Below are 55314 nucleotides of genomic sequence, written 5' to 3'. Positions count from 1 at the left end.
GTGCCGGTGCTTGCATCGCAAATGAGCGATTTCATCGTGCGCTTGCCGAGCTATGTATCGCGCCTGCAGGAACTCATCGCCAATCGCGATTCACAATGGTTGAAGGATTTCATCGGCGTCGATGCGTCAGTCATCCGCAACAGTCTGGATTCGCTCCTCCAGCAAGGCGCAGGCTTCCTCACCACCCTGCTGCAGTCGATCTGGAGTTCAGGTAAGACGCTGATCGATGTGCTGGCGCTCTTCGTCGTCACGCCTGTGGTCGCTTTCTATATGCTGCTCGACTGGGATCGCATGGTTGCCAAGATCGACAATCTCGTTCCGCGGGAACACGTCTATACCGTTCGCGCCATCGCGCGTGACATGAACAAAGCTATTGCCGGTTTCGTCCGTGGGCAGGGCACAGTGTGCCTTCTCCTCGGTATCATCTATGCGGTGGGCCTCACGGTCACCGGGCTGAATTTCGGCCTGTTGATTGGTCTCTTCGCCGGTCTGATCAGCTTCATTCCCTATGTGGGCTCGCTGGTCGGCCTGCTTTTGGCGCTTGGTGTGGCGCTGGTGCAGTTCTGGCCGGACTATTTCAATGTTCTCTATGTCGCCATTGCATTCGGCATCGGCCAGTTCATCGAGGGCAATATCCTTCAGCCGAAACTCGTCGGATCGTCCGTTGGCCTGCACCCCGTCTGGCTGATGTTCGCGCTGTTCGCCTTCGGCTCGCTGTTGGGTTTCACAGGCATGCTCATCGCCGTACCGACTGCTGCCGCCGTGGGCGTTCTCGTGCGCTTCGTCATCCATCGCTATCAGCAATCCCCGCTCTACACAGGCGAGTATCGCAAAAGCGAGAAGACCAAAGAAATCAGATGACAGTGCCGCGTCGCTGGCTGTATTTCATCGCTCCATGACCGATGCCAATACACCACGCCAACTGCCGCTCGATCTCGGCCACGAACCGGGCTATGCCCGCGACGATTTGATCGTGTCCGCGTCGAATATGGCGGCGGTGGACATCGTTGATCGCTGGCCCGGTTGGATATCGCCCGTCGTGGTGCTGGCCGGTCCGACAGGCTCGGGCAAGACACATCTCGCCGCGGTGTGGAAGGCGGAGTCCGACGCCATCGTTCTCGATCCACGCAACATCGGCACCGCATCGGGCGAGAAAGGCCCGTTCCTTATCAACGACATTGGCTCAGGTCTGATTGACGAACCCGGCCTGTTTCACCTGATCAACAGCGTACGCCAGAGTGGCTCCAGTCTGCTGATGACCTCGCGCAAATGGCCCGCAAATTGGCCGGTGACCCTGCCGGACCTCGCCTCGCGCCTCAAGGCAGCCACGACGGTGGAAATCGGCGAGCCGGACGACATGCTGTTGTCGGGCGTTCTCTACAAGCTCTTCGCCGACCGGCAGATTGCCATCGATCCCAATGTCATCAACTTTCTCGTCAGCCATATAGAGCGTTCGCTCTCTACGGCCAACCGCATCGTCGAGCGGCTGGACCGCGCAGCGCTCGAAAAGAAATCGAAGATCACCCGCGCCCTTGCCGCCAGCGTAATCACTGCGATTGATGAAGGGCAGGCGGCGTTTGATCTTTGATAGACAAAACGGGTACATCCACGCCTTTTAGCTGACCCTTATCGCCGAAAAGTCGAATTGACGATCGCTCTCATCCCCACAAGGCTGAATGCGATCGCGCGCTTTCAGACGGAGGGGAAGAAATGATTGTTCCCATGTCGCAGCAGCAGCAATTCTGGAATCAGTGGAATTCATCTACACGGGAGATTCATCTGGATGAGGTTTCGTTCCGGCAGGCTGAAGTCGTGCTCGGCTGGCTGGCAGCGGAAAATAGAACAGATCTCCAGATTTTGGAGGTGGGCTGCGGGGCAGGCTGGTTTTGCGGCGACCTTTCCCGCTACGGGCAAGTCACTGCTACCGACCTTTCCGACGAAGTCCTCGCTAGAGCGCAACAGCGTATGCCCCATGTGAAATTTGTATCCGGTGACTTTATGGAGCTGGAATTCGATCAGAAATTTGATGTGCTCGTTACTCTCGAAGTATTGTCGCACGTGGCCGATCAACCGGCGTTTATTGCAAAGCTTGCAGATCACTTGCGCAACGGCGGCACATTGATGCTCGCCACCCAAAACAAACCGGTCATTGAAAAATATAACCGTGTCGATCCCGCTGGCGCCGGGCAGTTGCGCAAATACGTCGATAGCCGCCAACTGACAGCGCTTCTCTCCAAAAACTTTAACGTGATGGAGGTCTTTTCCGTCACGCCAAAGGCCAACCGGGGCTTCATGCGAATTCTGAACTCCCGGACGTTTAATCGTCCGATCCGCGCGCTCGTCGGCAAAAGACTTGATGAATTTAAAGAGTCGATCGGTCTCGGCTGGACACTCATGGCGCGAGCGCAAAAGAAAGTAGCGGGCACCGCGTAATTCTCATTCTCGCGACATCACCTTCAATATAGCTCCGGTATGGGAAACGGAGAATCGGGTTGCAGTTGTAACGACTGGCTGCCCGTCCGTAACATATGGGAAACATTGCCATAACGACAGGCAAAAAAAGAGCCGGACTAAAAAGCCCGGCCTAATTGTGAAGGTTAAAAACCTCCAGAGGGGAACAGCCGAAGCGGAAAAATGGGAGGAGGACCGCTCCGGCTGTTGTTGAACTAGGCTCGATGCGGGCCAAACTCAATGCGGGTTATTGCATAGCTGCTATGCAGGCTGGTGAATTAGTAAGCGTCTCTCGATGCGCTCGTGCTTGACCTTCCCTCTGGGAGGGCTGCTTAAAGCCAACAGAACCCGGCGAAGATCGTCCAGCAGTATAATCAATTGCCTTCAGCGCCGGATTGATCCAGCGGCTGAGTTTGTCCGGGTTGGTCCTGCGTAGGTTCGTCCCGCGATAAAAAGGCCAGTGCCGCTAATAGTGCGAATATCGCGACTAGCGCGGGCGGATTGTTCCGCATAGTGCAGAGGCTATTTGTCCAGTTCATGCTCGACGCAATAGGCGATAAACTCGTCGCGGGTCATCGTGCCATGGCCGTCAATTTCGACTTTGATGATGTTGTGCTCGTGGACCGCGGCATATGCCTTTTGGATGCCGTCAAACAGCAGGACGTTGGTAGTCAGTATTTCGTCTGGAACGAAGAGACGAACTTGCGATTTGGGATTGATCATTTTGGCCTCACTGTCGGTTTGACGCCCAATTCTAACACCGAACCACAAATATCAAATCAATGGCCGCCTCTGCGGCCGGTAATCCAATGGACCATTTCCAAGCTGTGAGCATCGAGGCGACCAATGCCACTAACACGTATGCAAAACACTATGCCGTGATCTGATTTATGCGGTTCCATGTTGGCTGAGGCTATATCCTGACAATACCAGGCGTCTTTCTTCCTGTTTGGCGAACTCCTTCGCGGCGTCCTTCGTACCAAAGGGAGGCTGCTTAACTTGTCCGCTATCTTCAAGACTAAGGCGGATGCTGCCCGCGCTGATCGGCTCAACGGCCGGACAGGAGATCATCACGCGCGAGGCCTTGTCAGACGCCCTCGTGAATACCTTCACTGAAGATGGCAGCTTGCCCGGGCTGGACGGATTTATCGACGAGTACGGCAAGCTGTCCGAACAAGATCCGAGTGAGGCTGAGATCATCGCTGCGACGACACCAACGGAAAACAACTAAGCTCTGCTGACAGGCAACTCGAACGTAGCGCTATTTTCATGCTGCTCGACCTTTTCAAAACCGATCAAAGCAAACCAGCGATCAACGTCAGGGCGGTCACTCCGGCTCACAGACCGGATGGGGATGTTGCCGCAAAGCTGCTGGATTTTTTTGATGTGACGTTTGCAGAAACGGACAGTCTTCGCAGTGAAGAATTCTTCATTGGCTGCAAATGACGTGTTAGCGATGCCGCCTTCGTCATGCCAAGTTATGACCGCTAAGGTCTCGTTTCCATCCATCAACGCGTGCCCGCGTCCTTCGCGAAGGTCCATCAGCAGATTTTCTTTCGCTTTGTTTTCGGTTTCGCCAGCGGTCGCATACTCTCGGCTCAATCGGTCGGCGAGATGATCGAAAACGTGGCTGAGATCTTGGGGAGTCGCAGTTCTGGCTTCCATTTTAATCCTCCCACTGCGTTTTCATAGACTCCATAGATAGGGCTTCGTCCATGCAATTCACAGACGCTGTAACCGTCGCGGGAACGCGCCGGCGCGATGACGGCTACCTTGTTGCTGACGCTCGGATCGCACACACGGGTATCCAGAACTATCTCGGATCGGAAGTCGGCAAGCCGGATATGGCTCAGGTTCGTGTCCATCGTCCCGGATCCGAAGTGTTCAGCGATGAAACCTTGCGGAGCGCCGCACACCGTCCCGTAACGAATGACCATCCTGACGCGCATGTCAATTCCAAGAATTGGAAAGACTATGCAGTCGGGCAAACCGGAGACGAGGTGACGGGCGAGGGCATCTTCATCCGTGTTCCGCTGATGGTCAGCGATGAGCGCGCGATCAGCGACATCGAGGCTGGCAAACAGAAGTTGAGCGCGGGTTACACCTGCGACCTCGATTTCATCGCCGGTACCACGCCTTCAGGCGAGGCCTACGACGCCATTCAGAAGAATATCATCCTGTCCTGCTTCTTCTTCTACACCGGCTTTGCCACGGCGCAGGACATCACCGCTATTCTCGCCACCCGTTCCGGCATGCCCTACGAACCGCAGCCGCAACAATATTATCAGCAGACGACAACAACTGCGCCTGTCGATCCGTCAATGCCGGTCACCACGACAACCACTGTTTCACCTCAACCGCCGTCCGATGAACCTGTTCTCGACGGTCCGGGGCCGGGAGCACGCCCATGACCATCCCAGGAGCTATCAAAGCCGCGCTCTATGCCATTGCGGGCGCTGTCCGTAGTGCGATAACTTTACAGTACCCGGAGACATGACTCGCACCCGACCCGCCAAGCTTAAACATCGCCTAAGTCACCTTGCCAAAATGGGCGCCAATGGTATGGACCCCGCCCTCCCGGTGAGGTGGAATCTCGAACATCAATTGCGATGAAGGAGGAGTGTCATGCAAGCTGTTCGGATAGGTCTTGATCTAGCGAAATATGTCTTTGACGTTCACGGCGTAGACGACGACGGCAAGGTTGTCTTGCGCAAAACACTGCGTCGTGCCGCGGTGACTGCGTTCTTCGCCAATCTGCCGCCGTGTCTGGTCGGGATGGAAGCCTCGAACGGAGCACACTATTGGGCAAGAGTGCTCACCGATCTCGGTCACGAAGTCCGGCTGATCAGCCCTCAGTTCGTAACGCCGTATGTGAAGTCGAACAAGAACGACCGGAATGATGCGGAAGCCATCTGCGAAGCTGTCAGCCGGCCCTCAATGCGCTTCGTGCCGCCGAAATCAGTGGATCAACTGGCGGTGCAAGCCGTTCATCGCATTCGCCGGCGTCTGGTTGCAGACCGGGTCAGGCTCGTCAATCAGATTCGCGGGCTTCTTTCTGAACATGGGATTGTCATTGCCCGTGATATCACGCAACTGCGACGCAGCCTTGCCGACATTGTCGGGAACATCGATGACGGCCTCAGCGATCTTGTCCGGTCGCTCATGAGGGATCTGCAGGCGGAAATGGCCGAACTCGATGTCCGAATAAAGTCCTTTGACCAGCGGATACGCGAGATCTTCCGCAATAGCGAGCAGTGCCAGCGGCTCGGGAAGATTGAAGGCATTGGCCCTGTGACCGCAACGGCATTGATTGCGGCCGTGGGGAACAGAACATGCTTCAAGAATGGCCGTCAGTTTGCAGCATGGTTGGGGCTCGTCCCCAAGCAGCGATCGAGTGGCGGACGAGCTCGCCTGTTTGGCATCAGCAAACGCGGTGACCGCTACTTACGCACCCTGCTCATCCATGGCGCTCGATCCGCCTTGGGTCGAGTGGGCGGCAAGCAGGATCCGCGCAGCCTCTGGCTCGGCCACTTGAGGCAACGACGACATCCGAACATCGCGGCCGTCGCGCTCGCCAACAAGAACGCGCGGATCGTGTGGGCCATGCTCTCCGGCGATACGTTCTACAAGCCCGCCCTATCGGTGACGGCGGCGGCCTGAGAATACTGGTAGAGAAAACAAGCAAAGGAGGTCTCACCCTGGCAATTGCAACATAAGGCAGGAGATGGTGAAACGGTCACTCCCGTCGCTTTCCGAACCTGATGTCTGGATCGGCATGGCTTTTGCCAATGTCTCGGCGCCATTGAGGTGAAAGCGTGCGAAAATCCATCGAGGCTCGCGGCGAAGAATATCAAGCCGCATCAGGAAGCCGGATATACATCAGCAGTTGTGACCATCAACCCTCATCCAGCCAACCTGTTGCAATCGGGCGGGGTCCATATACATCCAGACATGATAACGCCGAAAGTAGAGTTAGCGAGCGGTCTCTACGCCGCTGTCCCCGCAGGCTTCGCCGTCAATGCCCCGGCGATTCGCTCCGACAGCCAGCCAAACAGAGCGCCCACGATCATCGAGGCGACGATGTTGATCAGCGGATTGTCGATGATGGAGCCCGAGGTCAAGGTCGCCATCTTGCCGGCGAGCAGCCCATAGGCCGCAACGCTTGCGTAGCCATAGACCGAGGACGGGATTTGGGCGAGCGCCGGCACATTTGCGCCGAGCACGAGAACAATGACGGTGATCGCTACCGATATGCCGGCTGCCAGCGGAACGCCGAGCGAGCCGGCAAGCAGCGTTATGCCGTAAAGCGCGATCCAGCCGAGGATCGCGCCCCATATATGCGCCGGAATGTTGGTCTTGAGGGACGCTTCCTTACCGCCGGAATGATAGTAGGCGGCCCAGGCGATGAAGGCCGCCCATATCTGGAGGCCGAGTACCGCCAGCGGCCCGACGAAAAGCCAGGTGGCGATGCCGCCGAGTATACCGATGCTAAGTGCAAGTGCGGTGAGCAATGGCATGTGAGTTCCTCCTTGGGATCGTTTCTCAAATAAACTGCAGCGGTCAGCACCGAAATCTCAAATATACTGCACATTCTCAAATTAAGTACAAAGCTAACTCATTGAAATCACTGACTCGGTATTCATAATGGCCGCTGCGAGGCGCGCGACCCAGGATCGTGACATACGGTAGGCGGGCCGATCCAGTGGGCGGCACCGCGCCAATGTCGCAATCGGCGAAAAGCGAGCTGACCGCCTCCTCCGAGCCGAGACCAAGACGCCTGTCAATTACATCCTGCAATGTGGAGAGCTCGATCCGGTGCGTGCTCGGAACAACGGCTAGAACGTACCCAATTTCGTGATGCACGACCACGGATTTGGCCAGCCTGCTGCCCGGAACAAGTGCCGCTTGCGCCGGCTGGCTGGTTGTTGCTGTGCGGTGATGAGCGACGGTGTCGTAGGCGATACCTTCGCCGTCGATACAGTCCTGAAGTTTCCTTGCGATCGTCATCGTAGGCGCCCCTAATGTTGCGTGGTGAGGCATAAAAAGACATTCTCCTCTCATAACCTGCGAAGTCAACGACGAATGAACAGTTTGGTGGCGCTCTATAAGGTTCCGTCGCACGCACCGACTAACTCGGCCAACGCGGTCGGCGCAGAGTCAAGCTCCGAAAAGGCGCGACCGACGTCGCTCGGCTCACTTGACCGGAGAGCCGCACGAAGACACCGTATCAGATGCTGCTCATCAAATGGCTTACGAGGGTAACAAACGACCCCGTCGTTCATAGCACGGTTCGGAAATACTGAACTCCGCTATCCGCCACCAGAAGGGAGCCCGCTTCCACTTGCGTCGTTATGAGTGGCTGGCGTCGATTTCCTCGGTGCCGCACAGAGGATTCGGTTAGCCATTGCCACGAAATCTGTCGAGAGTTCGGTGGGAAATTCCGTGGGACTTTTGGTGCCTTACGAAGCCTGTGCAGGCCATTTGTTCAGTTTTTCCGCCTTTTCCTGTTTTGGGCTATTGCTTTCCGGGAACGAAGACTCTAGGGACATCAGCGTTCAAGTCGGAACGGAGCGTAGCGCAGCCTGGTAGCGCATCTGGTTTGGGACCAGAGGGTCGCAGGTTCGAATCCTGCCGCTCCGACCACTTCCCAAGCAAATGCTGCTGGAACTGAGTTGAAGCCTGTAATATATCGGGATTGCAGACAAAGGGATTTCTTCAATGGCAGCACGCATTTACCGCCCGGCAAAAACCGCAATGCAATCCGGCAAGGCCAAGGCCGACACCTGGACACTCGAGTTCGAGCCGGAACAGCCGCGCAAGGTTGAACCGCTGATGGGCTATACGTCGTCACGCGACATGAAAAGCCAGATTCGCCTGACCTTCGCGACGAAGGAAGAGGCGATCGCCTACGCGCAGAAAAATGCCATTGCCTATACGGTCCAGGAGCCCAAGGAAACGCGCCGGCGTGTGGTTTCCTATTCGGAAAACTTCCGCTTCGACCGCAAGCAGCCCTGGACGCATTGATTTTTACTGAATTTTTCGATTTTCCGGCGAAGATTGCTTCCGCCGAAACACAATTTGGTCCCGTAGCTCAGCTGGATAGAGCACCGGCCTTCTAAGCCGACGGTCACTGGTTCGAATCCAGTCGGGATCGCCATTCTCTCTTTCTCGCCAGAGTAGCCTGACTCCTCGCCATTTTATTTGACCCGTTTTGATGTGACTGCTGTAGCCCCCCGGGCGGGACATGCTATTTACCCGTCCACGGATTGAGCAGACCGGGGAGTGGAAAATGACGATTGATCAAACAGAAATCGTCAGTGTTTCTTGTCGCCACTACGGCGTGGTGTGCGATAGCGGTTGCCGCTATGTGAACATCGGAGCAACATCAGATCTTTTTGGCACGGGGATCGGGCAGCCAGAGTGGCTTGGGCGGCACAATATCATTCGGGCGAGAACCCTTGTCACCTCGGGAGTCGCTTCAAGGACGCCGAATTCGCGTTCAATATCGCATATAGTCTGGTCAAGACGGGCAAATTTGGCAGGATTGTCTTCGCGGATCTTCTCGATGCCGAAATAGATTTCGAGATAGACGAACTGGGGGATTGCAGTTGCACTCGGATGAAGGGACGGAACTGGATGGAACACCCTGCAATTGGCCTAAACCAGCGTCGTCCCATTGACTTGCTCGCAACCGCAGTCGGCGTTGAAATTGTCAAAGAATTCCTCGATCGACTTGAATATGGGTGTACGCGTGACTGCGTTGCCAAGCGCCTCTCAGCGGCTCCATTTCGCAAGTGAGTTCGTGCGTGGATACATGAATAGCGGAGGTCGCTGATATGTATCCGGCCTGTTTGATCGGCTCGCGGGCCGTGGCCTTGACGGGCGTACGCACGCGCCTTGGTCTATTAGCGGACAGGTTGACGAGCAACCATTCGGGCCACCAGGTTCAGGGCGCGTTTATCGATCCAGTGTCTCCGTCGCGAATTTGGTCGAAGATCATCGATTCATATTGCCGTGACCTCGTAACGGTGTGTATCGAAAGCCTTCTCGTTGTGCAGCAGGCTCCAGGCGATGCGTGCCAGCTTGTTGGCAAGGTCGGTGGCCAACTTGTTGCGATGCATCCGTGGCGCTGCGTTGTGCAGCCACGCTCCGAAGCTAAAGTTGCCCCAGTTATGTGGTCGCATCAGGATGAGTTTAGCGGCCTGAATGAACAGGCTTCGCAGATACCGGCTACCCCGTTTTGGAAATGCCACCCAGGATGGATCGACCGCCAGTGCTGTATTGTCGGGTACCAGGCCGAGCCACGCTGAAGTTCTCTTTCGCGGTCAAAGGCCTCGCCGCGACCGATAGCGGCAACCACAGCGGTAGAAATCAGTGGTCCGATGCCGGGTACGCTTATTATGCGAAGGCAGTTTGCCTCGGTCTGGTCAATCACCTCGATCTCGCGGGAGATCGATGCGTTCATCGAGCCGTAGCCAGTCTTCGTGGAGACCGGCGATGGGCTCACGCATTGTCGGTGACATCTCGTCTTCGCGGTTCTTCAAAATCGCGAACAGCGAATTGTGCAGGCTGGGTGCCTGTTCTGACTGCGATATCCGCGGCTTCAGCTCCCTGGCTGAGGACACAGCCACCTCTCACCCGTGGCCCGGAAACGTGCGCGAACTCCACAATAGGGTCGAGCGCGCCGCTGCTGACGTCCGGGATGCGGCCGAAAAGCGGCAGATCGAACGGGCGGCGAGCAGGCGGTTGGCCAAGGCTGACCAGTAACCCGTCATCCAGATACTGCCATGCCCGACTGCGGCGATTGCAAGCGTCCCAGTCACAACCTCAGGATTGGGACAGATGCAAAGAAGTTCCGCATCGGGCGTCGATCTGCGCAGAAAGCTTACCATGCTTTCCAGAGATCCGTCGTTGCCTGTGTTGCCACTTCCGAACAGGCCTAACAGGGCGATCTTCATCGGAAGCCTCCTTCACTGGGGCGACCGGCTGCACGGCTGGTACCGTTCAACAAATGATCGCGGAGCCTTCCACGGCGGGGCTGGCCTGAACCGTAGCGGTGAGGTTGTCGATTGTCGCAAAGAGGGATGCCTGCCGGACTACGTTTCCGGCAAGCATGAACTTCGTTCTGACGGTGAAATAATCTGCTATATTAAATTTTCTGGAATTGGGAGGAATGCCGCCATGCCCCGTCTATGGATGTGCATGCTCGCGTCGGCGTTTGTCGGAGCAAATGCCGCCTATGCTGAACCTATCGTTTTCCATTCAGAGACCCTCAGCGACAGGACGACCGTCACGATGGCGCTGACGTCAAACGAGGCACTGTCCAGGCAGGACTACGACTTCGGCGTCACCATCAAACTCATTGAAACCGATGAGACCGGTTCGGTCACCTATCACGACAACGGCCAGCACAAAGCGCTCGTGCAATGCCATGCAAATCCCGGCAAAGTGTTTGTCGGTGGTAGGGAGTATATTGTGACAGGCACGTTCGCCCCCGCCGGCGACGGGTGGAAGCGTGATCTATGGCGGGCCGTTTGCCTAGAGCCTCCACTTTCATGAGGAACGCTGATATAGAGCGTTTGCAACCCCATTGAGAGAGCAGGCGAATGAAATTCTCCAGACCCGGGAGCACGGCGTTAGCCGCAGCAGCACTGTTGTTTTTGGCAGTGGGGCAGCATTTTCGCATCCGCACATTTTTGCCGAGGCCCGCTTGGACCTGACAGTCGAAAACGGGACTGTGCAGTCACTCCGCCATCTCTGGCGTTTCGACGAAATGTTTTCCAGTACCGTGATTGTCGAGTTCGACAAAAATGCTGACCTGGCACTGGATACGGCTGAGCTGGAGACGGTGGCCGAAACAATTCACGCATCGCTGGCGGACTTCAATTATTTTCAGGTTGTGACCGCTGGCGGCAAAGACATCGAAATCTCTGCGCCACCAAAGCGTATGGCCAGTTTTGAGGATAGTCAGCTCATAGTCCTGTTTGAAACAAAACCCAAGAACCCGCTCAAGGTTGCCGGAAAAGTCACTTTCGGAATCTACGATCCCACGTTCTACACCGCGATTGAATTCACGGAGGACAAGCATCTGCAAGTTGCAGGACTGCCTGACGGATGTACTTCCTCCGTCGTGAGGCCCAATCCGGACGAGGCGTTAGCCCAAAATCAGAAAAACCTCACGGAAGCGTTCTTCAATGATCCGGCCGGGACTAACATGAGCAAGATATTCGCCACGCGGTTCGAAATCGTCTGCTGAGACGATCCGCAGGATTCCGGGTCAAGCAACGCTCGCCAGGGTGGCCGAGTGGACGACCGGGCGGTCTGGTGTTATCTGCTATGAAGCTCCCGACATTCCTCCAAAATGGATTCGCCGATGTTCTTCCTTGTTTCAAAAGTGCTCGGATATCTGGTGCTGCCATCGAATTTCATCGGACTTCTCGGGCTTTTCGCAGTCGCCGCACTCATTTTCGGATATAGGAAAACAGGCCACACATTCCTGATTGTCTCGGTCCTGCTGCTTGCGGTTTTCGGCTGGTCACCGGTCGGTCCCGCGGCGTTGGCGGTGCTGGAAGACCGGTTCCCCGAGCCGTCAATTTCCGGTCCTGTGACCGGAATCATCATGCTCGGCGGAGCGGTCGACACCCACATAACCGGGGACCGCAACAGTCCGGCGCTCAACGAGGCCGGGGAACGGCTGACGGCCACAGCCGCGCTCGCCCGTCTTTACCCGGGAGCACGCATCCTGCTTTCTGGCGGTGCCAATCACCTCGTGCATGACAACTCGCCGACGGAATCGCAAATCGCCAGGGATGTGCTCATGAGCATCGGCGTCGCCGCGGAGCGCATAAAAATCGAAGAGCTTTCCCGGAATACATGCGAAAACGGATCAGCGAGCGCCGCACTATTCCAGCCCGCCGCCAGTGAACAATGGCTGCTGGTCACGTCTGCCGCGCACATGCCGAGAGCCATTGCATGCTTCCGCGAAGCGGGCGTGACGGCAACGCCTTATCCTGTCGACTACCGCACCCGCGGCGATGCCGATTTTCGCAGACCCGTCGCCACGATTGCCGCGGGTCTTGCCGCTTCCGATCTCGCGATGCATGAATGGCTGGGGTTGCTGATCTACAGGGTTCTCGGATTGACCGACGAGCTGTTTCCCGCCGCGCAAGCGCTGTCTTGAGGCGAGCCCGCCACCACACTGATCCGTGATGGGAACGATATCCGTCTGCCGCCGTTTCAGGGCTGGAGGCCAGCAACCCTCATGTTCGACATCGCACAATTCCCACGCTTTCTCACTGCATGCCTTTTGGCCATTGTGCTGGCAGCGGGAACGATGAGTGCGCGGGCTGATAACCATTCGCCTGAAACGAGCAGGCCGATGACGGACTGTGCCAGTCAACACAAATCCGATGACGGGCACGCTGCCAAACAATCCATCGGGCAGGTTCACTGCTGTTCCATCGGCCACTGTTGGGTAGCAACGGAGATTGGTGCGCCACTATTCGCTGTGGGCCCGGCGGGATTGCGGGTTGCCGACCTCACAAACATCATAACCGTCAGCCCTGCATCGACACGGCTCGAGCGACCTCCGCAAGCGATCTGACTTCCCACTTTCGATTTCAGCATGCCTGACGCTCCTCCCGGCGGAGGCATGGATTCAATCCACGTTTCGTGAAGGAAGACAACAATGCGTATTCTCACTCCAGTATTGGCTGTGGCGGTTCTGTTCGGCGGCGCTTCGTTTGCTCTGTCGCAGGACGCGATGAGCAAAGACCACAAAATGGGCGGAATGGCTGCAGACATGCCTGCCGCCTGCAAGGCGGCGGACGGAAAGAAAATGGCCAGCAACCGCATGGCGATGCCCAAGATGCCGAAAATGGATGCCGCACACTCCGAATTGATGGATTCAATGATGGGCATGATGAAGCCCTCAGCCATGCAGGGCATGATGGCGAAAGACCCTGACGTCGCATTCGTCTGCGGCATGATTGTCCATCATCAGGGCGCGATCGACATGGCCAACGCGGAACTCAAGCATGGCGACGACCCGTGGGCCAAGGACATGGCTCAAAAGATCATCGACGCCCAGAAAAAGGAAATAACCGATATGACAGACTGGCTGGACAAGCGGGCCCAATAAATTCAACGCAAAAGGAGGAAAATCATTATGCATCATACAGACACTGACATGAAGGCCTGCATCGATGAATGCCTTGCCTGCTACGCAACTTGTCTCTCGATGGCCACCGGACATTGTCTTGAGATGAGAGGGGAGCACACCGAGAAGAAACATTTCGTGCTGATGCTGGCGTGCGCGGAAATGTGCCGGACCTCGGCGCATTTTATGCTTATCGGCTCATCGCACCACAAGCATACCTGCCGTGAATGCGCGGAGATATGCACGGAGTGTGCCGACGACTGTGAGCGGATCGGAGACATGCAGGAATGTGTCGACGCCTGCCGCCGCTGCGCCGAGTCCTGCACAAAAATGGCTACCTGATCTGCTGCGATTACTGCGGGCGAGGGAGGTTTTTTCCGCCCGCAGCACATCAGAGCTTGTGCTTTCAACTGGTGGAAGCTTTACCCATCCTTTGATGGAGTCGAAAAAGTAAAATGCGGATTTGGATTATCGCCCCCGGCAGCCGCGCAAAACGGCTGCGGATTGTGATCCTGCTCGCTGTGTGCGCGATGCTCGGTCCCGTTCCTTCGATTGGCTCAGACAACACGCTCCCGGACATGGTCAAGGGGCGTCAGGAGGCCATGAAGGCCATGGCCAATGCGGGTAAGACGATCGCCGGAATGTTTGAAGGCAAACTTCCTTATGATGCCCCGGCCTTCAAACGCGCGGCAGAAACGATAAGGGCACATTCCGGCGCTGCGCTGATGGCGGAATTTCCTGCCGCGTCGCTCGGCCCGCCCTCGGCGGCAAAACACGAGATAGACCAGTCGCGCGACGAATTCGATGCCCTGGCCCGGAAGGTCGCCTCATTCGCATCGGTCATCTCGGCCTCAGCAGACAAGGCACCGGACGGCATCACGCCGGAGATGCGCATGGGAGCGGGAATGTCCACCATGGGCAGCAGCCTGCTAGGAAAGCGTAAGATTGCGGCGGGTGAAGAAGATATCTCGAAACTTCCCGCCGAACACGCTTTTCATCTGATGCTGCAGGATTGCTCTGCCTGCCACGCCAAGTTCAGGGAGAAAATCCAGTAGGCATGGTGCCGTCGGATGCCAACAACCAGTACAGGGAAAACTGTCAATGTTCGTCCAACCGCCGTAACGTTCGATCACAACTTCGGTCCAAAACTGCACCGCAGCATTTTTGGCGTTGACAATTTTGCCGAACACTTGTGGAAAGATATCATGAAAAGGTTCGTGCACCAGTTTTTGGGAAGCCGGGCAGCGCCGTTCAAGGTTCTGCTTGCTCTCGCATTGGTGGTCATGCCCTCGATGCAATTTGCGGCCTACGCCCAAAACAGCATGGACGTTTTCCAGTCCGTCAGCACATCGGAAATGTCTGATGTCGGCCATTCACACATGAACGGCGAGCATGTCACGGATACCGATACGGCACTGTCGGATGTTGATTTGCCCGTAGGGAAGCATTCCGCCAAACATCCGGCCGCTGATACCGATTGCGAAGTCCATTGTTCTCCCCTCGCGGCATTTTTCACAACTTACTACCGGCCGCTGATTATGCCGAAACGCAATTTCGAGCCTGTTCTGCACCCTGTCCTCACTTCGAAGGCATCGTACGAGCAGCCACGCCCTCCAAAACATCTGATCTGATTTTCCCGTCCACCGACGGGTGAACTCTGCGCAGGCTCCGGTCCGCGCGGCTTAAAGACCTCGTTCAAAATCAGGTTAGAACATGAAAATCGCTGCATTACTTGCGGTAGCGTCAACGCTGGTTGGCGCTGGATGCACCACGTCACCACGGCTTGCCGAAATGGCAGCCGAGCCTGCCGCCAATCCGTCATATGCCACGGCACCGGGACACTACCGTTCGGTGCTGGGATCCTACCAGCACCGAACACCCGTCGATCCGAAGAACTGGAGACAGCTTAATGACGACCTTGCGCCGAAGGGAGAGGGCGCATGAGCTGGTCGCTGTTCAGGACGATCCTGGTCATGACAGTTCCGGCGCTGATTTCCGGCTGCGTCACCTCCGCCACCTCGGTTTCCGATCCTGTCGCCGGGTTCAGCACGGTGCAAGCTAGGACGTCCGGCGCGATCGGCAAACAGGCGGTCTGGGCACAATCACAGGGAGAAACCAGGGCACTTGCCGATCGGACTCGCAGTCTCATCTACAAGAAGACAATCGGAGCCGACACCGCTGTCCAGGTCGCGCTCCTGAACAATCGCGGGTTGCAGGCAGCCTACGCCGAGGTGGGACTGTCGGCCGCTGACGTCTGGCAGGAAACGATGCCCGTGAATCCGACGGCGTCCGTCAGCTACAGTTCCATCGGCATCGGCCGCATCATCGAAACGGCGATCACGGGCAACATCCTCGCATTGATGACACAATCCAGACGCGTCAGCGTAGCCGATGCACGTTTCCGCCAAGCGCAATTGAAGGCGGCGCAAGAGACCCTGCGGGTTGCTGCTGACACGCGGCGAGCCTGGATCAATGCCGTGTCGGCATGGGAAACAGTTTCCTATCTCAACCGTTCACAAGCGGCCGCCGATGCTGCGTCGGACCTTGCTCAAAAGCTCGGAGAAACCGGAGCGTTTTCCAAAACCGGGCAAGCGCGAGAACATGTATTCAATGCCGAGCTTACGGGCGAAACCGCTAAGGCGCGTCTGAATGCAAGGCTCGCCAAGGAAGAGCTGACCCGCCTGATGGGGCTGTGGGGGCGGGATGTGGACTACAGCGTCCCTAACGCTCTCCCCGCGTTGCCGAAGGGGCCGAAGAACAAATCCGGTATTGAGGCGGAAGCGCTCAGAAACCGGGTCGATCTTGACGTCGCGAAGCTTGAACTTGAAGCGACCGCGAAATCCTACGGTCTTACCAACGCTACGCGGTACGTCAACGATCTTCAGCTCATGGGCGGCGTGGAAGCGGAGCGCGAAGAGGAAGAAGGCGAGAAGAAGGACGTGGTTTCGGGTGCCGCTGAACTGGAATTCACCATCCCGATCTTCGACACTGGAAAGGCACGCATGAGGAAGGCCGAGCTCTCGTACATGCGGGCGGCAAACCTTCTGGCAGAAAAAGCGGTGAACGCCCGGTCTGAGGTCCGTTCCGCTTACCAGGCGTATCGTTCCAATTATGACATCGCCCGTCATTACCGCAACAGTGTCCTGCCGCTGCGGGCGAAAATCGAGGAAGAGTCGGTGCTCACCTATAACGGCATGATCACCAACACGTTCGAACTCCTGGCCGACACGCGCGCCAAGATCACCTCAAACATCCTGTCCCTCAACGCCAAACGCGAATTCTACCTCGCCGAGGTCAATCTCGGGACTGCCATCTATGGCGGCGGTTCCGGTGGTGGAAGCGGCGAAACCGAAGTAGCTGCGGCGCAGGAGACTGAAGAATGAACAAGGAACCGACAATGCTATCAAGACGCCAACTATTGGGCGCGGGTGCTGTTCTTGCAGGTGCCACCGCCTGGACGAAGACTTCGGCCAAGGGCCTGCCCGACGCCCCGACCATGGAAGCGCCCGAAACCCAGCCGCCGCTCTTTCCGGTTTCGGGTCCGGATTATCAACCTGTCGCCACGATCAATGGCTGGACCTTGCCGCACCGCATGAACAACGGTGTCAAGGAGTTCCATCTGGTGGCGGAACCCGTGGAGCGGGAGTTCGCGCCCGGCATGACGGGTTATCTGTGGGGCTATAACGGCCAGTCGCCGGGCCCGACCATTGAAGCAGTCGAAGGAGACCGCGTCCGTATCTTTGTCACCAATAAGCTGCCCGAACACACGAGCGTGCACTGGCACGGCATGATCTTGCCGTCTGGCATGGACGGTGTGGTCGGACTGACCCAGCCGGGCATCCCGTCGGGAAAGACCTTCGTCTACGAGTTCGATCTCGTGAAGAGCGGCACCTTCATGTACCACCCGCACGCCGACGAGATGGTGCAGATGGCCATGGGCATGATGGGTTTCTTCGTCATCCACCCGAAGGACCCGAAATACATGCGTGTCGACCGGGATTTCGTGTTCCTGCTCAATGCCTACGACATCGACCCCGGCTCTTATGTCCCGCGTGTCATGGAGATGACCGACTTCAACATCTGGAGCTGGAACAGCCGGATCTTCCCGGCGATCGATCCCCTGGTGGTGTCGAAGAATGACCGGGTCCGGGTGCGCGTGGGCAATCTGACGATGACCAATCATCCGATCCACATGCACGGTTATGATTTCGAGGTCACCTGCACCGACGGAGGCTGGGTGCGCCCCGAAGCCCGCTGGCCGGAAGTGTCGATCGACGTCCCCGTCGGTGCCATGCGAGCCTACGAGTTCGACGCCGTCCATGCGGGCGACTGGGCTATCCACTGCCACAAATCACACCACACCATGAACGCGATGGGGCATGACGTGCCAACCTTCATCGGCGTCGACAAATCCAAACTCGCCGACAAGATCCGCAAGGTGCAGCCGGAATATATGCCGATGGGCAACCGCGGCATGGCCGACATGGGCGAAATGGAAATGCCACTGCCCGACAACACGGTGCCGATGATGACGGGGACCGGTCAATTCGGCCCGATCGAGATGGGCGGCATGTTCTCAGTCGTCAAAGTTCGCGAGGGCATTTCGGCCAAGGATTACACGGATCCGGGATGGTACCAGCACCCGAAAGGCACCGTCGCATACGAATGGACTGGTGATCTGCCGGTTCCCGAGAAGGCCACCGGGCCTGAAACCCGCACTCCCGACGCCGCAAAGGACTCCCACGGCCACAAGGGGTGAGGACAACTGCATCAAAACCAAACGGAGAATTGAAGCATGAAAATTCAGACGAAACTGGCATTCGCCCTGATGGCGGCATTTGCCGTCACGCCCGCCGTTGCTGCTGGCAATCATGCCGGAGGGCATGATGTTATGGAAATCGGCAAACCCGGCACCAAGGCAGCCGCAAAACGCACCGTCACCATTTCGATGAAAGAGAAAGCGGACGGCGCGATGGTGTTCGAACCGGCCGTGTTGAAGGTGAAGGAGGGCGAAACCATCCGCCTCAAGTTTAACAATACGGGCGATACCGATCATGAGTTCGTCATGGATCGCCAAGACGGCATCTTGGAACATAAGGCGCTTATGCAGAAATTTCCGGAAATGGAGCACGCCGATCCCAATTCCATCCGCCTTGCCGCTGGCGCAAAAGGAGAAATCATCTGGACCTTCTCCAAGGCGGGCGAAATCAGCTTCGCCTGCCTCATTCCGGGTCACTACGAGTCCGGCATGAAGGGCGACATCACCGTCGCTCCGTAACCAGATCATCAAAACTACATCAACAAAGGAAAACAATCATGAAATCCATCATCAAGACCGCTTTGATCGCATTTGCCGCGGCCGCAATCTCGACTGCCTCAATGGCTGCCGAATTCACCAAAGGCGAGGTGAAGAAAATTGACCTCAAGCAGAAGAAGATCACCATCAAGCATGAGGAACTCAAAGGTTTGGAAATGCCTGCAATGACCATGGTGTTCGTCGTGAGCGACGATGCCCTGCTTGCCAAGGCAAAACAGGGTGCATCGATCGAATTCGTTGCAGAGAAGGTCAACGGCAAGCTCACTGTTACCGACATCAAGTAGGTGACGACGACTGATTGCTGTCCAGCGACCCGGGGGAGTTGCAGGGGCTAGTCACTGATGACGAGACGCCAGCGGCTGCACACAGCCGCTGGCGTTATATTTTTGGAAAGATTGGATTTACCTTACCGCTTCCGACGTCGATTTGAAACGAAAACATCAATCGACGATGTGACATCCACTTCTGATAAGGTCATTCCGCAACCATCCGTCCCAAATTTCAGGCACCTTGAAATTCAATGAGTGCAAGTTCGACATCCGCACCGCGCCGTTGCCTTCTCTGACAAACGCCACAATTGCCCCATCGCATGCAAGGGCGTTACCACTTCCTTAAAACGCGATTGTATTTGCGGCATGCAACGATGTTCTATGTTGGCACAGGAGAGGGTTCATTGTGGCTACTGGTACAGTTAAATGGTTCAATTCGACAAAGGGTTTTGGCTTTATTCAACCTGATGATGGCAGCGCGGATGTGTTTGTCCATATCTCCGCTGTTGAACGCGCAGGCATTCACAACCTTATTGAAGGCCAGAAAATCCACTATGAATTCGTGCATGACAGAAAGTCGGGCAAAATGTCGGCCGATCAATTGAAGGCCGCGTAGTCAGCACCCTGCAATGCCGATGATTCTCCGGGAATAAAAACGCCATAGCGGTCTGCTAAATGGCTCCTCTTATCGGTCTAAGCGGGTGCGCCGACCGTCATTTCGCAGATGCTGATTTATGCAGTTCGGCTTCCGTACCGGTTTTCCGCAGCCGCAATGCTCATCCTGCTTTCAATGTGCTGGTTCGAATAACTCGATTGGATTTCCGGACGGGTCGTCGAGCAATATCTGGCTGCCGCCGACGCCCTTGAGGACTTCGTTCCTGAATGATAGTCCCGCCTTGCGCAGCCGTTCCACTTCTACGTTGATATCGGACACAAGCAGCAAAATTCGGTTCCAGCCACCCGGAATCGGTTGCCGTCCGTCGGGCATTGCCCGCGCACCGGAGCTGGCCTCGCCGCTCAGCAGCAGCCGCAGATTGCCGCGGGTTACCGATGCAAAGGCGGCTCCGGCATCCTGCTGAAGCGTGAAGCCGAGCAAGGTCGTGTAGAATTCAACCGATGCCGGTACGTCCTCGACGATGTAACGGACGCTTACAAACTCTTCCGGCATCTCATTTTCCTCCCTATGCCGAACATCTGTGACACGTCAGAGGAAATCGGATGAGGAGAGAAAGGCTATCCCAAATGCCCCAGACAATCGACATATGATATTGTGTACCGATATCTTGGAAAATACGTTCCTGACTATTGTCAGTCAATTTGCTTGCATGGGTATGCCCCGGTTTGCCAAAAGAACAGCATCTTTTTCCCATCATTGCCCTTGCTGCCGTGCCATCGAACACCGACTTTAATGACAGCGTATGCTTTAGAGGAGGCGAGACCAATGCGGCAGGATCCCGTAGTCGAAATCAAGGATGTCGGTGGCCTGTCAAATGTTCTGCTGCTTGATGTCAGGGACAAGTCGGCGTTCGATGCCGCACACGCAGACGGTGCTGTTCGTGTCCCGGTCGAGCTATGGGTTGATGCAGCCAGGGACAGCCAGATTTCATTTGCAGAGGTCGGGTTCTGGCAACAGCAAATCAGCGATCTCGGAGTGAAGGCAAGCACCTCCGCGGTCATCTTTGACGACGGGCGGCTGACCGAAGCAGCACGGGTATGGTTCATTCTGCAATATTTCGGTGCAACCGCCTATGTGCTGAATGGCGGCTGGGATGCCGTTAAAGGCCGTGGGATCGCCAAACATGAAACGCAATCCGGAACACAGAGCCCGTTCGTCGCGAAACCGGGATCAGGCAAAGTCGGTCTAATCGAGCGTGAGGTCCTCAAGGACGAGATTGGCAATGGGGCCGTTATTTTCGATGCGCGCACGCAAGCGGAGTTTGATGGGCTGGACTTGAAAAACAACGTCCGCGGTGGTCACTTGCCCGGTGCACGGCTTATTTCCCATTCCGATCTGCTTGAGGGCAAGCGGCTGAAGCCAGCCGCGACCTTACGCCGTCTCATCGATGATGCTGGTTTTCGGCCCGGCGATCATATCGTTACACACTGCGACGGCGGCGGCCGTGCTGCGCTGGCGGCTGTAGCGGCTGTAAGGGCGGGTTATCCCGGAATTCGGGTGTATTACCTGAGTTTTGCCGATTGGGCGAAGGACGAAAGCTGCCCCGTCGTCTAGTCAGCTACCGTGAATTTTGAAAATTGTCGCATTGAACGGTCTTGACCTTACCACGATGGGAAGCCCTATCTTCCTGGTAACAGGATAAAACGAGGTCTTCCATGAGTATGTCAGACGTTCAAATTCGACCCAACCACCAGATTGAAATTGAAGGCATGACATGCGCCTCATGTGTCGGCCGGGTGGAAAAAGCCATCGCCAATGTGCCCGGCGTCGCCAAGGCTTCGGTCAATCTCGCAACGGAGCGGGCTGATGTTGCTTTTTCCGGTGCGCCCGATGTTCCCGCTGTGGTCAATGCGATCCGGAACGCGGGCTATGAGGTCGGCGAGAAAACAATAGAACTCGACATTGAGGGCATGACCTGTGCATCTTGCGTCGGCCGGGTCGAGAAGGCCCTGAAGACCATCTCTGGCGTGACGAGCGCCAGTGTCAATCTGGCGACGGAACGGGCGACAGTCCGGGTCGCTGCCGGGAGTGCGACCGCTTCCCGTTTGGCAGAAGCCATCAAGGCTGCAGGCTACACGGCAAGTGAGGTTGCAACAGGCAAGGCGGAAGACGGTGAGCGTGACAGGCGCGAAGCCGAATTGCGCAGCCTGAAAATCAGCGTGGGTGCCGCTGCTATCTTGACTATCCCGGTGTTTATCCTGGAAATGGGATCCCATTTGGTACCTGCCATCCATGGATTCGTCATGGAAACAGTCGGTATGCGGGAAAGCTGGTATCTCCAGTTCCTGTTGACCACGCTGGTGCTCTTCGGTCCCGGTTTGCGTTTCTTCAAGAAAGGCATACCTGCGCTTTTGCGGTTGGCACCCGACATGAATTCGCTCGTGGTGCTCGGTACGACGGCTGCCTGGGGCTTCTCGGTCATAGCCACATTTGCACCCCAGTTTTTGCCACGAGGTACAGCCAACGTCTATTACGAGGCCGCCGCGGTTATCGCGACGCTCATCCTGCTCGGCCGTTTTCTTGAAGCTAGGGCCAAGGGCCGTACAAGCGAGGCGATAAAACGGCTTCTCGGACTGCAGGCGAAGTCGGCGCGTGTTCTGCGCAATGGCGAGGCTGTTGACGTGCCCCTTCAGGAAGTACAGACCGGTGATGTGATCATTGTCCGTCCCGGCGAAAAAATCCCGGTCGACGGAGAAGTGATCGAGGGCTCATCTTACGTCGATGAATCGATGATTACCGGCGAACCCGTGCCCGTTACCAAGGCTGCCGGTTCGGAAGTTGTCGGCGGCACAGTCAACAAGAACGGCTCCTTCACATTCCGGGCCACGAAGGTTGGCAGCGACACGCTGATTGCCCAGATCATTCGTATGGTCGAAGAGGCCCAGGCCGACAAGCTGCCGATTCAGGCAATGGTGGACAGGGTAACAAACTGGTTCGTGCCTGCCGTCATGCTTGCCGCTGCTGCGACATTCACTGTCTGGGTCATTTTCGGCCCGGATCCTGCATTGTCCTTTGCCCTGGTGAATGCGGTCGCCGTTCTTATCATCGCGTGCCCCTGTGCGATGGGGCTTGCAACACCGACTTCGATCATGGTGGGCACCGGACGTGCTGCCGAGATGGGCGTGCTCTTCCGGCGCGGCGATGCCTTGCAGACGCTGCGGGATGCCGAGATCATCGCCGTCGACAAGACCGGGACGCTGACACTCGGCAAGCCGACGCTTGCCCACTTCAAGACAGTCGAAGGTTTCGGCCGCGACGAAATCTTGAGCCTCGTCGCCTCGCTCGAAGCACGCTCGGAACATCCGATAGCCGAAGCCATCGTCGAAGCCGCAAAACGCGAGGGTCTGCGGCTGGTCTCCGCCGACAATTTTGAAGCGACACCCGGTTTTGGTGTTGCGGCTATGATTGCCGGACGAAAGGTAGAAGTGGGTGCCGACCGTTTCATGGTAAGGCTTGGCCATAGCGTGGCGGTCTTTGCCAGCGATGCAGAACGTTTCGGCCGGGAAGGGCAGTCACCGCTCTATGCTGCCATCGACGGCAGGCTTGCAGCGATCATCACTGTTGCAGACCCGATCAAGCCGACGACGCCGGAAGCGATCGCCGCCTTGCATGCCCTGGGCCTTAGGGTCGCGATGATAACCGGCGACAACCGCCGCACCGCGGAAGCTATCGCGCAGCGTCTGGGTATCGATGAAGTCGTGGCGGAAGTTCTGCCTGACGGGAAGGTCGAGGCCGTCAAACGGCTGGCGTCCGGCGGACAGCGCGTTGCCTTTGTCGGCGACGGTATCAATGACGCTCCGGCGCTCGCCGCTGCGGATGTCGGCCTCGCCATTGGCACCGGTACGGACGTGGCCATCGAAAGTGCCGACGTGGTGCTGATATCCGGCGACCTGCGCGGTGTCGTGAATGCCATAGCATTGTCGAAGGCGACAATCCGCAACATCGGTCAGAACCTGTTTTGGGCCTTTGCTTATAACGCAGCGCTCATTCCGGTGGCGGCCGGAGCCCTCTATCCGGTCAATGGCGTTCTGTTGTCGCCGGTTCTTGCAGCGGGGGCCATGGCGCTGTCGAGCGTGTTCGTGCTGACCAATGCACTCCGTCTGAAGAGCTTCCGCCCGCCGCTTCAGGACAAGGTCGATACGCAGCCTGCGGGCGTGTTCGCCGTTGCGAAATAGGGGCTGAATGCGATGACCACCATGAAGACAGTTTACCTGCCACAGATTGGGCGAGGGATTACCGTGCGGGAAGGGGAAACTATCCTGCAGGCCGCTCTCGCCGCTGGGATTTCCTATCCGCATGGCTGCCGGATGGGCCGATGCGGCGCATGCAAGTCACGTCTCGTTGCCGGAGAAGTTGATCTTCTCAAACATACGCCCTTCTCCTTGACGGAAGAGGAGAAGGCAGAAGGATTGACGCTCGCCTGCCGCGCCATGCCCAGGAGCGAAGTGACCATCAGTTGGCTCGATGGTGCTGACGAAATTGCAGATATTCCAGCAGGCAGCTTTGAAGGCGTGATCGCCGAAGCAGTCGATGCAACACACGATATAAAGATGGTTCGGGTCAAAATCAGAAACCGCAGTCAATTCGACTTCAGGGCTGGGCAATATGTGCGTTTGCTCTATCCGGGAAGCCCGCCACGCGATTATTCCATCGCCAGCCGCCCCGATGCTGATCTGATCGAATTCCACGTCCGGCATGTAGCGGGTGGCGCAACCAGCGCCCGCATCTTTGCCCATGCGACCGCGGGAGATACAATCACTATCGAGGGTCCTTACGGTTCCTCCTTCTTGCGCGAAAAACACCGGGGACCCATTCTCGGCATAGCGGGTGGTTCAGGGCTTGCGCCGGTCAAGGCCGTTGCTGAAACGGCACTTGCCAGAAACATGGGGCAGCCGATCCATGTCTATTTTGGCGCGAGGGCATCGCGTGACCTGTATATGATCGAGCACTTTCGCGAATTGACCCTGCTGCATGGCAATCTCAGCTTCGTTCCGGTTTTGTCGGAGGAAACGCAGTCGGGAAGGCGCAGCGGTCATGTTGGAGCGGTTGTCGCGGAGGATTTCAACGACCTTGATGGCTGGAAAGCCTATCTTGCCGGACCGCCCGCCATGATCGATGCTACAACGCCGCTGTTGATTGAGCGGGGTATTCGCGCCGCGGACATTCATGCAGACGTTTTCTTTACGCCGGAACGATAGTCGAACTGACAGGAGCAGGATTTATGAACATTGGTGAAGCGGCTGCCGCATCGGGTGTTTCCGCGAAGATGATCCGCCACTATGAGTCGATCGGTCTGATCAAATCGGCGGATCGTACCGGCTCGGGTTACCGTGTCTACTCGGGCAATGATCTTGAGACATTGCGGTTCATCCGGCGCGGGCGCGATCTCGGATTTTCAATCGAGCAGATCCGCCAGCTTCTGGCATTGTGGCGTGACCGAAGCCGTGCCTCGTCCGATGTTAAGCGCATTGCGCTGGAACATGTCGAAGAGCTGGAAGCAAAGATGCGTCAGCTTCGGGAAATGGCCAATACGCTGCGCCACCTCGCAACACACTGCCACGGCGATGGCCGGCCCGACTGCCCGATCATTCGCGATCTCGCTCACCCTGATGCCGACGATTTCGCGCCGGCGGTTGCAGCATCCAAACGCTCTGGTGCGCTGAAAGGTACGTTGGCTGGCTGACGGCATCGCTGGGCCGACGGGCGCAGCGATTGCACCGCCACACATTCTGTTTTCACCTGCAAACCAGAATATTGTGCTGATAAATCGATCGAAATCGCGTTGACATATCCCCTCCAGGGGGATGGTATAGGTGGAGCTAAGAGACAAAACTCCAGAGGAGAACGCAATGATCAAATCAGCGCTTGTTTGGATGGGCTTCGCGCCTGATCCGGGCTTTGCCCATTCGGGTGCCCACAGCCATGGGCACGGGCATTCCCATGGGGATGGTGATCATGGCCACACGCACGGGGTCATCGATGCAACAATCGCGTCAACCAGCAAGGGACTCTGGGCTATCAAGTGGTCGTTCATTATCTTGATGGTCACCACCATCGCACAGGTCGCCATCGTCTATCTGACAGGTAGCGTGGCGCTTCTCGCCGATACAATCCACAATTTCGGCGATGCCGCGACGGCGATCCCGCTCGGCATTGCATTTCTCTTCGCCCGCAAGGCTGCCACTCGCACCTTCAACTATGGATTGAACCGTGTCGAAGATCTCGCAGGTGTGGTGATCGTGGGGTTGATCCTGTTCAGCGCGCTCTATGCCGGTTACGTATCGATTGAACGTCTGTTCAACCCGCAGCCGATCGAGATGATTGGCGTTCTCGTCATGGCAGGGATTATTGGCTTTCTCGGCAATGAAGCCGTTGCGGTGTTTCGTATCCGTGTCGGCCGCCAGATCAATAGTGCTGCACTGATCGCGGACGGCTACCATGCCCGTGTCGATGGCTTCGGGAGTCTGGCCGTCGTCATAGGGGCGGTTGGAGTCTGGCTTGGTTTCCCGCTTGCGGATCCGATCGTCGGCCTGATCATCACGTTCCTGATCTTCGGTATTGTCTGGCAATCCGCCCGTGCTGTTTTCACTCGCATGCTCGATGGCGTGGAACCGGGCGTTCTCGATGAGATCACGCATACCGCCGAGCACGTTCCGGGCATTGTCAGCGTGCTCGACGTCAAGGCACGCTGGCTCGGCCACAAGCTGCGCGCAGATATCGACATTGCCATGGATCCTGATCTGCCGGTTGCCGCTGCCGACAGGGTGGCGAACCACTACGAGCGTGAATTGAAGGGGCATCTGCCCGCACTGAACGCGGTCCAGATCAGGGTTCGTTCGGCGGCGTGAGCTGCGCTCGCAGATACTGGAAAACATCTCTATCGACAAAACAACAGTTGAGGATTGGAACAATGACGCAGAGCATTCATATGGGGCATGGTCAGATGGTCGACATTATCGACCTCGGCAACCGACACTGGGAACTTGCTTTCAGCGAGGCAGGCAAGCCTGACTACAAGGCCCCGCCGCTCGAAGAAATCATGGTTGATGTTATCGATGACGGTGGTGCGGTCCATTCCCTATCGGTGGCGAAGGGATCGAAGGTGTCCACCGTCGTTGTGACTGGCGATGTCGAGCGCGCTCGCCGCGTGCGCATCATGGTCTTGCATGGTAGCCACTTTCATACCCGTGAAGCGGTTGTGCCCGGTGCGGCACCGCTAGAAGCGAAGGTTGGTACAATCGGCAATTCTGTCATTCCGCTTGGCGGGGGAGCAGAGGTCGAGGTCACCCGGTCCGGGCCAGGGCGTTGGTTGCTGAAATGGCATCAGGATGGCGTTGCGACGAAAGCGATATCCGAAGAAAAGATCGAGGTTGAAGCCATTGGACCCAAGGCGGAGGACTACCAGGTGCGTCAGCTTCTGCTCATGCCCGGTCCAGACCAGTCAACGCTGATCGCCAGCGGCAAGGTCGATGATGCGACTCATATCCGGGTAATCGTCAAAGACGATACCGGAACGGTGAAGCGCAGCCTTCCTGTTCTTTGACCCTGTCCAGTGGAATGGCCCACCGTGGGATCGCCGCGGTGGGCGCTGCGAGGGAGAGAAATCATGCAGTTACCCGAGAACTTTACGCTTTCACGCCTTTCCGGTTCAGCAACGCCAGCCCACGCTGCCGCCCGCAAGTTTTGCCTTGATACGATCAAAGAGTTCTATGGTTTCGACTATAATCCCAATTGGCATCTCGACATCGATACCTTGCTCCTTTCCGAATCGGAAAATCACTATGCGCAGCCCAATCGCGGTGCATTCTGGATTGTCGAGAACGGGGAAGGTGAATTGGTCGCGACGGTTGGCGTTCGCGGCCTGTGGTTCAAGCCGGCGATTGTCGATACTTTTCGCGATCGTTACCCGGAGCCGGACAAAATCGGTTCGCTCTGGCGGCTGTACGTACGCAAAGATCAGCGCGGATATGGGCTTGGCACGAAGCTCAACCGGCTGGTCGAGGAGGAGTCGCTGAAGCTCGGCTATACGACCATGTATCTTCATGCTTCAAGCGATGCTGTGGCTACCATCGGTTTCTGGAGATCGGTTGGTTACGAGAACATCGGCGAATGGGACTTCAGCACGCATTTCGACAAGAAGCTGCAACTGGTGGACGCCTGACACTACACTTTTGCCCCGTCGTCGCGTATCAAGAGAATTAGGAAAGAGACTGGCCATGCTCTTGGAGACCACCATGACAGATCAAGCAGCTCCGGCGCAGGAACATCACATTCATGAGCATCATGCTGACATTGCGAAACGGCTGAAACGAGCGATCGGTCATCTGCGCAGCGTGGTGGATATGATCGAAAGCAATCGGGCGTGCGTTGATATCGCTCAACAGCTCCATGCTGTCGAAAAAGCCATCAGCCAGGCGAAGCGCACATTGATCCAGGATCATCTCGATCATTGCCTTGAAGAAACCGTCGGAGCCCTGCCGAAGGCACAGCGCAAACCTATCGACGAATTCAAGGAAATTACCAAGTATCTCTGACCTTCTTCCTGGGACAGGACTAATCGCCAGTCGGAGCCTATCTAGCCTCCGCTGCCAAATCTCATTCTTCCCGAAAATTGAGTTTTGCCTTGCCCATGCCGTGCGAGTGGCTCTCGGCACCGCCCGAATTTGCCTTATTTGTCCAGCAGATTCTGCTTCTGCGCGCGAACGATTTGCCTAATAATTGCGTTCTTCATGCATATGCCTAAAATACCCTCAATAAAGCGTATCGTGTAACATTAGGATTGTTGACAATCCTAAAACTTCTGACACCATCACTATCAGACATAGGCTGGGATCGGATTTGGCGGTTCTTCCCGAAGAAGATGAACCAAAAATTCTGCGTCTGGATCTCTGAGTGCAGGCATGATGGAAAGTGACGCAATGAAATTCCAATCCTATTGGCTGGACACCGTTCCTCCGTTCGCAGCCGCCACCAGTGGCGACCTCACCGGCCGGGCGGATGTTGCGGTCATTGGTGGTGGCTTCACCGGACTTGCGGCGGCGCTCAGTTTTGCCAAAAAGGGTGCTGACGTTGTCCTGATCGAAGCCGGGCAGGTCGGCAGCGGCGCGTCAGGGCGCAATGGCGGTCAGTGCAACAATGGCGTTGCAATCGATTATGCCGGCGCGGTCGCCCGGTTCGGTCGCGACACGGCCCGCTCGTTCTATCGCGCCTATGATGCGGCTGTGGACACGGTTGAGCGTTTCGTCACCGAAGAAGCGATTGATTGCGACTTCCGGCGAACCGGCAAGATCAAGCTCGCCGCCAAACCCGAGCATTATGAGAAGCTGGCCCGGACATACGAAATTCTCTCGCGGGATGTTGACCAGGATACGCAACTCGTCAGTCGTGACAGGCTTCATTCGGAAGTCGGAACGGACCGTTATTTCGGCGGATTGGCCTTCACCAAGAGCGCCGGGATGCATATGGGAAAGTTCGCACAGGGATTGGCATCTGCCGCGGTTCGCCATGGTGCCAGGGTTTATGAGAAAGCCCCAGTTGTTAAGCTTAGGCGCATCTCCGGCTACCAACACGAGGTAGTCACGACGGAAGGATCAATTCGCGCTTCGCAGGTGTTGCTGGCAACCGGCACGTCGATTGCTGGCCCGTTCGCCCGCTTCCGCCGCCGCATCATTCCCATCGGCAGTTTCATCATTGTGACCGAGCCACTTCCGCTCTCCCTCATTGACGAGATCATGCCAACGCGGCGCATGGCGACGGATTCCAAGAATGTTGGGAGCTATTTCCGGATCACACCTGATAACCGGTTGCTGTTCGGGGGGCGGGCTCGGTTCGCTATGTCAAGTCCGTCTTCGGACGCCAAGAGCGGCAAGATCCTCGAGAAGACGATGATATCCGTTTTCCCGCAGCTGACGGGCGTGCGCATCGACTACTGCTGGGGCGGCCTGGTTGATATGACAGCGGATCGTCTGCCCCGTGCCGGCGAGCATAACGGTCTGTTCTATTCGATGGGCTATAGCGGCCACGGCACACAAATGTCGACACATATGGGATCGGTCATGGCCGACGTCATGAGCGGTCAGCATGACGCAAACGTCTGGCGCTCGCTCGATTGGCCCGCCATTCCGGGGCATTTTGGCAAGCCATGGTTCCTGCCCTTTGTCGGTGCCTATTACCGGCTGCAGGATCTATTGCATTAGAAACAATTGCGGAGAAAGGACAAGGATATGTGGATACAGATACTGCAACGCTTCCTCATACTATGTCTGATGCTGGCAATTGTTTCTGTCATCGCATTCCTCTTGCCCTATATGACAGGCGGCGATCCTGCCCGTACCATCCTTTTCTCGCGCATGCGGGACACGGCACTCGATCCGCAAGCGGTTGAAGCCTTGCGCGTGAGCTTGGGGCTCGATCGCCCGCTTTACGTCCAGTATTTCGCCTGGCTGGGAAGCGCATTGCGCGGCGATCTGGGTTTCTCCTTCACGAGTAGCCAGCCTGTCGCGGCGGAACTGGCGCGCGCGCTTGGCGTGTCAATTACATTGGCGATGACTGCGCTTGCAATTGCGGTCACCGTTGCGTTGCCGCTCGGGACACTGGCGGCCATGCGGCCGGGCGGCAGGCTCGATAATTTCACCACGCTGATGATTCAGACTTTTGTTGCTACGCCCGAGTACTGGTTCGCACCAATGTCTGCGCTGGTCTTTGCGCTTTACCTGGGCTGGTTGCCATCGGCCGGGTGGGAAAGCTGGCGGTCGCTGGTCCTTCCAGCGCTGACGCTGACGCTGCGGCCGCTTGCCTATTTTACGCAGGTTACGCGGGCAGCGATGACTGACGTCTTGCGAGCACCCTACATAACCGCCGCACGCAGCCGGGGACTCGGCATGCACGGCACGGTGATGCGTCACGGGATTCGCAATGGTTCATTGCCGGTTGTCACATTCTTCGCCCTTTGGCTGGCAGGTCTGCTCGGCGGCTCGGTCGTAGTGGAAGTGATCTTTGCCGTACCCGGCATGGGGCGGCTTCTTTACGACGCAGTGATCAACCGCGATATCCCGATGCTGCAGGGCGGGTTTGTCTGCATCGTCGCTCTGTCGATCCTGATCAACACGCTCGCCGATGGCCTCTATGTCCTGATCAATCCAGCAATGCGGGGACGCCATGACCATTAGCCATTATTCAGAAACGTCCCCCGTGGCAGCCGCGATCTATCAGCGCAAGCGACCATCTGCAGTCAGCGGAATTATCGGATTCATCAAGCGACGGCATTGGACCTTCTTCGTTGGATCGGCAATCTTTTTCATCATTCTTGCAACGTTGCTGGTCGCACCCTGGATATCGCCCTTTGATCCCGCCCAGCAGAGCCTGCGCCTGAGGCTAAACGCGCCAAGCGCCGCCCACTTGCTGGGAACCGATCATCTGGGCCGCGACCTGTTGAGCCGCGTTTTGATTGGCGGGCGCTTTACCGTCACGATTGCTGCGGTCACGGTCGTCCTGTCGGTAGTGATCGGAACATTCATCGGCATTGTCAGCGGGCGCAGCCGCGGCCTCATCGATGAGGTTCTCATGCGCATCGTCGATCTGCTCATCTCGATCCCGGATGTGGTCATCGCGATCTTCCTGGTTGCAATTTTCGGCCCAGGCTACGGAACGCTGATCGCGTCGCTGACGATAGTCGGTTGGACGCCGTTCGCTCGCTTGGCACGGGGGCTGACGCTGTCAATCAATTCGCAGGAATATATCCGTGCCGCGGAAGTGCTCGGCTGCACCAGACGCTTCATCATTTTCCGGCATGTCATACCCAACACGATCCGCCCAATAGCTGCCGTGGCTTTTTTGCGCTTCGGCCACAAGCTGATCACTGTTGGCGGATTGTCGTTTCTCGGTCTCGGCGTGCAGCCGCCGGCGGCCGATTGGGCGCTGATGCTGGCCGACGCGCAGGCCTATGCCGAGCGCATGCCCATCCTGGTCATAGCGCCGGGTCTGGCAATTTTCTTGTCGGCCCTGAGCGTGACATGGATCGGTCACGGGCTGAACATCGACACCAAGAAATCAGGCGGTCATTGAATCAGGCGAGGAGAGGTTAATGGCAGATACGGCGAACACGATCAAACGGCTGACCCGGCGGACCTTGTCCGGCCGGATCGCCGAGGAAATCCGTCAGGCAATTCTATCCGGAGCCTTTCCGCTCGGGGCGCAACTCAATGAAATGGAACTCGCGGAAAAATTCGGCGTCAGCCGCGGGCCGGTGCGGGAGGCCCTGCAGCGGCTGATTCAGGAAGCCCTGCTTGTCAGCGAACCCCATCGCGGTGTCTTCGTGCCGGAACTGACAGACCATGACCTATCCGATATATTTTTCGTTCGCGAGGCGATCGAAGGCAGCGCCATTCGGCGCGTAATGACCTCAGCGGAATTGCCTGAGATCAGCCTGAAATTGAAGCGGTTGGTCGTTCGCATGGATGAGGCTGCGCGCGCTGAAGACTGGCCACTCGTCGCTGAGCTCGACATGGAATTCCATCGCGAGCTTGTTGATGCCGCGGGAAGCTCCCGGCTGTCGCGCATGTATGCCACGGTACAGGCCGAAACCAAGCTTTGCCTGCTCATGCTGAGAGGCGGCTATCGCGGCAGTGCGGCGCTGGTGGAGGAGCACCGGCGTCTCGCGGATATTATCGCAAGCGGTGACGTTGCCGCCGCCATAGAAGAACTGCCGAAGCACTTCGGCGATCCGGTTCGCATCATGCACAAAGCCAATGCCGCTCGTGAGAGAGGATCGTCATCCGAAGCCGCATGACACAGGCTTAGCAAATGCCCTCCGGTTCAATAAAAATAAGGGAACTCTTATGAACATCGAAGGACAAACGCATACCGATACTGACACGCCGCCACAGCGGACGTCGCTTCTGGAGATTGAGGACTTGCACGTCTCGTTCCCGGGGGAGAAAGGCAGAAAGTCAGTAATCTCAGGCCTGACGCTTTCCGTTGATGTAGGCGAGGTGGTGGCTCTCGTGGGCGAATCCGGATCCGGCAAGAGCATGACGGCGCTGTCCCTGATGCGTCTGCTGCCGCCTGACGCCGAGATCACTGCTGGTCGTATTTCGTTTGCCGGACGGGATATCCTTGCCCTCTCATCTGCGGAACTTGATGCGCTGCGCGGTGCGGATATCGGCATGCTGTTCCAACAACCGCAAGCCATGCTCGATCCGACCAGCCGTGTCAGGACGCAGGTGGCTGAGCCGCTCTGGGTCCACCACAAGATGAGCCGTCACTCGGCCCTCAGCCGCGTGGTCAACATGTTGCGTGACGTCGGCATCCCTGATCCGGCTGCCCGAGCACAATGCTTCGCCCACGAGCTTTCCGGCGGCATGGCGCAGCGCGTGATGATAGCCGCGGCCCTGTCCGGCAATCCGCAACTGCTGATTGCCGACGAGCCGACAACCGCGCTTGACGTGACTGTGCAGGCGCAAATCTTGCGCTTGCTTGACGTTGAACGGCGCAAGCGCCGGCTTGCGACACTGCTGATTACCCATGACCTGTCGGTCGTTGCCGCATTCGCTGATCGCGTCGCTGTGATGTATGCGGGTCGTATCGTTGAGGAAGGGCCGACGCAGGCAATCCTCAAGGCACCGCAACATCCCTACACCAAGGCCCTTATCAGTTGTTCGCTCCTCACCACCGATGGCGCGGGCCAATTGTTGTCGATCCCCGGATCGAGCACGCAGGCACACGAACTTACTTGCGGTTGTCGCTTCCATCCCCGGTGCGCCATCGCCAATTCCAGCGGCATGGGAAGTCAATGCATGGCGTCTGAGCCAAGTCTGGACAGCTTGCCGGAAGGACGTAAGGCGCGATGCTGGGCAGTTGGGCACGAACTTGCCGAACAACCTGACTGTTGAGGGAGACGGATGATGCAGCTAGCCGTGAGAACACAAACGTCTCCATCCGTTGATGGCAAGAAGCCGCCATATGTTATCGCCAAGGACCTCGTCAAATATTATCCGGTGCCGGGCCTCGGCCATCGCACGGTCAAATCCGTCGATGGCGTTTCGCTCACGATAGGCGAGGGCGAAGTCCTCGGTCTCGTGGGCGAATCCGGTTGCGGAAAGAGCACCATTGCCAGGCTAATGACCCGGCTTACCCACGCGACCAACGGTGAGCTTACCATTGGAGAGCATGACATTCTGCACATGGAGGGCGAAGCGCTGCGCCGCATGCGCCGCGTCGTCCAGTTGATATTTCAGGATCCCTATTCGGCGCTGGACCCGCGCATGCGCATCGGGCAAAGCATGGAGACGCCGCTCGAACAGCACCGGATTGGAACGCGCGACGAACGCAACGCGCTGGTCTACCAAATGCTGGAGGAGGTTGGCCTTGATGCTTCGTTCTACGACCGCTATCCAAGCCAATGTTCCGGAGGGCAGCTGCAGCGCGTGGTTATAGGACGCGCCCTTCTCCTTAAGCCGAGTTTTCTTGTGTGCGATGAGCCGACGTCGGCTCTCGATGCGTCGATGCGGACGCAGATCCTAAATCTGCTGATGGATCTCAAGCGGCGTCATGGCCTGACCATTCTGATGATCTCGCACGACCTGCGCGTTGTGCGCTACCTGTGCGACCGCATCGCAGTGATGTATCTCGGGCGGATTGTCGAAATTGCCGATCGGGACGAACTGTTCCGTGCGCCGAAGCATCCCTATACCAAGGCGCTGATTGCGTCGTCGATGCTTGACGAAACCGGATTGCATGCGCCGGAAATGCTGCTGGACGGAGATTTGCCCAGTCCTCTCAATCCACCCGATGGCTGCAAATTCCATACCCGTTGCAAGTATGCGACAGAAAGGTGCAGCGCAAGCGAACCGGAGTTCAGCACGGTCGCTGATGAGCATCTTGTACGCTGCCATCACTGGCGGGACTTGGGCTGATCTGCTTGAGCGGTTCATGTTTAGCGATTCTTATAAAAAACAGACAAATTGGGCCGTAACATAAGTAAAAACGGAATCTAATTCCGAAATATGGAATATAAAGTAGAGTTAATGATAATGGATATTCTTGGAATATCCATACAGTGGAGCTATGCGTTCTGTATGTGATGCAGCAACCATATTATATAGTACAAAAATATTGTTGCTAATTGGTAATGTCGTTACAAAGAAAGGGGAATAAGACAATGTTGAAACACGCGATTCTCACAACATGCGCCTTGGCAATATCCTTCAGTGCCCATGCAGCCGAAGGTGGTACAGTCACATATGATGATAATTTCGGGGTGAAAACGGGATGGGATCTGTCTTCGGACGACGCTTATCTCGGCTCGCGTGCGGGCTGCTTTGAAGGGCTGGTACGCATCGGTTATGACACCAAACTTGAGCCAAGCCTCGCCGAATCCTGGACGCAGACCGCACCTACGGTCTGGGAATTCAAATTGCGCAAAGGGGTGAAGTTTCAGAACGGCGAACCTTTCAACGCTGAGACAGTCGTCAATGCGCTGAACAACCGTCTGAAAGCCCCCGTTCCGGCACGCGCCTTTTCGCCCAAGTTGGTCGCCTCTGTAGAGCCCGTCGGTGAGGATGTGGTGAAGATCACGACGGTCGAACCGTCGGTATTGTTGCCCGCACAAATGGCGAGCCCCGCCACGACCATCCTCGCGCCCGCTGCCTACAAATCCGGGAAAGTCGACCCGATCGGGACCTGTACAGGTCCTTTCAAGATAACAGAGGTCGATCCGAACCAGTACATGACCCTTGCGCCAAACCATGAGTATTGGGGCGGTATGCCCAAGCTTGCCGGTGGCCGCGTGAATTTCGTTCCGGATGCCGACACCCGCGCAACCCAGATTCGTACCGGGGAGGCGCAAATCTCGCGGCTGGTGCCGCCGTGGACCGTCAAGACAATCGAGTCGACGGCCGGTGTCAAGGTAGCCCCGATTCCATCACCCCGCATCACGGAACTATTGTTGAACAATGCAAAACCGCCCTTCAACAATGTAAAGGTACGGCAGGCGATCCAGGCGGCCATTGACAGTATCGGCATCGCGGACAGCATCTATGAGGGTGCAGTGAAGGGGGCAACTATGCCGTTTGCGCCGGGCGAGCCCTGGGCTCAGCAAGAGCCGGAGCCTGCTTATGATGTTGCCAAGGCGAAAGCTCTGCTCGCCGAGGCCGGTGTGGCACCTGGCAGCCTGAAGGTAGGGCTTCTGGCCTATACGGCCAAAACCGAACTGAAGGATGTCGCGGCGATCATCCAGGCGCAATTGCAGGAGATCGGCATCAAGGTCGATGTGCGGGTTGCCGATTACAGTGCGATCGAGCCTGACCTGTTGTCCGGAAATTTCGACATGGCACTGATGTCACGTGGTTACACCACCGACGTTGCGGAACCTGTAGGCTTCCTTAATGCCGACTACACCTGCGGCGGCAGCTACAACATCTCTCACTACTGCAATGAAGAGACCGACAAGCTGATCAAATCTGCCTACACCGTTGCCGAGCCGGCAAAGCGTTATGCCATCTACGAAGAAGCGGTGAAAAAGCTCTATGAAGAAGCCGTTTCTGTCTTTTTGATCCATGAAACGGTCTTCGACGCCTATTCGGACAAGCTTGAGAACTACAAGCCGCATCCGTTGAACTATTATGTCCTGACCAAGGATCTGGCGACGAAGTAGCAAATGGTCCTCCCGAGCTTTTGCGCGAACCCCGGTTCCAACGAGCCGGGGTTTTTTCAGATCCGATTGCGACAGCTGAAACTACAATTTCCCCAACTTACGAGAGATAAGTTCATGTCCAGTGTTATCAGCATTCATCCGTTGGCCGATCAGGCCGATGCCCGTGAGCTTTTGACCGGCGATCCCTTTGCCGAAACGCGAATGGTGGCGTTTTCTGCCGAGGGCAAGATAGCGGCAGGTGCCTGTTCGCTTGCATCCGGCGCGAAAGGCAGCGCCCGGTACCCGCACCACGAACTTATCATCATCAGGGGCGGAAACCTCGTTCTCGATGATGGAATCCGGGCCGTGACGCTGGTCCAGGGAAGTGTTGCCGTTATTCCGCAGGGAATTACCGTCACATGGAGCGCCGATAGCGTGGTACAATGGGATTTCATGACTTTTTCCGGGGCAGCGGATCCCGCCGCAAAGGAGCCGGGCATCGTCCTCTTCGATCTAGACGTTCCGCGTCCACCATCTGCGAGCCCATCGGCAGAACTGCTAATTTCCGCTGAACCGCAATGCCAGAACCGCCGCTGGTATGCGGACCCTTCCGGCCAGTGGACCGCCGGTGTATGGAGTTCGACGTCCTATCACCGCCGTCCAATGCACTATGGCTACTATGAGATGATGCATATGCTCGAAGGCCGGGTCGAGATCAGCAACGGCAGTGAGCAGGGAACGGTCTGGGAACCGGGTGAAACCTGTCTTCTGCCGAAGGGTGCATCGCTGGCGTGGAACAGCCGGGAAGACGTGCTGAAGATCTATGGCACTTGGCGGCCGTCATAGACGGTCCGAGTATTCCTTCAGGGAAATTGGTCTTGCACCCACCCTTCTTGAAAGCAGGGCGGGTGCCATTTGTTCGAATTTAGGCAGCCGCCAATATCCGGGGCGTCGTTGCGGGTGTCCTGGTCGTCTCCTTCTTGAGATAGCCAAGCAGACGCATTGCATTGAGCGTCACCAGAACAGTCGCGCCGGTATCGGCAAACACTGCAATCCACAGACCGGTGACGCCCAGGACGGTGGTCACCAGAAACGCTATCTTCAACCCGAGCGCGATGGTCACATTCTGGCGAATATTGCGCATGGTGGCACGGGACAACCCGATCAACGTCGCTATATCCTGAACGCGATTGCGCAGCAGAGCAGCGTCAGCCGCCTCAAGTGCAACATCGGTTCCTGATCCCATAGCGACACCAACATGGGCGGCGGCGAGCGCCGGGGCGTCGTTGATACCGTCACCAATCATGACGACCTTGCGCTTTTCCGCGAGTTCCCGAATCGCCGTCACTTTGTCTTCGGGCATCATCTCGGCTCGGGCTTCAACGCCGAGTTCACGCGCTATCGCGGCTGCAGTTGCCTTGTTGTCACCGGTCAGCATTACAGCATCGATGCCAGCCAATTTCAGCGCGGCAACGCCGGCGCGGGCGTCACTGCGCGGCTCATCGCGCAGGGCTACGAGGCCAATTGCTTCGCCATTTGCCACAGCGACCACCACGGTCTTTCCCTCCGCTTCGAGTACGTGAATTTGCATGGCCAAGGATTCGTCGATGGTTCCGGCCTCACGGGCAAAACGCGGCGCTCCGATGAAGAGTTTCCGGCCGCTGACCTGGCCTTCGACGCCTTTGCCTGCAATGCTCTTGACGGCTGTTGCGCCAGCAGGACTGATCGTGTCAGCAGCAGCACGATCGACGATTGCCTTGGCAAGCGGATGGCTCGCTTCCCGTTCGAGGGCACTTACAGTCGCCAGAAAGGTTGCAATGTTGCCATCGGAGGCAACGATATCCGTCACCACAGGTTCGCCGCGCGTGAGGGTTCCTGTTTTGTCAAAGGCGACCGTCTGAGCGCCGGCGAGGGCCTCAATCACCGCGCCTCCCTTGACGAGCAAGCCGTGCTTTGCGGCGGACGACAGGCTGGAGGCGATGGCGGCCGGCACCGAGATGACCAGGGCACAGGGGCAGCCGATCAGGAGCAGGGCCAGGGCGCGATAGATCCATGTTCCCCATTCTGCACCCACGCCGAGCGGCGGAACAATTGCGACGAGGATCGCGATGCCGACGATCAGCGGCATATAGATACGGGAAAAGCGATCGATGAACCGCTCGGTCGGGGCCTTGGAATCCTGGGCTTCCTCGACCAGCGTAATGATGCGCGCGATGGTGTTGTCCTGCGCTGCTCGGCTGACGCGGATACGCAATGTTGCCTCATGATTGATGGACCCGGCGAAGACTGCAGCCCCCGGCTCCTTCAGGCGCGGCACCGATTCGCCTGTAATTGGCGATTCATCGACACTCGACATGCCTTCCACCACTTCCCCATCGGCAGGAATACGGTCCCCGGTCCGGACGGCAACGATCTGGCCGATGCGCAACGTATCCACCGCGACTTCACAAAGCTGGCCGTTCGCCTCGACGAATGCACTCTTGGGGACGAGCGCTCCGAGCGCCTTGATCCCGGCGCGAGCCTTGCTCGCCGCAAAGCCTTCAAGCACTTCACCCACGGCGAAGAGGAAGACCACAACGGCCGCTTCCTCGGCCGCACCAATGATAACTGCGCCTGTTGCCGCTATGGTCATAAGCATCTCGATGGTAAAGGGCGCACCGGCAAGTGCAGCCATAACCGCACGACGTGCAATGGGAGCGGCTGCGACAATAGTCGCCAGCAGGAACGCCCAGTAGGAGAGCTCAGGAAGAACCAGGCTCGCCACGTAGGAGGCAGCTAGCAATGCGCCGGCCGTAATGGCAATCTTCGCCTTCGGCGTTTGCCACCAGCGGCGGGGCGACGGGATCGCCGTGTACGGGTCAATGCCTTGCACAATACGGCTTGGTTTGTAACCGAGCGCTGCCACCTTGCTCTCAACGGTGCCGGCTGGTGTCAGGCGCTCATTGAGCGCAAGTGTGAGGGTTTCATTTGTCACCGAGACACGGATATCCGAAACACCCGGAACGCGCACAAGAGCCGTGCGGATCGTTGCTGCACAACTCGCGCAATCCATTCCTTCGACTTTCCAGACAAGATGATCTGCCGAGGCGGGAGTCTCGATGGCGGGCGCAACATGATCATGGCTGCAATTCGGGCCGTGAACATGGGGTACGTGATCGTGCGTCGTGTGTTCATGCACGTGCCCTTCAAGTTGTCTGTGCACACCAGCGTCATGATTGCAGGTTGGTCCGTGGACGTGACCAGCATCATGCGCAGCTTTTGCAGTAGGACGACGCGTCAGGCTAGGCTCAAAGCCAAGCTTGCGAACCCTTTTCTCGATCTCGGAAACGGACGTCGCGGTCTCATCCAGCATGAGCGACATCGTTTCTGTCGCGACCAAGATCTTAAGGTCGGAGACGCCGGGCACACGGTTTAATGCGGTCTTGATCGTGTTGGCGCAACTGCCGCAATCCATCCCGGCGACCTTGAAGGTGAAAGCCTCGCTGATACTTCCCGAACCTGTCTCGGTCATTGAATGTCTCCTGTTTTGGTTCAAAGGATTCTTGACTTCAATGACGCTAATCCCTCTAGTAACTATAGGTTCAAGAGGAAAAATTCGATGGAACGCACTTTTTCAATTGGCCGTCTTTCAACGACGACGGGCTGCAAGGTGGAGACGATCCGCTACTATGAATCGATCGGCCTGCTGGATGAGCCGGAGCGCTCGGAGGGTAATCAGCGCCGCTATCTGAAATCACATCATGAACGGCTTCTGTTCATCCTCCACGCACGCGATCTCGGCATGTCGATCGAAGCAATACGGCAGTTGATTGAACTGTCTCGCGATCCGGACGCGCCGTGCGATGGGGCAGACGAAATTGCGCGTCAGCAGTTGGGATCCGTGCGTGACAAAATCCAGCGGCTCAAGTTGCTGGAAGCCGAGCTGCAGCGTGTCGTCGAAAGCTGCGACGGGCACCGAATCGGCGATTGCCGGGTCATTGAAGCGCTGGCCGAATGCGGCGTCTGCCACAGGGACCATCGTCCACCGCGTTAGCTGCGGTCGTCGTGGTCGAACAGTGCTGTCAGGGGATAATAGTTTTTGATGAAGGGCGATTTGATCACGATATAGCTGAAATATTTCTCGATCCCGATATTGCGTTCGAGCAGATTTTCGACAATGCCCTGATAGTGAACAACGCCGCGGGCGATGAATTTTAGAAGATAGTCATAGCCGCCGCTGACCAGATGACATTCGACGATTTCATCAACATTGCGGATGGCATTTTCAAAACGGACAAAGTCTTCGCGCCGATGATCCGACAGTGTGACCTCGGTGAAAACCGATATGGTTTCGCCAAGCTTGGCAAGATTGATCTGGGCACCGTACCCGGTGACATAACCGGCCTGTTCGAGCCGCTTCACTCGCATCAGGCATGGGCTCGGTGATAGCCCGACAGCATCGGCGAGATCGACATTGGTGATGCGGCCATTCTTCTGAAGCTCGTAAAGAATTTTAAGATCGATCCGGTCGAGCTTCGGTGGTCTCATCACATGGCTGCCTTATGGTTCCTCGTGAACGGATACTGCTCTATTACCCGGCGAAGTTGCAAGGTCGATCAATTTGTCGAAACACTTTGCGTACCGATCGATTATCGACATGCCAATTGTTACCGGCGGCTGACAGCAACCAGTTCCGCCGGTATCAATTCGATTAAGCGTTGGCTTCGGGCGTGTAGCCTGCAGCGGTGATGATTTCCGCAATGCGCGCAGCATCCGAAACGCCGCCAACCGAAACGATGCGTTTTACAGGATCGGCGTGGACAGCAGCACCGGGGACGGTCTTTTCGATGGCCCCCTTAATGACGCCTGCGCAATGGCCGCAGGTCATGTCGTCAACGCGGAACGAGACGTCGGCATTGACGGGCTTGGTGGTTTCGGAATGATGCTCGTGAGCTGTACACATATAGGGTTCTCCTGGGTTGAAATTTCGGATGAAAGGAGCCTGAACTATTCCAACGTGGGAAGGTCAAGCACTTTATTTCAAGCTGGTTCACTGACGGCAGCGCGCACTTCTTTCAGGTCCAGCATGGCATCGAGTGTCAGACGCACACGCGCGACGATGAGGTCGATTTCCTCGGCTGTGCAGGTCAATGGCGGTGCAAAACCCAGCACGTCATCGGTGAAGGCGCGCAGGATGAGGCCGTTCCGGTAGGCTGCATCAAACAGGCGTTCGCTGAGCTTCAGCTCGGGATCGAACTTCGTCTTGGCCGCCTTGTCGCTGACGAGCTCGACAGCGGCGAGCAGGCCGCGCCCGCGAACGTCACCGACAAGGGGATGATCGCGCAGACGGTCGAGGCCTGCAATGAAACGGTCGCCCATCTTCTGACCGTTCGCCAACAGACCGCCCTCAGTATAGAGCTTGAGCGCTGCAAGACCCGCCGCAGCACTGACGGGGTGGGCCGAATAGGTGAAGCCATGGCCGACCGCGGCAGCGCCTGCGCTTTCGGCTATGGTCTGATAGATTTCCTCACGCATGAACAGCGCGCCCATCGGCACGTAGCCTGAGGTCAGGCCCTTCGCCACGGTCATCATGTCCGGCACGACTTCCTCCGCCTCGCAGGCAAAGAGCGGCCCGGTCCGGCCGAACCCGGTGATGACCTCGTCTGCCACGAAGAGGATATCGAGATCCCGGCAGGTCTCGCGCATGGCCTTGAGCCATCCGGCAGGCGGCACGATAACGCCACCGGAACCCTGGATCGGTTCGCAGAAGAAGGCTGCGACATTGCCGGAACCAAGCTCTTCGACCCGTTGCCGCAAGGCCGCTACCGAAGCGGAGATGATTGCGGACGATTCAGTTCCCGCCGGATTGCGGTAGGGGTAGGGCGATGCAATTTTATGCTGCCAGGGCAGGGGGAGGTCGAAGCCTCTGTGGAAGATCGGCAATGCCGTCAGGCCTGCGCCGGTTGAAGAAGAACCATGATAGCCGCGCTCGAGGGTGATGAACTGTTTCTTCTGCGGCTTGCCGAGTGCGTTGAAATAGTAATGGATGAAGCGTACGGCGGAATCGACCGCATCGGAACCGCCAAGGGTGAAATAGACCCGGTTGAGATCCCCGGGAGTGCGTTCGGCAAGCTCCGCTGCGAGCCGGATCGCTGGTTCGCTGCCGAGCGAGAAATAGCCCGTTGCATAGGGCAGGCGGCGCATCTGCTCCGTCACCGCATCGACGATCGAATCCTGCCCATAACCGACATTGACGCACCAGAGACCGGCAAAACCGTCGATCAGCTCGTGTCCGCTCGCATCCTTGACAAAGACGCCCTTGGCCGACTGCAGCACAGTGACGCCGCGTTTCTCGTGGCCCCGGTAGGAAGCGACGGGGTGGATAAGATGCTCGCGGTCGAGCTCGACAAGAGAATTGCTCAGCATGCCATGTCCTTTCGAATTGTCATCCTCCCAAATTCGCATTGCAGGCGAAAAATGGCATGCTGAACAGAGCTGGCTTTCCACTATGGGATGCTCTTTTCGCGGACGTGGCAGCGGGAGATGCTGTTTATCCCAACGCCTGATTTGTCAGGGTGAAAATACGATGTCCTGGCGCAGGCTGGGGCGCGTTTCCGCGGACCATCGTTGTTCCGCCGCCGACCTTCGGCAACCCGATTGCTTCAAGCCAATCGCCAAGGCCACTGTCATCCGGTGTATCGACACGCAGGAAGTGCTCGCTCCGAGCCGAAATCCAATTCGATATCAGCGCCTGCGCAGCTTTGAGATTAGGGGCAATGACCGGCCCGACGACATAGCCACGTCCGAACGGGTGGAGAATTGCATAACCATCCAACTGTCCGCTTCGCTCCAGTACGATACATTGGCCTGTACGAAGGAGCGCGGAAAGCATGGCTCTGCGATCCAGCCCTGAAGCATTGCTATCGAGAGAAATCAGGCTCGCTGTATCGTCTTCGGCAAAGGGACGAATTGTGTGATTTTGCTCCGGCATGATCGGTCTGAAGTTTGCCGGCCTACCCTGATGCTGCGAGATTGCTCCGGTCGTCCGGAAACCCAGGGATTTATAGAGCGGTTCTCCTTCTTTCGTGGCGATCAGCAGAATATTCCGGCCTTCGGCCTGGGTAAGCGCTGCGTCCATCAGCTTCCCGCCGATGCCGCGTCTTTGTCGCTCAGCTGAAACGATCACCATGCCGAGCGTGGCGAAATCATTGCCGAACGGCCACCAGTGAATCGTACCGACAATTCCGGAACCGTCTTCGGCCACAGTGCCATGGCCAAGGCTGGCAACCAATCGCCAATCGTCGATCCGGTGCGGCCAGTTCACTGCCGAAGACAAGGACAACGCGGCCGCCAGATCGGCGGGCTGCATTGTCCGCAGCAAATAGTCGCTTGGCGATTGCACCACGCTTTGATCCTTCTGTGCGGCGGATGTCGAAGACGGTTTCATAGCCGATAAAATATGGTGTGTAGCGAGAAACATTGTTCCGAGCTTTGTCCAAGAACGCAATTTTGCGCTGTTGCATTGATAAAAGCCCGAATAAAAAGCTTGGTAACATTGCTTAGGCTCCGTGGATGCCATCACGATCGCAAAAAGGGGAAAAGGCATGAGCCGGATTGTTATTGTCGGAGGAGGGATCGTCGGTCTTTCCATTGCACGGGCTGCATTGAAGGCTGGCCAGGAGGTTGTCTTGCTCGAGCAGGGGCCGGTCGGAAACCCGAACGGTGCCTCTTACGACAATCATCGCATGATCCGTTATCACTATGGTGCGGCGGAAGGTTATACCCGCATGGTTACGGACGCTTTCGCCGCTTGGGCGCGGGTCTGGGATGATCTTGGCGAGACGCATCATGATACGACCGGCGCGATTTCGATCGGACTGGCAGAGGATGACTATGCCGGAAAAACACTTGCGACGTTCCGCAACAACGGTATCCCGCATGAGATTCTCGATGGTGCCGAAATCGCAGCCCTGTGCCCGCATCTGAAAGTGCCTGGAGGAGCCTGGGGGCTTCTTTCCCGTGTTGGCGGTCCGCTCTACGCAAACCGTATCGTGGATGGATTGGCCCGCTGGAACAGGGAGCATGGCGCAGACATCCGGGATAACACGAAAGTTGCGAGGGTTGACCTCGAGGCAGTCACTGCAACCCTGGACAACGGCGAGCTCGTCAAAGGCGATCATCTGGTCGTTGCCGCAGGAGCATGGCTGCCGTCGCTGTTGCCTGATCTTTATGCGAACCTGACGACCTATCGGCAGGCCCTGTGCTATGTTGAGCCGCCTGTGCAATTTGCTGAAAGCTGGCGGCGCGCTCCGTCGATTGTCACGATCGGCGATGGGGTCGGCTATACATTGCCGGATTTACGCGGGGCAGGATTGAAATTCGGAGCGGGATCGCATCGGCGGCTTGGCGCTCCGTCTGCTGGGTTTCAATCGGACATCGCGGAAGCGGACTATATTATCGGTCAGTTCGCGCCCTATCTGCACGACGCGGCAAGCTACCGGCCTCTGCGGATGAAGGTCGGGTATTATGTCATGGACGCCACGCGGAAGTTCCGGCTCGACAGCCACGGCCGCTCGCTCGTGGTCACCAATTGCGACGGGCAGATGTTCAAGTTCGGCCCATTGCTTGGCGAGGCGATCGTCGACATGTTCGAAGGCCGACTGTCCCCGAAAGCGCTGAGCTCCTGGGCGGCTGGGGATGCTGCCATTGCACCGAAGGCCGCCGTCAATGCTTAGCTTCGACCCCCGACATCTAGCAGTCCCAACGGGTCATTTCATCGATGGGGCATTGGTTTCAGGTCCTCCCGGGAACCTTCCCGTCCGGCGGCCCTGTGACGGGGCCGTCTATACAAAGATGCCGCTGGCATCCGCCGACGTCGTCGATCGCGCGGTATCGAGCGCGAAAAGGGCCTTCCGGACATCCGATTGGGCCAAGCGACCGCCACGCGAACGCGCGCGGGTCATGCGGCGCTGGGCAGACCTTGTTGATGCTAACAGGCAAGAGCTGGCACGGCTCGAAGCTGTCGGCTCAACGCGGCCAATCGCGCAAGCAAATGGCTGGGATGTTCCTTATCTCGCGGAAACCATCCGGTTCTTTGCAGAATTTGCCGACAAGCATGGCGGCGAGGTTGCGGCCACCCAGAGCGATCGCTTCGGCATGATCGTTACCGAGCCGCGCGGCGTCGTTGCCGCGATCGCACCCTGGAACTTCCCATTGGTCATGGCAGGCTGGAAATTGGCACCGGCACTTGCTGCGGGAAATGCTGTGGTGCTGAAACCATCGGAAATGACCCCAGTTTCCGTCCTGCGGCTGGCGGAGCTTGCCATCGAATCGGGTGTGCCGAGCGGTATTTTCAATATTGTTCAGGGAACAGGTGCAGGTGCGGGCGAGGCGCTGTGCCGTCATCCCGATGTCGCCAAAATCAGCTTCACCGGGTCGACGAGAACAGGTGCCGCGATCATGGCGACCGCGGCATTGAACGGCGTCAAGCCGGTGACCCTCGAACTTGGTGGCAAGAGCCCGCAGATTGTCTTCGAGGATGCGGATGTTGACTTGGCGGCGGCTTGCATCGCCCGCTCGATCCTCGGCAATGCCGGGCAGGTTTGCGTTGCGGGTTCCCGGCTTCTCGTACACCGCGATTTGCGTGACGCGCTGATTGAGCGCATCGCTGTGCTTGCCCGAGAGGTGACGCCGGGCCCGACATGGGAGACAGGCACCAGTTTTTCGCCGATCATCTCGTCAGGACAGCTCGATCGGGTTGACTCGATTGTTCGGCGGACGGTGGCTCAAGGCGCAGAAGCACTCATCGGCGGTCATGCAATGGAGGGCTTTGGCGATGGAACATTTTATGCGCCGACGATACTGATTGGCGTCGATCAGGGCATGGAGGCAGCGCGCGCCGAAATCTTCGGCCCGGTGCTGACGGTTCAAACCTTCGAAGACGAGGACGAAGCTTTGGCGCTCGCCGATCATCCTGAATTCGGCCTCGCATCGGGTGTCTATACGCGCGATCTGTCCCGGGCTCTGCGAATGGTACGCAGTCTGGAGGTCGGAACGGTCTGGATTAACCGCTACGGCCGCTCGGATGATTTCATCATGCCGACAGGCGGCTACAAGAGTTCCGGCATCGGCAAGGATCTCGGACGTGAAGCCTATGAGGCCAATCTTCGTTCCAAATCGGTGTTGATCGATGTCTGAGCACTCATGCGGCGACTTCGTTTGTCAGCCGTCCCAGTGCGCTCAGGCAACCGTCAAGTTCGGATTTCAGGACATATTCGTTGGGGCGATGTGCACGGGCGATATCGCCTGGGCCACAGATGATCGAGGGGATCCCGGCGGCTTGGTAGAGCCCGGCTTCGGTGCCGAAACTGACAGCACCCGCGCAGCTCTGCCCGGATATTCTCTCGGCCAGAGCAGCAAGTCCGTCGGTCTCGTTGAGATCGAGTGCCGGATAACTGCTGAGAACCTGTGTCTCGAACCGCAGGCCGGACCCGCCTGCGGACAGTTCAGCAATTCGGGCCTTGATAGGCTCCATCAATGTTGCGGGATCGATCCCGGGAACCGCGCGCGCCTCAATATCGATGGTGCATTTCTCCGGAATGACATTGAGAGCGGCACCACCCGCGATGACGCCGACCTGCATGCTTGAATAGGGCGGAGCGAACCTTTCGTTGAACGGGCCTTCCGCCGCAAGACGCGCTGCTTCGTCACGAACGGTTGCAACAATATCCGCACTGGCATGGATCGCGTTCAGACCCAAATCGGGCCGGGACGAATGTCCGGATTTGCCGTACACCGAGATTTGGCAGCCGATCTTTCCTTTGTGCCGCAATACGGGTTGCATGCCGGATGGCTCGCCAACGAAGCAGCCGATCGGCTTGGCGCATAGCGTCGGCAGCCGGTCAATTAAATGCCTGACCCCAATGCAGCCGGCTTCCTCGTCGTAGGAGAAGGCGAGGTGGATCGGTTGTTTCAATGGTTGCGAGACAAAGGCCGGGACGGACGCCAGAACACAAGCGACGAAGCCCTTCATATCGACCGCGCCACGCGCAATCAGCCGTTCGCCATCCTCGCGCAGGCGGAACGGGTCGCTCGACCAGGTCGATTCCGTCGCCGGCACCACGTCAAGGTGGCCTGATAGGATGTAGCCGGGAAGATCAGCCGGGCCGATCGTTGCAAACAAGTTGAAGCGATCGCCTTCCGGCCCGGCGATAATGCTGGAATTCACGCCGTATTGGGCAAGATAGGATCGTATATAGTCGATGATCGCGGCGTTCGATGTCCTGACGACGGAGGGGAAGCTGACGAGATTCGCCAATATTTCCTGCACATGCATCTTACTCTCCTCACGAGGCACATCTGGCTGTATGGGCCGCATGCGCTCTAGGTAATCCGGCCGGATTCCGGCTCTCAAATGCGACTATGCTGGGATCAGGGCCGATTTCAAGCACCGCGAATGATCTCAAGAACATTCAGCAGCCTATGCTGAAATGACGTCGCGAATTGCAATGATCTTCGTGCAAAACACTCTTGTCAGGGAGCCATGCTGCTCTTTTGGTCCTACAGTTGCAGCGCTATCTGCGATAACAAGGGGAACACGGAGCAAGCAATGCCGACTTTCAAGCCGAAATATATTTCCTTCGACTGCTACGGGACGCTGACACGGTTCCAGATGTCGGAATTGGCGCGTTCGCTTTACGCTGATCGCGTTGCCGCTGACAGCATGGACGCTTTTTGCAGAGACTTTGCCGCTTACCGCCTGGATGAAGTTCTCGGCGATTGGAAACCATACGAGCAGGTGCTGAAAAATGCCGTGCGCCGTACCTGCCAGAAATGGGGCGTCGACTATGACGATGCCGACGGTCGGCAGTTCTACGATGCCGTTCCGACCTGGGGCCCGCATGCCGACGTTCCGGCTGGCCTTGCCAAGGTAGCGGAGCATTACAAGCTGGTGATCCTTTCAAACGCCTCGAACGACCAGATTCATTCCAATGTCGAAAAGCTTGGTGCTCCTTTCTATAAGGTGTTCACCGCACAGCAGGCGCAGGCCTACAAACCGCGTTTCCAGGCATTCGAGTATATGTTCAAGCAACTGGATGCGGATCCTTCTGAATTCCTCCATGTCTCGTCGAGCCTGCGTTATGACCTGATGTCCGCACATGATCTCGGCATCAAGAACAAGGTTTTTGTTGCGCGCGGCCATGAACCATCGACACCCTATTACGGTTATACCGAGATCAAGGATATCGGTGGTCTTGCTGGCGTGGTCGGGCTTTGACTTTCATCTACAAGGCCGATCCGGTAAGAGGCGCTGAATGGGCCGAACTCTTCGCCCAAAAAGCTCCAGATGTGCAGTTCCGCATCTGGCCGGATGTCGGGCCTTCCGAGAAGGTGCGATATCTGGCGGCGTGGCTGCCGCCGGATAATCTCGCCGAAGCCTTTCCCAACCTGGAGATCCTGTTCTCGGTGGGCGCGGGGATTGACCAGTTCGATCTTTCGACCCTGCCGCAGGATCTGCCGCTCGTTCGCATGATCGAGCCGGGTATAGCCGAGGGCATGACGGAATATGTGACAATGGCGGTGCTGGCTCTCCACCGCGATCTTCTCCCCTATATCGATCAGCAGCGCCGCGCCGTCTGGCAAGAGATGCGACTTGTACCATCCGTACAGCGGAAGGTTGGTGTGTTGGGCCTTGGCATGCTGGGACAGGCAGTTCTTGAAAAACTGCGGCCGTTCGGCTTTCCGCTTTCCGGGTGGAGCCGTTCGCCGCGTGTGATTGACGGTGCAGATATCTTTTCGGGCAGTAGCGAACTGCCGCGCTTTCTCTCCGGCTGCGATATATTGATCTGCCTCCTGCCGCTGACGGATGAAACCCGAGGAATCCTGAATGCGGAGCTGTTTGCGCAACTTCCCCGCGGCGCAGCGCTAGTCAGTGCCGGACGAGGTGGTCACCTCCACCAGGATGACCTATTGGCAGCCCTCGGCAGTGGTCAACTTTCGGGTGCTGTTCTTGATGTCACGGACCCTGAGCCTTTGCCGGGGGATCATCCGTTCTGGTTGCATCCAAAAATTCTGCTCACACCGCATATCGCCAGCATGACGCGGCCCGAGACGGCAGTCGATCATGTGCTTGACACTATCCGCCGCCATCGCGAAGGCCTCCCATTGATTGGTGCGGTCGACCGAATGCGTGGCTATTGAGGTTTCCCATGTTTCTTGATCGTTTGCGTGACAAATCCCTCTTTCGCCAGCAGATATTCATCGATGGCATATGGTCGGCGGCGGCATCGGAGGCGGAACTTCCGGTTGATAACCCGGCGACCGGCGAGATCATCGGTTCGGTCCCGGCCTGCGGCACCGCCGATACCAGAGCAGCCATTGGTGCGGCCAAAACGGCCTTTGTTCATTGGCGCATGCGGACGGCTGCGGAGCGTGCGGCGGTTCTCGAACGCTGGCACGGACTTGTGCTGGAGAATGCCGACGACCTGGCGATTATCATGACGGCAGAGCAAGGCAAGCCGCTGGCCGAAGCCAGGGGCGAAGTTCTGTACGGCGCATCCTTCATCAAATGGTTCGCCGAAGAGGCGCGCCGCATCGCCGGCAGCACGATCCCGGCACCAACAGCAGATCGCCGTATCCTCGTGCTGAAGGAGCCTGTCGGTGTATCGGCAGTCATCACGCCGTGGAATTTCCCGAACGCCATGATCACCCGCAAATGCGCTCCGGCGCTTGCCGCCGGTTGCACCGTGGTCATCAAGCCATCGGAATTGACGCCCTATTCGGCGCTGGCACTCGTCGTCCTTGCCGAACGTGCAGGCGTGCCCAAAGGCGTGATCAACATCGTGACGGGACTGCCGCAGGAAATCGGCGCGGAGCTGACCGGCAACCCGGCAGTACGCAAGCTTTCCTTCACTGGTTCTACCCGGATCGGTTCGTTGCTGATGCAAGAATGCGCACCGACCGTGAAACGCCTCAGTCTGGAGCTCGGCGGCAACGCCCCATTCATCGTTTTCGACGATGCGGATATCGATCTTGCGATTGAAGGCGCGCTTGCCAGCAAGTTCCGTAATGGAGGTCAGACTTGCGTTTGTGCCAATCGCATCCTGGTCCAGGAAGGCATCTACGGCCGTTTCGCCGACAGGCTTGCCGATTCCGTATCGAAGATGCGGATAGGGTCCGGATTCGAGGCGGATACCCAGATTGGCCCGCTTATCAATCTGGCCGCGGTCGAGAAGGTGCGCGCGCATATCGACGATGCTCGATCAAAGGGTGCTTTGGATCTGACGGAGCGCAACGATGATATCGATCCGAAGCGTTTTGTGTCGCCCGTTGTTCTCACAAATGCGACGATGGCAATGCGCGTGGCAACCGAGGAGACTTTCGGACCTGTCGCGCCGCTTTTCCGGTTTCGCCATGAAGCCGAGGCCATCGAGATCGCCAATGATACGCCGTTCGGCCTTGCCGCCTATTTCTACACGGAGAACCTGCATCGGTCGTGGCGTGTCGGTGAAAGGCTGGAATTCGGCATGGTCGGGTTGAACACCGGATCGGTGTCGATGGAGGTTGCACCCTTCGGCGGCATCAAACAGTCCGGTCTGGGCCGCGAGGGCGGACCGACGGGTATCGAAGAGTATCTGGAGACGAAGTCCTTCCACATCGGCGGTCTGCGCGCCGAAGCTTGATCCGACTGGAGGCATCCGTGAGAACCTACAATATCGCACTCATTCCCGGTGACGGGATCGGCGTCGATGTCATCAAGGCTGGCTGGCCCGTCCTGGGCGCTGTCGCCCGGCGTTTCGATTTCGGGCTGGCATCCAAAACCCTACCCTGGTCTTGCGGCTATTATCTCGAACATGGGGTCATGATGCCAGCGGACGGGATCGAGCAATTGCGCCCGTTCGACGCCATCTTTCTCGGCGCTGTCGGCTGGCCAACTCGGGTTCCGGATTCAGTCTCGCTGCATGGGCTGTTGCTGCCGATCCGCAAATCTTTTGATCTCTATGTGAATGCGCGTCCGCACCGCCTCCTGAAGGGCGTCAAAGGCCCTCTGCGCAGCGATGGTTTTGACATTCTTTGTATTCGCGAAAACACAGAAGGCGAATATAGCGGTGCGGGAGGGCGGGTGCATCAGGGCACCGTAAACGAGGTTGCCGTCGAAACATCGATCTTCACCCGCAATGGTGTCGAACGTATCCTGCGTTACGGTTTTGAAGCCGCTCGAAAACGATCAGGAAAGCTTGCCTCGGTCACAAAATCCAATGCGCAGAAATATTCCATGGTGTTCTGGGATGAGGTAACCGACGCGCTTGCTGCCGAGTATCCGGATGTCAAGGTTTCGCGTTACCATGTCGATGCTGCAGCGGCCCGGTTCGTCACCAATCCGGAAACGCTCGACGTCGTTGTCGCCTCCAATCTCTTCGGCGATATCCTGACGGATCTCGGTGCTGCGATACAGGGTGGTTTGGGGTTTGCGGCCTCGGCCAATATCAATCCGGCAGGTGGCGTTCCATCAATGTTTGAGCCTGTGCATGGTTCCGCACCGGACATCGCCGGAAAGGGCATCGCCAACCCGCTGGCAACAATCTGGGCTGGTGCCCTGATGCTTGACCATCTCGGGGAAAGGCAGGCAGCTTCGGCACTGATCGCGGCGATGGAAAACGTCACGGCGCAAAGAACTGCATTGACCCCGGACTTGGGTGGAGCATCGTCAACAACAGATGTGGCGAAGGCGGTGATTGATGCATTGTGACCGCCGGCAACTGGGTCATTGCGGACATTAATGCATCTAAGTCATTTTCCTCTTGACCCTCCCATTGTTGGAAGGTCCATAGTTTCCCGCCTGTGCCGGAGCCACATTCTGCTACGGCGCGCTTGCCCCTAAGATGGGAACGTGCATTTGCTTGGCAGATCAATTCCGCAAGAAGACCGTTACTGCCTTGCAGTCCGCAATCTGAACGAGGAGACCTGACTCATGGATCGACGTAGTTTCATGCTAGCCAGCGCAGCAACCGTTTTCGCCGGAACACGTGCCGAAGCTCAGATGGAGACGATGGACGGCATGTCGGGCATGAGCGACATGCATGCTGGCCACGGAGCGATGGCAATGCCAGCAAACGCTCCGTCGCTACCCGAGGGCGCGCCGCTGCGCGAGCTTTCCAGGCTCAGTAATCGGTCCAACGAGGCTGGTCTTTTGGAGGCAACGCTCACGGCAGAGCCGGCGACAGCGCAGTTTGCCGAAGGTCTCGACACACCCGTTCTTGCCTTCAACGGGGACAGCCCCGCACCTCTGATCGAGGCGACCGAGGGCGATCGCATCAGAATCACTTTCGCCAACCGCATTCCCGGCGAAATCAGCACCATCCATTGGCATGGGATGCCGGTTCCAGCGGACCAGGACGGTAACCCGATGGACCCGGTATCTTCTGGGACCGATCGTCTCTACAGTTTCGATCTGCCTGAAGGTAGTGCGGGATCGTATTGGTATCATCCACATCCGCATGGGAAGACCGCCGAACAGGTTTATCGCGGCCTCGCAGGTGCATTCCTCGTGAAGCCGAAGGTTGACCCGATCCCGGCGGCCTATGGCGATACAGAGCTGTTCTTTACCGACTTGCGCTTGGCTGCGGACGGTACGATGCCGGCCAACACGATGGTTGATGTGATGAACGGGCGGGTCGGCGACCATGTCCTGGTGAACGGCCAGAAGAATCCCGTGCTGTCCGTGCCAGCCGGAACACAGCGGCGTTTCCGGCTGTTCAACGCCACCAACGCACGATTCCTTCGCTTGTCTTTCGGGGATGTGCCGATGACCATCGTCGGCACGGATGGCGGGCTGCTGGGTGCACCCGTTCCCGGTGTCCAAGACGTCCTTCTCGCACCTGCGGAGCGTCTCGAGGTTATCGTCGCCTTCGACGAACCGGGGACCACGACGCTCGGGACTCTCGACTATGACCGCGGATGGATGGGGCAGGGACGACCGAAGGACGCAGGCCTTACTCTCTTGACGGTTGCGGTCTCGGAGACGCCGGCCGAACCGCCGCCGCCGCTGCCGGCGATCCTGCGCCCGATCGCAGATTTGGGCGCGCCGTCAGTCAGCCGTCGCCTTGTCTTCGGGGAGACCATGACGATGGGCGCGGACGGAATGGAGATGGGCTTCTTGATCAACGGGAAGTCGTTCGACATGAACCGCATCGATTTCGTGTCGAAAGCGGGCGAACTTGAGCTTTGGGAAATTGCCAATCCCGCCGACATGGATCACCCGTTTCATGTCCACGGTACGCAATTTCAAATTGTCGAATACGAGCGGGGCGGCAAAGTCAACAAACCGCCCTACAGGGCGTGGAAGGACACCGTGAATGTCGCACGCGGCGAGACAATCCGCATTCTAGTTCGTCAGGACAAACCTGGCCCTCGGATGTACCACTGCCATATCCTGGAACACGAGCAACTGGGCATGATGGGTATCGTCGACGTCCAGGTATGACAGCGAAACTGTTGGTGCTATCACCATGCCGCCTTGCCGACCTCGAGCGGTCGCTTGCTACTGATAGAATGAGTTTAGTGGCAAAGGCCTCACACCCATTCCACCCATAGCGTTTCGCGTTTGGACATATCCAGAACGGTGGCGTGGCGGTCGAGTATTGCCCGCAAGCCGGGTCCGATCCGCTCTTCCGGCATGGGCTCGAAGCCGTATTTGCGAAACCACGGGCCGTTCCAGCGCGGTGCCCGGAAGGTCGTCAGCGTAACGCCGGACAGTTTCAGCTCTTTAGCCCTGGATTTGACCACATCGAGAAATGCCGCGCCGATGCCGTGCCCGGAGAAATCGGCAGCCACCATGATATTGGCGATGTACATCAACCCGTCCAGAGGCTGCATCAGGATATAGCCGACGCGCTTGCCATCAATTTCCGCGACCACTGTTTCGCCGGAGCAAAAACGCTCTGCAGCGATGGACGGCGCGTCCACCACCATCTCCAGGCCGTCCCATCCGGCATAACGCAGGCGGGCGGATTTCTCGATCGACCGGAGTTCTTCGATCTCTTCAAAGCGAAACGGCCGCAGGTTAAAGTCGTGATGGTCCATTGTTCAGTTTCCAGACGCGCAGAATCAACGGAATCATAAGACTCCTTCATGACAGTTGCGCGTCGGGTAGCTCTTTTGGTCTAAGCTTATGCACTCGCCCGTCGATAGAACGCCAACGAACCGGCGAGGGCAAGCAATGCGCCGCCGCAGATCCGGTCAAGCCACAGCGCACCGGATTTCTTGAGCAGGCGCACCGCCCGCGAGCCCAGAACGGCGTAGCCGAACATGACGGCGAAATCGATCAGCGCGAAGGTCACGGCCAGCGCCAGATATTGAGGAAACTGCGGCAATTCCGGCATGACGAATTGCGGAAGAAACGCCGAGAAAAACAGATATCCCTTCGGATTTGTGACGGCGACGAAGAAACTCTTCAGGAATACCGCTCGCGACGAGGGGTCTGCACTGCCGCCTGTTCCCGGGTGCAGGACCTCAAGCGTTCCCCTGGAGCGCAACAGCATGACGCCGAGGAAGGTGAGGTAGCCGACGCCGATCCACTTGACGACAGAGAACCAGAATTCCGATGCGGCAAGGAGGGCGCCGAGCCCCAGCGCTACTGCGCCGATCAGGACGAAGTCCGACAGCACCGCACCGGCCATGCCGAGGCAGGCGGTCCTGATACCTAAACGCGAGCCGTTCGTCAGCGCCAGCAGCACAGTTGGGCCCGGTGTTGCAATGCCGATGAACGAAACCAATGCGAATGCTAAAATCGTCAGATTTGTCATGACTTGCTCCGGAGAAATCAGATGCAGTTTT

Annotated in this window: 57 protein-coding genes, 2 tRNA genes and 3 pseudogenes (1 of these 62 cut by a window edge); 47 read left to right on the top strand and 15 right to left on the bottom strand. The window is 57.5% G+C overall.

The window, feature by feature from the left end:
• The 3 genes from ACSQ3H_RS18630 to ACSQ3H_RS18620 all read left to right on the top strand — a co-directional run.
• Positions 1–861: the 3' portion of an AI-2E family transporter gene (locus tag ACSQ3H_RS18630; protein ID WP_436118404.1), read on the top strand. 342 nt of this gene lie to the left of the window's left edge; only the last 861 of its 1203 coding nucleotides appear in the window; its start codon lies off the left edge, out of view; it ends in the stop codon at positions 859–861.
• Positions 862–895: 34 nt separating this feature from the next.
• Positions 896–1588 carry a DnaA regulatory inactivator HdaA gene (hdaA, locus tag ACSQ3H_RS18625; RefSeq protein WP_436118403.1) on the top strand — a complete coding sequence of 231 codons (693 nt, stop codon included), beginning with the start codon at positions 896–898 and terminating at the stop codon, positions 1586–1588.
• A 122-nt stretch (positions 1589–1710) separates the two neighbouring features.
• Entirely contained in the window at positions 1711–2433 is a 723-nt protein-coding gene (locus ACSQ3H_RS18620) for a class I SAM-dependent methyltransferase (RefSeq protein WP_436118402.1), read from the top strand.
• 540 nt (positions 2434–2973) lie between these two features.
• On the opposite strand, the gene ACSQ3H_RS18615 is transcribed toward ACSQ3H_RS18620, so the two are convergent.
• Positions 2974–3174, bottom strand: a complete 201-nt coding sequence (locus tag ACSQ3H_RS18615) for a hypothetical protein (RefSeq protein ID WP_436118401.1) — start codon at positions 3172–3174, stop codon at positions 2974–2976.
• 285 nt (positions 3175–3459) lie between these two features.
• Between ACSQ3H_RS18615 and ACSQ3H_RS18610 the strand changes: the two are divergent.
• A pseudogene (locus tag ACSQ3H_RS18610) lies at positions 3460–3682 on the top strand (DUF1073 domain-containing protein); the annotation flags it as partial.
• Here ACSQ3H_RS18610 and ACSQ3H_RS18605 read toward each other — a convergent pair.
• Positions 3679–4116, bottom strand: a complete 438-nt coding sequence (locus ACSQ3H_RS18605; protein ID WP_436118400.1) for a hypothetical protein — start codon at positions 4114–4116, stop codon at positions 3679–3681. The pseudogene ACSQ3H_RS18610 and the gene ACSQ3H_RS18605 sit on opposite strands and share 4 nt — an antisense overlap.
• A 50-nt stretch (positions 4117–4166) precedes the next feature.
• On the opposite strand from ACSQ3H_RS18605, the pseudogene ACSQ3H_RS18600 reads away from it, so the two are divergent.
• Positions 4167–4625, top strand: a pseudogene (locus ACSQ3H_RS18600) (DUF2213 domain-containing protein); the annotation flags it as partial.
• Between the two features lie 451 nt (positions 4626–5076).
• On the top strand, positions 5077–6111 hold the full coding sequence (locus ACSQ3H_RS18595) for an IS110 family transposase (RefSeq protein ID WP_436118399.1): 1035 nt from the start codon (positions 5077–5079) through the stop codon (positions 6109–6111).
• A 326-nt stretch (positions 6112–6437) separates the two neighbouring features.
• On the opposite strand, the gene ACSQ3H_RS18590 is transcribed toward ACSQ3H_RS18595, so the two are convergent.
• Positions 6438–6968 (bottom strand): DUF1097 domain-containing protein, encoded by a 531-nt coding sequence (locus tag ACSQ3H_RS18590; RefSeq protein ID WP_436118398.1) that lies wholly within the window; start codon positions 6966–6968, stop codon positions 6438–6440.
• A gap of 76 nt (positions 6969–7044) precedes the next feature.
• A complete protein-coding gene (locus tag ACSQ3H_RS18585; RefSeq protein WP_436118397.1) occupies positions 7045–7458 on the bottom strand; it encodes an aminoacyl-tRNA deacylase in 414 nt (137 codons plus the stop codon).
• Between the two features lie 559 nt (positions 7459–8017).
• Between ACSQ3H_RS18585 and ACSQ3H_RS18580 the strand changes: the two genes are divergently transcribed.
• The 4 genes and pseudogenes from ACSQ3H_RS18580 to ACSQ3H_RS18565 form a co-directional block, all read left to right on the top strand.
• A tRNA-Pro gene (locus tag ACSQ3H_RS18580) sits at positions 8018–8094 on the top strand.
• A gap of 75 nt (positions 8095–8169) precedes the next feature.
• Entirely contained in the window at positions 8170–8475 is a 306-nt protein-coding gene (locus ACSQ3H_RS18575) for an ETC complex I subunit (RefSeq protein ID WP_436118396.1), read from the top strand.
• Positions 8476–8531: 56 nt separating this feature from the next.
• Positions 8532–8608, top strand: a tRNA-Arg gene (locus ACSQ3H_RS18570).
• A 476-nt stretch (positions 8609–9084) separates the two neighbouring features.
• Positions 9085–9249: pseudogene (locus ACSQ3H_RS18565) on the top strand (antitoxin Xre/MbcA/ParS toxin-binding domain-containing protein); the annotation flags it as partial.
• Positions 9250–9634: 385 nt separating this feature from the next.
• Here the strand turns inward: ACSQ3H_RS18565 and ACSQ3H_RS18560 are convergent.
• Together ACSQ3H_RS18560 and ACSQ3H_RS18555 are read right to left on the bottom strand one after the other, a co-directional pair.
• Positions 9635–9916, bottom strand: a complete 282-nt coding sequence (locus ACSQ3H_RS18560; RefSeq protein ID WP_436118395.1) for a hypothetical protein — start codon at positions 9914–9916, stop codon at positions 9635–9637.
• 169 nt (positions 9917–10085) lie between these two features.
• Positions 10086–10409 (bottom strand): hypothetical protein, encoded by a 324-nt coding sequence (locus ACSQ3H_RS18555; RefSeq protein WP_436118394.1) that lies wholly within the window; start codon positions 10407–10409, stop codon positions 10086–10088.
• Between the two features lie 223 nt (positions 10410–10632).
• Here ACSQ3H_RS18555 and ACSQ3H_RS18550 point away from each other — a divergent pair, with 223 nt between their 5' ends.
• The 13 genes from ACSQ3H_RS18550 to ACSQ3H_RS18490 all read left to right on the top strand — a co-directional run bounded on the left by ACSQ3H_RS18550 (position 10633) and on the right by ACSQ3H_RS18490 (position 19811).
• Positions 10633–11010, top strand: a complete 378-nt coding sequence (locus ACSQ3H_RS18550; RefSeq protein WP_436118393.1) for a hypothetical protein — start codon at positions 10633–10635, stop codon at positions 11008–11010.
• A 31-nt stretch (positions 11011–11041) separates the two neighbouring features.
• A complete protein-coding gene (locus tag ACSQ3H_RS18545) occupies positions 11042–11707 on the top strand; it encodes a DUF1007 family protein (protein ID WP_436118392.1) in 666 nt (221 codons plus the stop codon).
• Positions 11708–11824: 117 nt separating this feature from the next.
• Positions 11825–12631, top strand: coding sequence for a YdcF family protein (locus ACSQ3H_RS18540; RefSeq protein ID WP_436118391.1), 807 nt, complete (start codon positions 11825–11827; stop codon positions 12629–12631).
• 507 nt (positions 12632–13138) lie between these two features.
• Positions 13139–13591, top strand: coding sequence for a DUF305 domain-containing protein (locus ACSQ3H_RS18535; protein ID WP_436118390.1), 453 nt, complete (start codon positions 13139–13141; stop codon positions 13589–13591).
• A gap of 27 nt (positions 13592–13618) precedes the next feature.
• Complete coding sequence (locus tag ACSQ3H_RS18530; RefSeq protein WP_436118389.1) at positions 13619–13951, top strand: four-helix bundle copper-binding protein; 333 nt, start codon at positions 13619–13621, stop codon at positions 13949–13951.
• 113 nt (positions 13952–14064) lie between these two features.
• Complete coding sequence (locus tag ACSQ3H_RS18525; protein WP_436118388.1) at positions 14065–14664, top strand: c-type cytochrome; 600 nt, start codon at positions 14065–14067, stop codon at positions 14662–14664.
• Between the two features lie 150 nt (positions 14665–14814).
• The gene (locus ACSQ3H_RS18520; protein ID WP_436118387.1) at positions 14815–15240 is read left to right on the top strand and encodes a hypothetical protein; all 426 of its coding nucleotides are present in this window, start codon (positions 14815–14817) and stop codon (positions 15238–15240) included.
• An 82-nt stretch (positions 15241–15322) separates the two neighbouring features.
• Positions 15323–15553 carry a hypothetical protein gene (locus ACSQ3H_RS18515; protein WP_436118386.1) on the top strand — a complete coding sequence of 77 codons (231 nt, stop codon included), beginning with the start codon at positions 15323–15325 and terminating at the stop codon, positions 15551–15553.
• Positions 15550–16992, top strand: coding sequence for a TolC family protein (locus ACSQ3H_RS18510; protein ID WP_436118385.1), 1443 nt, complete (start codon positions 15550–15552; stop codon positions 16990–16992). Before ACSQ3H_RS18515 ends, ACSQ3H_RS18510 begins: the two co-directional genes overlap by 4 nt.
• 14 nt (positions 16993–17006) lie before the next feature.
• Positions 17007–18368, top strand: a complete 1362-nt coding sequence (locus ACSQ3H_RS18505) for a multicopper oxidase family protein (RefSeq protein ID WP_436119493.1) — start codon at positions 17007–17009, stop codon at positions 18366–18368.
• A gap of 36 nt (positions 18369–18404) precedes the next feature.
• Positions 18405–18887, top strand: a complete 483-nt coding sequence (locus tag ACSQ3H_RS18500) for a cupredoxin domain-containing protein (RefSeq protein WP_436118384.1) — start codon at positions 18405–18407, stop codon at positions 18885–18887.
• 38 nt (positions 18888–18925) lie between these two features.
• Positions 18926–19210: a copper-binding protein gene (locus ACSQ3H_RS18495; protein WP_436118383.1), complete on the top strand. Its 285-nt coding sequence runs from the start codon at positions 18926–18928 to the stop codon at positions 19208–19210.
• 391 nt (positions 19211–19601) lie between these two features.
• Positions 19602–19811: a cold-shock protein gene (locus tag ACSQ3H_RS18490; protein ID WP_436118382.1), complete on the top strand. Its 210-nt coding sequence runs from the start codon at positions 19602–19604 to the stop codon at positions 19809–19811.
• Between the two features lie 171 nt (positions 19812–19982).
• On the opposite strand, the gene ACSQ3H_RS18485 is transcribed toward ACSQ3H_RS18490, so the two are convergent.
• On the bottom strand, positions 19983–20363 hold the full coding sequence (locus tag ACSQ3H_RS18485; RefSeq protein ID WP_436118381.1) for a VOC family protein: 381 nt from the start codon (positions 20361–20363) through the stop codon (positions 19983–19985).
• A gap of 273 nt (positions 20364–20636) precedes the next feature.
• Here ACSQ3H_RS18485 and ACSQ3H_RS18480 point away from each other — a divergent pair, with 273 nt between their 5' ends.
• The 16 genes from ACSQ3H_RS18480 to ACSQ3H_RS18405 all read left to right on the top strand — a co-directional run bounded on the left by ACSQ3H_RS18480 (position 20637) and on the right by ACSQ3H_RS18405 (position 37347).
• Complete coding sequence (locus ACSQ3H_RS18480; protein WP_436118380.1) at positions 20637–21425, top strand: sulfurtransferase; 789 nt, start codon at positions 20637–20639, stop codon at positions 21423–21425.
• Positions 21426–21532: 107 nt separating this feature from the next.
• The gene (locus ACSQ3H_RS18475) at positions 21533–24046 is read left to right on the top strand and encodes a heavy metal translocating P-type ATPase (RefSeq protein ID WP_436119492.1); all 2514 of its coding nucleotides are present in this window, start codon (positions 21533–21535) and stop codon (positions 24044–24046) included.
• A gap of 12 nt (positions 24047–24058) precedes the next feature.
• On the top strand, positions 24059–25069 hold the full coding sequence (locus tag ACSQ3H_RS18470) for a 2Fe-2S iron-sulfur cluster-binding protein (protein WP_436118379.1): 1011 nt from the start codon (positions 24059–24061) through the stop codon (positions 25067–25069).
• Positions 25070–25092: 23 nt separating this feature from the next.
• Positions 25093–25554: a Cu(I)-responsive transcriptional regulator gene (gene cueR, locus ACSQ3H_RS18465; protein ID WP_436118378.1), complete on the top strand. Its 462-nt coding sequence runs from the start codon at positions 25093–25095 to the stop codon at positions 25552–25554.
• Between the two features lie 166 nt (positions 25555–25720).
• On the top strand, positions 25721–26719 hold the full coding sequence (locus tag ACSQ3H_RS18460) for a cation diffusion facilitator family transporter (RefSeq protein WP_436118377.1): 999 nt from the start codon (positions 25721–25723) through the stop codon (positions 26717–26719).
• A gap of 62 nt (positions 26720–26781) precedes the next feature.
• Positions 26782–27414, top strand: coding sequence for a hypothetical protein (locus ACSQ3H_RS18455; RefSeq protein ID WP_436118376.1), 633 nt, complete (start codon positions 26782–26784; stop codon positions 27412–27414).
• Positions 27415–27477: 63 nt separating this feature from the next.
• Complete coding sequence (locus ACSQ3H_RS18450; RefSeq protein WP_436118375.1) at positions 27478–28032, top strand: GNAT family N-acetyltransferase; 555 nt, start codon at positions 27478–27480, stop codon at positions 28030–28032.
• Positions 28033–28105: 73 nt separating this feature from the next.
• Positions 28106–28405: a metal-sensing transcriptional repressor gene (locus tag ACSQ3H_RS18445; protein ID WP_436118374.1), complete on the top strand. Its 300-nt coding sequence runs from the start codon at positions 28106–28108 to the stop codon at positions 28403–28405.
• 384 nt (positions 28406–28789) lie between these two features.
• Positions 28790–30067 (top strand): NAD(P)/FAD-dependent oxidoreductase, encoded by a 1278-nt coding sequence (locus tag ACSQ3H_RS18440; RefSeq protein ID WP_436118373.1) that lies wholly within the window; start codon positions 28790–28792, stop codon positions 30065–30067.
• A 27-nt stretch (positions 30068–30094) separates the two neighbouring features.
• On the top strand, positions 30095–31039 hold the full coding sequence (locus tag ACSQ3H_RS18435; RefSeq protein ID WP_436118372.1) for an ABC transporter permease: 945 nt from the start codon (positions 30095–30097) through the stop codon (positions 31037–31039).
• Positions 31029–31934 (top strand): ABC transporter permease, encoded by a 906-nt coding sequence (locus ACSQ3H_RS18430; RefSeq protein ID WP_436118371.1) that lies wholly within the window; start codon positions 31029–31031, stop codon positions 31932–31934. Before ACSQ3H_RS18435 ends, ACSQ3H_RS18430 begins: the two co-directional genes overlap by 11 nt.
• A gap of 19 nt (positions 31935–31953) precedes the next feature.
• Positions 31954–32658, top strand: coding sequence for a GntR family transcriptional regulator (locus tag ACSQ3H_RS18425; RefSeq protein ID WP_436118370.1), 705 nt, complete (start codon positions 31954–31956; stop codon positions 32656–32658).
• 49 nt (positions 32659–32707) lie between these two features.
• Complete coding sequence (locus ACSQ3H_RS18420; protein ID WP_436118369.1) at positions 32708–33760, top strand: ABC transporter ATP-binding protein; 1053 nt, start codon at positions 32708–32710, stop codon at positions 33758–33760.
• Between the two features lie 12 nt (positions 33761–33772).
• Entirely contained in the window at positions 33773–34783 is a 1011-nt protein-coding gene (locus tag ACSQ3H_RS18415; protein ID WP_436119491.1) for an ABC transporter ATP-binding protein, read from the top strand.
• A gap of 245 nt (positions 34784–35028) precedes the next feature.
• The gene (locus ACSQ3H_RS18410) at positions 35029–36522 is read left to right on the top strand and encodes an ABC transporter substrate-binding protein (protein WP_436118368.1); all 1494 of its coding nucleotides are present in this window, start codon (positions 35029–35031) and stop codon (positions 36520–36522) included.
• 114 nt (positions 36523–36636) lie between these two features.
• On the top strand, positions 36637–37347 hold the full coding sequence (locus ACSQ3H_RS18405) for a cupin domain-containing protein (RefSeq protein WP_436118367.1): 711 nt from the start codon (positions 36637–36639) through the stop codon (positions 37345–37347).
• A gap of 79 nt (positions 37348–37426) precedes the next feature.
• On the opposite strand, the gene ACSQ3H_RS18400 is transcribed toward ACSQ3H_RS18405, so the two are convergent.
• Positions 37427–40012, bottom strand: coding sequence for a heavy metal translocating P-type ATPase (locus ACSQ3H_RS18400; protein WP_436118366.1), 2586 nt, complete (start codon positions 40010–40012; stop codon positions 37427–37429).
• Positions 40013–40099: 87 nt separating this feature from the next.
• On the opposite strand from ACSQ3H_RS18400, the gene ACSQ3H_RS18395 reads away from it, so the two are divergent.
• Positions 40100–40534: a MerR family transcriptional regulator gene (locus ACSQ3H_RS18395; protein ID WP_436118365.1), complete on the top strand. Its 435-nt coding sequence runs from the start codon at positions 40100–40102 to the stop codon at positions 40532–40534.
• On the opposite strand, the gene ACSQ3H_RS18390 is transcribed toward ACSQ3H_RS18395, so the two are convergent.
• The 4 genes from ACSQ3H_RS18390 to ACSQ3H_RS18375 form a co-directional block, all read right to left on the bottom strand.
• The gene (locus tag ACSQ3H_RS18390) at positions 40531–41028 is read right to left on the bottom strand and encodes an Lrp/AsnC family transcriptional regulator (protein ID WP_436118364.1); all 498 of its coding nucleotides are present in this window, start codon (positions 41026–41028) and stop codon (positions 40531–40533) included. The genes ACSQ3H_RS18395 and ACSQ3H_RS18390 overlap by 4 nt on opposite strands.
• Positions 41029–41191: 163 nt before the next feature.
• Positions 41192–41443, bottom strand: a complete 252-nt coding sequence (locus ACSQ3H_RS18385) for a heavy-metal-associated domain-containing protein (RefSeq protein WP_436118363.1) — start codon at positions 41441–41443, stop codon at positions 41192–41194.
• Positions 41444–41520: 77 nt separating this feature from the next.
• On the bottom strand, positions 41521–42906 hold the full coding sequence (locus ACSQ3H_RS18380; RefSeq protein WP_436118362.1) for an aspartate aminotransferase family protein: 1386 nt from the start codon (positions 42904–42906) through the stop codon (positions 41521–41523).
• Positions 42907–43030: 124 nt separating this feature from the next.
• Positions 43031–43882 (bottom strand): GNAT family N-acetyltransferase, encoded by an 852-nt coding sequence (locus tag ACSQ3H_RS18375; protein WP_436118361.1) that lies wholly within the window; start codon positions 43880–43882, stop codon positions 43031–43033.
• Positions 43883–44084: 202 nt separating this feature from the next.
• On the opposite strand from ACSQ3H_RS18375, the gene ACSQ3H_RS18370 reads away from it, so the two are divergent.
• Positions 44085–45215 carry an NAD(P)/FAD-dependent oxidoreductase gene (locus tag ACSQ3H_RS18370; RefSeq protein ID WP_436118360.1) on the top strand — a complete coding sequence of 377 codons (1131 nt, stop codon included), beginning with the start codon at positions 44085–44087 and terminating at the stop codon, positions 45213–45215.
• A complete protein-coding gene (locus ACSQ3H_RS18365) occupies positions 45208–46677 on the top strand; it encodes an aldehyde dehydrogenase family protein (protein WP_436118359.1) in 1470 nt (489 codons plus the stop codon). Before ACSQ3H_RS18370 ends, ACSQ3H_RS18365 begins: the two co-directional genes overlap by 8 nt.
• 4 nt (positions 46678–46681) lie before the next feature.
• Here the strand turns inward: ACSQ3H_RS18365 and argE are convergent, their stop codons facing one another.
• Positions 46682–47815, bottom strand: a complete 1134-nt coding sequence (gene argE, locus ACSQ3H_RS18360; RefSeq protein ID WP_436118358.1) for an acetylornithine deacetylase — start codon at positions 47813–47815, stop codon at positions 46682–46684.
• A gap of 273 nt (positions 47816–48088) precedes the next feature.
• On the opposite strand from argE, the gene ACSQ3H_RS18355 reads away from it, so the two are divergent.
• The 5 genes from ACSQ3H_RS18355 (at position 48089) to ACSQ3H_RS18335 (ending at position 53962) form a co-directional block, all read left to right on the top strand.
• The gene (locus tag ACSQ3H_RS18355) at positions 48089–48757 is read left to right on the top strand and encodes a haloacid dehalogenase type II (protein ID WP_436118357.1); all 669 of its coding nucleotides are present in this window, start codon (positions 48089–48091) and stop codon (positions 48755–48757) included.
• Positions 48754–49680 carry a 2-hydroxyacid dehydrogenase gene (locus ACSQ3H_RS18350; protein WP_436118356.1) on the top strand — a complete coding sequence of 309 codons (927 nt, stop codon included), beginning with the start codon at positions 48754–48756 and terminating at the stop codon, positions 49678–49680. The genes ACSQ3H_RS18355 and ACSQ3H_RS18350 overlap by 4 nt, the downstream gene beginning before the upstream one ends.
• A gap of 8 nt (positions 49681–49688) precedes the next feature.
• Positions 49689–51161, top strand: a complete 1473-nt coding sequence (locus ACSQ3H_RS18345; protein WP_436118355.1) for an NAD-dependent succinate-semialdehyde dehydrogenase — start codon at positions 49689–49691, stop codon at positions 51159–51161.
• A gap of 17 nt (positions 51162–51178) precedes the next feature.
• Positions 51179–52228 (top strand): tartrate dehydrogenase, encoded by a 1050-nt coding sequence (locus ACSQ3H_RS18340; protein WP_436118354.1) that lies wholly within the window; start codon positions 51179–51181, stop codon positions 52226–52228.
• Between the two features lie 222 nt (positions 52229–52450).
• Positions 52451–53962, top strand: coding sequence for a multicopper oxidase family protein (locus tag ACSQ3H_RS18335; protein ID WP_436118353.1), 1512 nt, complete (start codon positions 52451–52453; stop codon positions 53960–53962).
• Positions 53963–54051: 89 nt separating this feature from the next.
• Here ACSQ3H_RS18335 and ACSQ3H_RS18330 read toward each other — a convergent pair whose 3' ends face one another.
• Positions 54052–54561: a GNAT family N-acetyltransferase gene (locus ACSQ3H_RS18330; protein ID WP_436118352.1), complete on the bottom strand. Its 510-nt coding sequence runs from the start codon at positions 54559–54561 to the stop codon at positions 54052–54054.
• An 86-nt stretch (positions 54562–54647) separates the two neighbouring features.
• Entirely contained in the window at positions 54648–55283 is a 636-nt protein-coding gene (locus tag ACSQ3H_RS18325; RefSeq protein ID WP_436118351.1) for a LysE family translocator, read from the bottom strand.
• Positions 55284–55314 lie beyond the last annotated feature (31 nt).

Source organism: Phyllobacterium sp. LjRoot231, assembly GCF_964253365.1.
Taxonomy (GTDB): domain Bacteria; phylum Pseudomonadota; class Alphaproteobacteria; order Rhizobiales; family Rhizobiaceae; genus Phyllobacterium.
This window is presented reverse-complemented; position numbering and strand designations above follow the sequence as displayed.

What these genes read in the sequence shown, in the direction of transcription:
- hdaA (WP_436118403.1), top strand. Translation starts at nt 896, where the DNA reads ATGACCGATGCCAATACACCACGCCAACTGCCGCTCGATCTCGGCCAC.
- ACSQ3H_RS18620 (WP_436118402.1), top strand. Translation starts at nt 1,711, where the DNA reads ATGATTGTTCCCATGTCGCAGCAGCAGCAATTCTGGAATCAGTGGAAT.
- ACSQ3H_RS18615 (WP_436118401.1), bottom strand. Translation starts at nt 3,174, where the DNA reads ATGATCAATCCCAAATCGCAAGTTCGTCTCTTCGTTCCAGACGAAATA.
- ACSQ3H_RS18605 (WP_436118400.1), bottom strand. Translation starts at nt 4,116, where the DNA reads ATGGAAGCCAGAACTGCGACTCCCCAAGATCTCAGCCACGTTTTCGAT.
- ACSQ3H_RS18595 (WP_436118399.1), top strand. Translation starts at nt 5,077, where the DNA reads ATGCAAGCTGTTCGGATAGGTCTTGATCTAGCGAAATATGTCTTTGAC.
- ACSQ3H_RS18590 (WP_436118398.1), bottom strand. Translation starts at nt 6,968, where the DNA reads ATGCCATTGCTCACCGCACTTGCACTTAGCATCGGTATACTCGGCGGC.
- ACSQ3H_RS18585 (WP_436118397.1), bottom strand. Translation starts at nt 7,458, where the DNA reads ATGACGATCGCAAGGAAACTTCAGGACTGTATCGACGGCGAAGGTATC.
- ACSQ3H_RS18575 (WP_436118396.1), top strand. Translation starts at nt 8,170, where the DNA reads ATGGCAGCACGCATTTACCGCCCGGCAAAAACCGCAATGCAATCCGGC.
- ACSQ3H_RS18560 (WP_436118395.1), bottom strand. Translation starts at nt 9,916, where the DNA reads ATGAACGCATCGATCTCCCGCGAGATCGAGGTGATTGACCAGACCGAG.
- ACSQ3H_RS18555 (WP_436118394.1), bottom strand. Translation starts at nt 10,409, where the DNA reads ATGAAGATCGCCCTGTTAGGCCTGTTCGGAAGTGGCAACACAGGCAAC.
- ACSQ3H_RS18550 (WP_436118393.1), top strand. Translation starts at nt 10,633, where the DNA reads ATGCCCCGTCTATGGATGTGCATGCTCGCGTCGGCGTTTGTCGGAGCA.
- ACSQ3H_RS18540 (WP_436118391.1), top strand. Translation starts at nt 11,825, where the DNA reads ATGTTCTTCCTTGTTTCAAAAGTGCTCGGATATCTGGTGCTGCCATCG.
- ACSQ3H_RS18535 (WP_436118390.1), top strand. Translation starts at nt 13,139, where the DNA reads ATGCGTATTCTCACTCCAGTATTGGCTGTGGCGGTTCTGTTCGGCGGC.
- ACSQ3H_RS18530 (WP_436118389.1), top strand. Translation starts at nt 13,619, where the DNA reads ATGCATCATACAGACACTGACATGAAGGCCTGCATCGATGAATGCCTT.
- ACSQ3H_RS18525 (WP_436118388.1), top strand. Translation starts at nt 14,065, where the DNA reads ATGCGGATTTGGATTATCGCCCCCGGCAGCCGCGCAAAACGGCTGCGG.
- ACSQ3H_RS18520 (WP_436118387.1), top strand. Translation starts at nt 14,815, where the DNA reads ATGAAAAGGTTCGTGCACCAGTTTTTGGGAAGCCGGGCAGCGCCGTTC.
- ACSQ3H_RS18515 (WP_436118386.1), top strand. Translation starts at nt 15,323, where the DNA reads ATGAAAATCGCTGCATTACTTGCGGTAGCGTCAACGCTGGTTGGCGCT.
- ACSQ3H_RS18510 (WP_436118385.1), top strand. Translation starts at nt 15,550, where the DNA reads ATGAGCTGGTCGCTGTTCAGGACGATCCTGGTCATGACAGTTCCGGCG.
- ACSQ3H_RS18505 (WP_436119493.1), top strand. Translation starts at nt 17,007, where the DNA reads ATGCTATCAAGACGCCAACTATTGGGCGCGGGTGCTGTTCTTGCAGGT.
- ACSQ3H_RS18500 (WP_436118384.1), top strand. Translation starts at nt 18,405, where the DNA reads ATGAAAATTCAGACGAAACTGGCATTCGCCCTGATGGCGGCATTTGCC.
- ACSQ3H_RS18495 (WP_436118383.1), top strand. Translation starts at nt 18,926, where the DNA reads ATGAAATCCATCATCAAGACCGCTTTGATCGCATTTGCCGCGGCCGCA.
- ACSQ3H_RS18485 (WP_436118381.1), bottom strand. Translation starts at nt 20,363, where the DNA reads ATGCCGGAAGAGTTTGTAAGCGTCCGTTACATCGTCGAGGACGTACCG.
- ACSQ3H_RS18480 (WP_436118380.1), top strand. Translation starts at nt 20,637, where the DNA reads ATGCGGCAGGATCCCGTAGTCGAAATCAAGGATGTCGGTGGCCTGTCA.
- ACSQ3H_RS18475 (WP_436119492.1), top strand. Translation starts at nt 21,533, where the DNA reads ATGTCAGACGTTCAAATTCGACCCAACCACCAGATTGAAATTGAAGGC.
- ACSQ3H_RS18470 (WP_436118379.1), top strand. Translation starts at nt 24,059, where the DNA reads ATGACCACCATGAAGACAGTTTACCTGCCACAGATTGGGCGAGGGATT.
- cueR (WP_436118378.1), top strand. Translation starts at nt 25,093, where the DNA reads ATGAACATTGGTGAAGCGGCTGCCGCATCGGGTGTTTCCGCGAAGATG.
- ACSQ3H_RS18460 (WP_436118377.1), top strand. Translation starts at nt 25,721, where the DNA reads ATGATCAAATCAGCGCTTGTTTGGATGGGCTTCGCGCCTGATCCGGGC.
- ACSQ3H_RS18455 (WP_436118376.1), top strand. Translation starts at nt 26,782, where the DNA reads ATGACGCAGAGCATTCATATGGGGCATGGTCAGATGGTCGACATTATC.
- ACSQ3H_RS18450 (WP_436118375.1), top strand. Translation starts at nt 27,478, where the DNA reads ATGCAGTTACCCGAGAACTTTACGCTTTCACGCCTTTCCGGTTCAGCA.
- ACSQ3H_RS18445 (WP_436118374.1), top strand. Translation starts at nt 28,106, where the DNA reads ATGACAGATCAAGCAGCTCCGGCGCAGGAACATCACATTCATGAGCAT.
- ACSQ3H_RS18440 (WP_436118373.1), top strand. Translation starts at nt 28,790, where the DNA reads ATGAAATTCCAATCCTATTGGCTGGACACCGTTCCTCCGTTCGCAGCC.
- ACSQ3H_RS18435 (WP_436118372.1), top strand. Translation starts at nt 30,095, where the DNA reads ATGTGGATACAGATACTGCAACGCTTCCTCATACTATGTCTGATGCTG.
- ACSQ3H_RS18430 (WP_436118371.1), top strand. Translation starts at nt 31,029, where the DNA reads ATGACCATTAGCCATTATTCAGAAACGTCCCCCGTGGCAGCCGCGATC.
- ACSQ3H_RS18425 (WP_436118370.1), top strand. Translation starts at nt 31,954, where the DNA reads ATGGCAGATACGGCGAACACGATCAAACGGCTGACCCGGCGGACCTTG.
- ACSQ3H_RS18420 (WP_436118369.1), top strand. Translation starts at nt 32,708, where the DNA reads ATGAACATCGAAGGACAAACGCATACCGATACTGACACGCCGCCACAG.
- ACSQ3H_RS18415 (WP_436119491.1), top strand. Translation starts at nt 33,773, where the DNA reads ATGCAGCTAGCCGTGAGAACACAAACGTCTCCATCCGTTGATGGCAAG.
- ACSQ3H_RS18410 (WP_436118368.1), top strand. Translation starts at nt 35,029, where the DNA reads ATGTTGAAACACGCGATTCTCACAACATGCGCCTTGGCAATATCCTTC.
- ACSQ3H_RS18405 (WP_436118367.1), top strand. Translation starts at nt 36,637, where the DNA reads ATGTCCAGTGTTATCAGCATTCATCCGTTGGCCGATCAGGCCGATGCC.
- ACSQ3H_RS18400 (WP_436118366.1), bottom strand. Translation starts at nt 40,012, where the DNA reads ATGACCGAGACAGGTTCGGGAAGTATCAGCGAGGCTTTCACCTTCAAG.
- ACSQ3H_RS18395 (WP_436118365.1), top strand. Translation starts at nt 40,100, where the DNA reads ATGGAACGCACTTTTTCAATTGGCCGTCTTTCAACGACGACGGGCTGC.
- ACSQ3H_RS18390 (WP_436118364.1), bottom strand. Translation starts at nt 41,028, where the DNA reads ATGAGACCACCGAAGCTCGACCGGATCGATCTTAAAATTCTTTACGAG.
- ACSQ3H_RS18385 (WP_436118363.1), bottom strand. Translation starts at nt 41,443, where the DNA reads ATGTGTACAGCTCACGAGCATCATTCCGAAACCACCAAGCCCGTCAAT.
- ACSQ3H_RS18380 (WP_436118362.1), bottom strand. Translation starts at nt 42,906, where the DNA reads ATGCTGAGCAATTCTCTTGTCGAGCTCGACCGCGAGCATCTTATCCAC.
- ACSQ3H_RS18370 (WP_436118360.1), top strand. Translation starts at nt 44,085, where the DNA reads ATGAGCCGGATTGTTATTGTCGGAGGAGGGATCGTCGGTCTTTCCATT.
- ACSQ3H_RS18365 (WP_436118359.1), top strand. Translation starts at nt 45,208, where the DNA reads ATGCTTAGCTTCGACCCCCGACATCTAGCAGTCCCAACGGGTCATTTC.
- argE (WP_436118358.1), bottom strand. Translation starts at nt 47,815, where the DNA reads ATGCATGTGCAGGAAATATTGGCGAATCTCGTCAGCTTCCCCTCCGTC.
- ACSQ3H_RS18355 (WP_436118357.1), top strand. Translation starts at nt 48,089, where the DNA reads ATGCCGACTTTCAAGCCGAAATATATTTCCTTCGACTGCTACGGGACG.
- ACSQ3H_RS18345 (WP_436118355.1), top strand. Translation starts at nt 49,689, where the DNA reads ATGTTTCTTGATCGTTTGCGTGACAAATCCCTCTTTCGCCAGCAGATA.
- ACSQ3H_RS18335 (WP_436118353.1), top strand. Translation starts at nt 52,451, where the DNA reads ATGGATCGACGTAGTTTCATGCTAGCCAGCGCAGCAACCGTTTTCGCC.
- ACSQ3H_RS18330 (WP_436118352.1), bottom strand. Translation starts at nt 54,561, where the DNA reads ATGGACCATCACGACTTTAACCTGCGGCCGTTTCGCTTTGAAGAGATC.
- ACSQ3H_RS18325 (WP_436118351.1), bottom strand. Translation starts at nt 55,283, where the DNA reads ATGACAAATCTGACGATTTTAGCATTCGCATTGGTTTCGTTCATCGGC.